Here is a 57,002-nt window from a genome sequence, read left to right as displayed (position 1 = left end):
GCAGTAGGCAGTAGGCAGTAGGCAGTAGGCAGTAGGCAGTAGGCAGTAGGGCAAGAAATTCAGAGCATATTGCCCCTACTGCCTACTGCCTACTGCCCAATCCCTAACTATCGGCTCCGCCGCCGCTCCGATGCCGGCTGGAATGCCACGCGGGCGTGGTACTTGCAGTACGGACCGGTTTCGGCGGCATCGTTGCCGCAGAAATGGAAGTCCTCTGAAAGCGGATCGCCGTTCGGCCATTTGCAGGTCCGCTCGGTCAGCTCGACCAGCTGCAGATGCCGCGAGATCGGCAGCACGACATTCTCAACCGGACGGATATAATGGCGCGCCACCGGTTCGGCGTCGAACTGTGTCTGCAAGGCCGTCGCGCCGATCGATGTCGTGACATGGCGTGCCGTGGTTGCAGCGCGTGATACCGATTTCTGGACGGTCGATCCTTGTGCCGCCTTTTTCTGGCGTGCCGGCGTGGCGGTCGAGCGACCGCGGCCCGAGAGTTTCAGCCGATGCACCTTCCCGATGACCGCATTGCGGCTGACCCCTCCAAGCTGCGCAGCAATCTGGCTTGCGCTCAGACCCTCCGACCACAGTTTTCTCAAGAGTTCTACCCGCTCGTCAGTCCAGTTCATGAGACCGCGCTCCTCTAAGCGTGCGGCAATCGGAATCCTTCTCCCGACCCGGCAACATTTGCCGGGGCAGACACCACATATATCTGGTGATTAGGTCCGCCGCACGAAATCTAGTTATTTCTCGACTACAACTACTCTATGCGCTGACTCGGTGACAAGAGTCCCAAGTGCAACACGAATCGGTTTTTTCGGTTTTCCCCAACTTGCCCGGTCGCTTATGAGCCGGCGTCCCGTCAGGGGGCTTGCCGCGCGCCACTACGCGACGTTTTCGTTGACTTCATGGCCGAAAAACGGGATAAGCCGCACAGGCCGCCGCTTTGGCGGCTTTTTTGATTTTCCGGTACCGGAGACGCATATAATGAGCGGTTCGGCGCTTTACGAGACCTTTGCTCGCGCACCCCTGGCCTTCGACCACGGGGAAGGCACATGGCTGATTACCGACAAGGGCGAGCGATATCTCGACTTTGCCGGCGGCATCGCCGTCAATTCGCTGGGCCACAGCCATCCGCATCTGGTCGCCGCACTCACCGAGCAGGCAGCCAAGCTGTGGCATGTCTCCAACCTCTACGAGATCCCCGGGCAGAGCCGGCTTGGCGAGCGGCTGGCCGACGCCACCTTCGCCGACAAGGTGTTCTTCACCAATTCCGGCGCCGAGGCGCTGGAATGCGCGATCAAGACGGCGCGCCGCTGCCAGTTCGTCAACGGACACCCCGAGCGCTTCCGCGTCATCACCTTCGAAGGTGCCTTCCATGGCCGCACGCTGGCGACCATCGCGGCCGGCGGCCAGTACAAATATCTCGAGGGCTTCGGCCCCAAGGTCGAAGGTTTCGATCAGGTCAGTTTCGACGACATCGACGCCGCCGAAAAGGCGATCACGCCGGAGACGGCCGCCATCCTGATCGAGCCGGTGCAGGGCGAGGGCGGTATCCGTCCGGTGCCGACGCAATCGCTGAAGCGGCTCAGGCAATTGTGCGAACAGCACGGCCTGCTGTTGATCTTCGACGAGGTCCAGTGCGGCATCGGCCGCACCGGCAAGCTGTTTGCGCATGAATGGTCAGGTGTAACGCCAGACATCATGGCGATCGCCAAGGGCATTGGCGGCGGCTTCCCGATGGGTGCCTGCCTTGCCACGGATGAAGCGGCCGTCGGCATGACCGCTGGCGTGCATGGCACCACGTTCGGCGGCAACCCGCTGGCCATGGCAGTCGGCAACGCCGTGCTCGACGTCGTGCTGGAAGACGGCTTCCTCGAAGATGTCCAACGCAAGGCGCTGCTCATGAAGCAGGGGCTGGCGTCGGTCGCCGACGAGTTTCCCGAAATCATCGAGGACATCAGGGGTGCCGGGCTGATGCTCGGCCTCAAATGCGCCATGCCCAACACCAAGGTGAACATGGCCTTGCGCGACCAGCACCTGCTGGCGGTTCCGGCCGGCGACAACGTCATTCGCCTGTTGCCGCCGCTCACCGTCACCGACGCCGAGATCCATGACGCGCTCAACCGCATTCGCGCCGGCGCCAAGGGCCTGGCGGAGGCGATCGCTTCCGCCGCGGCGAAGTAATCCCGGAACCATTGCTGATGTCAGTTCGCCATTTCACCGATCTTTCCGCCGTTTCCGAAGGCGATTTGCGCTTCATGCTGGACGATGCGGTGGTGCGAAAGGCGCGCCTCAAGGCCGGCGAGCGCACCAAACCGCTCGAAGGCAAGGTGCTGGCGATGATCTTCGACAAGCCGTCGACGCGCACACGCGTCTCCTTCGACGTCGGCATGCGGCAGCTCGGCGGCGAGACCATCATGCTGACCGGCACCGAGATGCAGCTCGGCCGTTCCGAGACCATCGCCGACACCGCCAAGGTGCTGTCGCGCTATGTCGATGCGATCATGATCCGCACCACCTCGCATGAGCGACTGCTGGAGCTGACCGAGAACGCCACCGTGCCAGTGATCAACGGACTGACCGACGACACCCATCCCTGCCAGCTGATGGCCGATATCATGACCTTCGAGGAGCATCGCGGTCCGGTCGCCGGCAAGACCATCGCCTGGACCGGCGACGGCAACAATGTGCTGCATTCGCTGATCGAGGCCTCGGCGCGATTCCGCTTCAACCTCAACGTCGCCGTGCCCGAAGGCAGCGAGCCGGCGCAGAAGCACATCGACTGGTCGCAGGCGCACGGCGGCAAGCTGCACTTCACCCGCTCGCCCGAGGAGGCCGTCGACCAGGCCGACTGCATCGTCACCGATTGCTGGGTGTCGATGGGCCAGGAGCATCGCGCCCGCGGCCACAATGTGTTCTCGCCCTATCAGGTCAATGCCAAGCTGATGGCGAAGGCCAAGCCGGACGCGCTGTTCATGCACTGCCTGCCGGCGCATCGCGGCGAGGAAGTGACAGACGAGATCATCGACGGACCGCATTCGGTGGTCTTCGACGAGGCCGAGAACCGGCTCCATGCCCAGAAGGCCGTGCTCGCCTGGTGCCTCGGCGCTTGATCTCCGGAGGTGTGATGCCTATCTGCGGGCCATCACGCAAAAACAGCGCGTTTCGACGCATGCGCCCCGGAGGGCGGCATGGCCGCGCCCCGGAGCTTTGTCATGTTGGAAACCTATCAAGTGACTGAACATCACCCCAAACTCGGCGAATTCGGCTATGCCGGCGACGATCATGTCGTGCCGTTCGAGGTCGGCCCGCTCGATGTGCGGGGCCGCACCGTCCAACTCGGGCCGATGCTGGACGCCATCCTCAGCCGCCACGATTATCCCGAGCCGGTCGCCCGCCTGCTGGCGGAGGCCTGTGTGCTGACCGTGCTGCTCGGCACTTCGCTGAAGTTCCAGGGCAAATTCATCCTGCAGACCCGCACCGACGGGCCTGTCGACATGCTGGTCGCCGATTTTTCCACGCCCTCGGCATTGCGCGCCTATGCGCGTTTCGATGCCGACCGGCTGAAAGCGCTGGTCGCGGCCGGCGAAACCTCGCAGCAGACGCTGCTCGGCAGCGGCGCGCTGGCGCTGACCATCGACCAGGGCGCTCACACGCAGCGCTATCAGGGCATCGTCCAGCTCGACGGCGAGACGCTGGAGGATGCTGCGCGCACCTATTTTCGCCAGTCGGAGCAGATCCCGACGGATCTCAGGCTGTCGGTGGCCAAGCTTTTGACGCCCGGTCCTGGCGGTGCCCGCGAGCAGTGGCGCGCCGGTGGTATCCTGGCGCAGTTCCTGCCGCAGTCGCCCGAGCGCATGCGCGTCCCGGACCTGCCGGGTGGCGATGGCGATCCGCGCGAGGAGGTCCACGACCCGGTCGACAATTCCTGGCAGGAGTTGCTGGCGCTGCTCGGTACGATCGAGCCGACCGAACTGATCGACCCGACGATCGGCGCCGAGCGGCTGCTCTACAGGCTGTTCCACGAGCATGGCGTGCGCGTCTTCGGCGGCGTTCCGGTCGCCGACCAGTGCTCGTGCTCCAGGGACAAGATCCGCGGCATCCTCGAGGGTTTTTCCGCGCAGGAGATCAAGGACAGTACAGAGGACGGCGGCATCCACGTCGCCTGCGAATTCTGCTCGAAGCAATATGATTTCGATCCGGCGGAATTTGCGGCCCAGTAGAGAAAAAAACCACGCCTCACCGGCCGCTCCGCGGCCGGTGAGGCGAAATCAATTCACCGTCCGCCGCGTCCCCGGCAGATCCAGCGAAAACGCCGGAATGGCGATGTCGAACGTCTCGCCCCGCTTGTTGCGCATCGTGTAGTGCCCGACCATGATGCCGGATGGTGTCGAGAGCGGGCAACCGGACGTGTACTGGTAGCTGTCGCCGGGATTGAGTTCGGGCTGGTCGCCGACCACGCCGGGGCCACGCACTTCCTCGACCCGGCCGGTGCCGTCGGTGATGTGCCAATAGCGCGACAGAAGCTGCACGAAATCGTCCGACTGATTGTCGATCGTTATCTGATAGCCCCAGACATAGCGGTTCTCCGAGGGATCCGAACGGTCCTCCAGATAGAACGGCCTGACCTGCACTTCGATGTTGCGCGTGACGGCGCTATACATAAGCGGCTCCAAAACAATCTAGAGCATGATCCTGAAAAGTGGGAACCGGTTTTCAGAAAAGATCATGCTCAAAGAAACAGAGATAGAGCCCCATCCCGGTTCAATCGGGATGGAACAGGCTCTAGGTCGAACTTTCGGCGCTCCACGCGGGCTGGTCAACGGTGCGCGTCCTGTCATTGCGGACGGAACCGCAGGTGGCGGCAAAGAATGTCATTTAAGTGACACATGACAATGATGGTGTGCGCCGACCAGTGCCGCGCGACTCGGGCGCTCTGTCGAATTGTTGAATCGGTCGTCATGCCAGCCAGATTGTTCTGGCGGACCGGTTTTCCTGGAGTGACCGGATCTCGATGGAACTCACTCTCATAGCCGCCACGCTTTCAACTGCCCTCATTCTCTCAAATCTCGCCAGCATCGTGCTCGCCGCTTCGCGTCTGAAACGGCGCCGCGCCATTGCCGCGCCGGCCGGCAAGCCACGGCCGGTGTCGATCGTCGTGCCGTCGCGCGGCGTCGAGCCGTTCACGCAGGAGACGCTGGAGCGCGCCTTCTCGCTCGACTGGCCGTGCTACGAGTTGATTTTCTGCGTCGCCCATGCCGACGATCCGGTGGTCAAATTGATAAACAGGACGATCGTCCGGTTTTCGAAAGTGCCGGCCCGGCTGCTTGTCGGCGACGACCGCATCAGCGCCAATCCGAAACTCAACAATTGCGTCAAGGGCTGGGAGGCGGCGCGGCACGACTGGGTCGTCCTGGCCGATTCCAACGTGCTGATGCCGAGGGACTACGTCCAGCATCTGATGGCTGCCTGGCGGCCCGGCACCGGCCTTGTCTGCTCGACGCCGATTGGCTCGCGGCCGGCCGGCTTCTGGGCCGAGGTCGAATGCGCTTTCCTCAACACGCTGCAGGCGCGCTGGCAATACGCCGGCGATGCGCTCGGCCTTGGCTTTGCCCAGGGCAAGAGCATGCTCTGGAACAAGCCGATGCTCGACGCCAATGGCGGCATCCGCGCGCTGGCCGCCGAGATCGCGGAGGATGCCGCCGCGACCAAGCTGGTGAACGGTCTCGGCCTGCGCGTCAATCTCGTCGCCGCCCCCTTCGAGCAGCCGCTTGGCCGGCGCTCTTTTGACGAGATCTGGTCGCGTCAGGCCCGTTGGGCGCGCCTGCGCCGCGTCACTTTCCCGCTGTTCTTCGCACCCGAAATCCTGACCGGCGCCGTGGTGCCGCTGGTGCTTGCGCTGATTGCCGCGGCCAGTGCGGGCTTCAGCCTCTGGGCAACCGCCCTTGCAGTGCTGGTAGCCTTCTACCTTCCCGAGTGCGCGCTGGCCTGGTCCAAGGGCTGGTACCTGTCGCCACGCATGGTGGCCGCGATCATGATGCGCGACCTGATCCTGCCAGCGCTGTGGGCGCGCGGCTGGCTTGGCGGCGCCGTCGACTGGCGCGGCAACGCGATGACCATCGGCACCAAGACGGCCGAACTGGAGGAGACGCCGTCCGGCGCCTGAAGGTCCTACCTGGCCTTCAGCGCCTGCGCGATGTCCTCAAGCAGATCGTCGGTGTCTTCCAGCCCGACCGACAGCCGGAGCGTGCCCGGCCCGATGCCGAGCTCGGCGCGCGCCTCGTCGCTCAGATTCTTGTGCGTCGTCGTCGCCGGGTGGGTGATCAGGCTCTTGGCATCGCCGAGATTGTTGGAGATCAAGACGATGTCGAGCGCGTTCTGCAAGGCGAAGGCCGCCTGCTTGCCGCCCTTGACGTCCAGGCAGATCAGCGTCGAGCCGCCCGACATCTGCTTCTTGACGATATCGGCCTGCGGGTGGTCGGCGCGGCCGGGATAGATGACGCGGGCGATTTCCGGCCGTTCGGCCAGGAAATCCGCGATCCTGCCCGCGCTTTCCGTCTGCTGGCGCACGCGCAGCGGCAGTGTTTCCAGGCCTTTCAGCAGCGTCCAGGCGTTGAAGGGCGACAGGCTTGGGCCGGTATGGCGGAAATAATCGTGCAGGTTCTCGTCGATCCACTTCTTGTCCGACAGGATCACGCCGCCGAGACAGCGCCCCTGGCCGTCTATGTGCTTGGTCGCCGAATAGACGACGATATGGGCGCCGAGCTGCAAGGGCTTCTGCTGCAGGGGCGTGGCGAAGACATTGTCGACGATCAGCCTTGCGCCGATCGAATTGGCAAGCGAAGCGACAGCGGCGATATCGACCACTTCCAGCGTCGGATTGGTCGGGCTTTCCAGGAAGAACAGCTTGGTGTTCGGCTTGACCGCCTTTTCCCAATTGGCGATATCCGTGCCGTCGACCAGCGTCGCCTCGATGCCGTATCTCGGCGCCAGCGTCTCGACCACCCAGCGGCAGGATCCGAACAGCGCACGCGCCGCCACGATGTGGTCGCCGGCCTTGGCGCTGCACAGAAGGGCGGCCGTCACCGCGGCCATGCCGGAGGCGGTGGCGCGGGCATCTTCGGCGCCTTCGAGGGCGCACATGCGCTTCTCGAACATGTCGACGGTCGGATTGGCGTAGCGCGAATAGATGAAGCCTGGCTCCTCGCCCTTGAAACGGGCTTCGGCGGCCTGTGCCGTTTCGTAGACATAGCCCTGGGTCAGGTAAATCGCTTCCGACGTTTCGCCGAAACCGGAACGCAGCGTTCCGCTGTGCACGAGTGCCGTCTGAGGCTTCCAGTTGTGCTTCTTGGTGCTCATCGCTTTTCTTCCAGACACAAAAAAACCGGCCGCGAAAGTCGCAACCGGTCCATACGGCCTTGCGGCCCGACGGTCCTTTAGCGACTTGTTTAACGTGGCTGCAAGCCGACCGGCCAAATCACCACGGGATAACGACCCTTTAGACCCGCGCCGCGCTTGCGTCAATTGCCGGCTTCATTAAGAGGTTTGTACCAAGCAGGTTCCGCAAAAGTGTTCCACGGTTTTGCGACAAGAACCTGCGACAAGAAAAACGTCTGACCTAGGAGTGGAGCCTTGCGGCAGACAGGCATTCTTCCCGATCAGGACATTTCGGCGCTGTTCCAGTCCGGCGCGCTGAAGTCGGCGCGTGCGCTCGACGCCGACCAGATCCAGCCGGCCAGCCTTGATCTCAGGCTCGGCGACAAGGCTTGGCGGGTGCGGGCCTCCTTCCTGCCCGGCCCCAACCACAAGGTCTCGGAAAAACTCGACCGGCTGCAGCTGCACGAGATCAATCTTGCCGAGGGCGCGGTGCTGGAGACCGGCTGCGTCTATATCGTGCCCTTGCTTGAAAGCCTGGCGCTGCCGGCGGACATTTCGGCCTCGGCCAATCCGAAGAGCTCGACCGGGCGGCTCGACATCTTTACCCGGGTCATGACCGATCGCGGCCACGAGTTCGACAAGATCGCTGCCGGCTATCATGGCCCGCTCTTTCTGGAAGTCAGCCCCCGCACCTTCCCGATCGTCGTGCGCACCGGCTCGCGCCTGTCGCAGATACGCTTCCGCACCGGCAATGCGCTGCTCTCGGAAGCCGAGCTGCACGACCTGCATCGCGCGCAGACGCTGGTCGCCACCGAGCCGCCGAATATTTCCGGCGGCGGCATCGCGCTGTCGATTGACCTCAACGGCGACCAAAACGGTCTGGTCGGCTATCGCGGCAAGCATCACACCGGCCTCGTCGATGTCGACAAGCGCGCGGCCCAGGAAGTCGTCGACTTCTGGGAGCCGATCCACAAGAGCGGCGCCGGCGAACTGGTGCTCGACCCCGACGAGTTCTACATCCTCGTCAGCCAGGAGGCGGTGCATGTGCCGCCGCTCTACGCCGCCGAGATGACGCCCTTCGATCCGCTGGTCGGCGAGTTCCGCGTCCACTATGCCGGCTTCTTCGATCCGGGCTTTGGCCATTCCGCGTCTGGCGGCACGGGCAGCCGGGCGGTGCTGGAAGTGCGCAGTCATGAAGTGCCGTTCATTCTCGACCATGGCCAGATCGTCGGCCGGCTGGTCTACGAACACATGCTGAAGCGGCCGCAGGCCCTCTACGGCACCGATCTCGGCTCCAACTACCAGGCGCAGGGCCTGAAGCTGTCCAAGCATTTCCGCGCCGCGCGCTGACCTCATTGCCCCAAGGCAAAATACTTGCCTGTACCGGCGCGCCATGCTTGGCTGCCTTGCCGCCCGTCAAGATGCCGGCGTTCAAGGGGAACCAAGAAAATGCAGATTTCAAAATGGATCATATCGGCAGCAGGCGCTGCCATGCTGGTGATGGCGGCCGGCTCGCTTTCGCAGGCGCAGGAGAAAATCAAGATCGGCACCGAGGGCGCCTATCCGCCGTTCAACACCATTACCGCTGACGGCAAGGTCGAAGGCTTCGACATCGACATCGCCAATGCGCTGTGCGCGCAGATGAAGGTCGAATGCGAGATCGTCACGCAGGACTGGGACGGCATCATTCCCGCTTTGCAGGCGAAGAAATTCGACGCCATCATCGCCTCGATGAGCATCACCGAGGAGCGCAAGAGGCAGGTCGCCTTCACCAACAAATATTATACGACACCGCTCGCCCTGGTGGCGCCGAAGGACAGCGACCTGACCTCGACCGAACCGGCGGCCCTTGCCGGCAAGACGGTCGGCGCCCAGGCTTCGACCACGCAGGCCGACTATGCCCAGAATGAATATGGCAAGGCGGGCGCGGAGGCCAAACTCTATCCGACCCAGGAAGAGGCGATCACCGACTTGACCAACGGCCGCCTTGACGCCGTGATCTCGGACAAGTTCGTGCTGATGGACTGGCTGAAGAAGGCAAGCGACGGCTGCTGCAAGCTGGTCGGCGACGTCAAGGGCACCGAAACGCAAGCCGGCATTGCCGTGCGCCTGGAAGACACGGCCCTGCGCGACAAGCTCAACGCGGCCATCGACGCGATCGTCGCCGACGGCACCTACAAGAAGATTCAGGCCAAGTATTTCGACTTCGATATTTATTGAAACGTCGAAGAGCGTCTCTTCCTTCTCCCACAAGGGGAGAAGGGAGGGTGCTACCTCAAAGCGCCTTCACAGCCACCTTCACGGGCAGCTCGATCTCCAGCGGGTTGCGCAGCGGCAGGCCGAAGTCCCCAGCCTCGATCTCGAACACATCGCCGGCCTCGGTCTTGATGCCGTCGGCGAAGGACAGCGTCGCCGTACCGAACATATGCACATGCACGTCGCCCGGCTGGCGGAAGGCCGCGTATTTGAAATGGTGATGTTCGAGATTGGCGATGGTGTGCGACATGTTCGCTTCACCGGACAGGAACGGCTTTTCCCACAGCACCTCGCTGTCGCGCACGATGCGCGAGGTGCCGCGGATATCGGGCGGCAGGTCGCCGATCAGGATTTCCGGACCGAACGAGGCGTTGCGCAGCTTGGAATGGGCGAGGAACAGATAGTTCACGCGCTCGGTGACGTGGTCGGAAAACTCGTTCGACAGCGTGAAGCCGACGCGGAAAGGTGCGCCGTCGTCGCCGATGACATAGATGCCGGCCACCTCGGGCTCTTCGCCGGCGTCCTTGGCAAAGGCCGGTGACAGGAGTGCGGCACCTGGCGCCACCGCCATCGTGCCGTTGCCTTTGTAAAACCATTCCGGCTGCACGCCGATCTGGCCGTTCGCGGGCTTGCCGCCCTCCAGCCCCATGCGGAACATCTTCATGGAATCGGTGAGCTGCTCCTCGCCGTCGGCGCTCAGCTTCTTGTGCATGGAATCGCGCGTCGCCGCCGAGCCGAGATGCGTCAGCCCGGTGCCCGTCAGGTGCAGATGCGCCGGATCGGGGTGGTTGATCGGCGACAGCAGCCGCCCCTTCTTGTAAGCGGCCTCGAGATCGACCGTCTCGCCAAGTCCTTTGCGTTCGATCAGCGCGACGAGGCCGACGCCGGTGCGGGCGGCCTCCATCGCCAGCGAATAGACGCTGCGGGCGCCATTGATGATCCGGGTCTTGCCGCTATTGCGGGCAACGACGCGGATGGTCTCGGCGTCGTCAAGGATCTGGGAGATCAGCATGATGAATCCTCTCTCATTTGCCTTGGCAGGGCTGCCAAAACGGCAGACCTTGCTCGGCGCGGCCGGACCTCGTCCATGCCACGGTTTAAATTCTCAGTTCGGATTGCGCTCGCGGGCCTGGTCCCTCAGGGACTTCTGTTACCGGGTTGCCGGCAGCGCCGCGATCGTATGCCTCCTGCTTGCCTCGACTAGAGCAGTTCACCGTCTCACGGAAACGGCGAACCGCTCTAACTCATTGTGGTGCAATTCCGGGCGGAAAACCGTTTCACACTTTTCCTTGGAATTGCTCTTAAGCCGGTTCAGGCCTTGTTCTTGTTGTAGACGTCGAAGATCACGGCACCGAGCAGCACCAGGCCTTTGACCACCTGCTGCCAGTCGACATTGACGCCCATGATCGACATGCCGTTGTTCATCACGCCCATGATGAAGCCGCCAACGACCGCACCGATGACCTGACCGACGCCGCCCATGGCCGAGGCGCCGCCGATGAAGACGGCGGCGATGACGTCGAGCTCGCTGCCGAGGCCCGCGGCCGGCACCGCCTGTCCCAGTCGCGCCGCGATGATCAGGCCGCCGAGCGCCGACAGCACGCCCATATTGATGAACACCATCAGCGTCAGCCGCTCGGTGTTGATGCCCGACAGCTGCGCGGCCTTGGAATTGCCGCCCATGGCGTAGATACGGCGGCCGATGGTCATGCGCTTGGTGACGAAGACGAACAGCGAGATCAGCACGCCCATGACGAGCAGCACCACCGGCAGGCCCCTGTAGCTGGCGAACTGGTAGACCAGGAACAGGGCCAGCGCGCTGCCGACCAGCGTCTTGACGACGAACAGGGCAAAGGGCTCGGCCTCATAGCCATGGCGTTCGCGCTTGCGGCGCGTCCTCACCCCGAAATAGGCATAGGCCAGCACGGCGATCAGGCCCAGCACGATCGTCGTCATGTGCAGCGTCAGGCCGCTGCCCATGATGGTCTTGCCGGCCGCGTTCACCGTCGGCGGGATAAGCGTCAGTGGCCCGATGACATCCGGAATGAAGCCGGAGCTGAGCGCCTTGAAGCCATCGGGTAGCGGCCCCACCGAGGATCCGCCGCCCAGCAGGGCCTGGCAGATGCCGCGGAAGATCAGCATGCCGGCCAGCGTTACGATGAAGCTCGGTATTCGGTGATAGGCGATCCAGTAGCCTTGCGCGGCGCCGATCGCGCCGCCCACGATCAGGCAGATGATCGACACCACCAGCGGATTGCTGAACGGGCCGAGCGGCCAGATGACCATCATCATCGCCGCCAGCGCGCCGATGAAACCGGCGACCGATCCGACGCTGAGGTCGATATGGCCGGAGACGATCACCAGCAGCATGCCCAGCGCCATCACGATGATGAACGAGTTCTGCTGCACCAGATTGCTCAGGTTCACCGGCTTGAACAGCGTTCCGTTCGTGGTGAACTGGAAGAACACCATGATGGCGATCAGCGCCAGGATCAGGCCGTACTCGCGCAGGTTCGTCGCCAGCGCCGAGACGGCGATGCGTGGACCCTGCTGCACGTCTTCGGCGACTTTGCTCTGCGGGGCGGGGGCGCTTTCGGTGCTCATGCTGCTTTTCCTTCTCCCCGAACGATGGCGCGCATTATTTTTTCCTGGCTTGCTTCCGCGGCGGGCATTTCGCCCACGATGCGCCCTTCGTTCATGACGTAGATGCGGTCGGTGATGCCGAGCAATTCTGGCATTTCCGACGAGATGACGACGATCGCCTTACCCTCAGCCGCGAGGCGGGCGATGATCGTGTAGATTTCGTACTTGGCGCCGACATCGATGCCGCGCGTCGGCTCGTCGAGGATCAGCACGTCCGGGTCGGCGAACAGCCATTTCGACAGCACCACCTTCTGCTGGTTGCCGCCGGAGAGATTGCCGGTCATCTGATAGACGCTGGACGCGCGGATATTGGTCTTCTTGCGATAGTCGTTGGCAACGGCGAGCTCGCGCATGTCGTCGATCACGCTGTGGCGCGAGACGCCGCCAAGATTGGCCAGCGTGATGTTGTGCTTGATATGGTCGATGAGGTTGAGACCGTAGGTCTTGCGGTCCTCTGTGACGTAGGCGATGCCGTGTTGGACCGCCTTGCTCACCGAGGATACGTCGACCGGCTTGCCCTTGAGCAGCACCTCGCCGGAGATGCGGCGGCCGTAGGAGCGGCCGAACAGGCTCATGGCGAATTCGGTGCGGCCAGCGCCCATCAGCCCGGCAATACCCACCACTTCGCCCTTGCGCACGTTGATGTCGATACCCTTGATCACCTGCCGCTCGGCATGGATCGGGTGATAGACCGACCAGTTCTTCACTTCGAACACGACCTCGCCGATATCAGGCTCGCGCGGCGGATAGCGGTCGTCGAGTGAGCGGCCGACCATCGAAGTGATGATGCGGTCTTCCGAGATGTCTTTCTTGGCCAGCGTCTCGATGGTGCGCCCGTCACGGATCACCGTCACCTTGTCGGCGACCCGGTTCACCTCGTTGAGCTTGTGCGAGATCAGGATCGAGGTCATGCCTTGCCGCTTGAACTCGAGCAGAAGGTCGAGCAGCGCCTGGCTGTCCTTCTCGCTCAGCGAAGCCGTCGGCTCGTCCAGGATCAGCAGCTTGACTTCCTTGCTCAGCGCCTTGGCGATTTCGACCAGCTGCTGCTTGCCGACGCCGATATTGGTGATCAGCGTCTTGGGGTCCTCCTTGAGGCCCACCTTCTTCAACAGCGCGCTGGTGCGCGCCTCGTTGGCATCCCAGTCGATGACGCCGAATTTGGCGTGTTCGTTGCCGAGGAAGATGTTTTCCGCGATCGACAGCATCGGCACCAGCGCAAGCTCCTGGTGGATGATGACGATGCCCTTGTGTTCGCTGTCATGGATGCCTTTGAACTGGCATTCCTGGCCTTGGAAGATGATCTGGCCGTCATAGGTGCCGGAGGGATAGACGCCCGACAGCACCTTCATCAGCGTCGACTTGCCGGCGCCGTTTTCGCCGACCACGGCATGGATCTCGCCTTCCTCGACGCTGAGATTGACGTTCGACAGCGCCTTCACGCCGGGAAACGTCTTGGTGATGTCGCGCATCTCCAAAATCGTCGAGGCCATGGGGACTACCGCTCCTTGAGAGCTCGGCAAACATTGCCGGCGAGGTCGGTGACAATACCGGGCTCGCTGGTGAACGAAAAGGGGCCCTGCGTTGCGCAGGACCCCCTGACTTTGTAACCGGGATTACTTCAGTTCGTCGGCCTTGATGTAGCCGGAGTCGACGACCAGCGCCTGGTAGTTCGACTTGTCGACCTCATGCGGCGTCAGCAGGATCGAAGGAACGACCTTGACGTCGTTGTTGTAGGTCTTTTCATCGAGGCCGTCCGGCTTGCCGCCCGAGAGCACCTTGTCGACGAGTTCGACGGTGGCCTTGGCCAGTTCGCGGGTGTCCTTGAACACGGTCGAGTACTGCTCGCCCGAGATGATCAGCTTGACCGAAGCGGTTTCGGCGTCCTGGCCGGTCACAACAGGCCACGGCTGAGCCTCGGTGCCGTAACCGACGGCGCGCAGCGAGGCGGTGATGCCGCGCGACAGGCCGTCATAGGGCGACAGAACGCCATCGACGCGGCTGCCGTCCGAATAGTTGGCCGACAGCAGATTGTCCATGCGCGCCTGGGCGGTGGCGGCGAGCCAACGCAGCGTGCCGACCTTGTCCATGCCGGTCTGGCCAGACTTGATCTTGATCGAGCCGTCGTCGATCAGCGGCTGCAGGACGGAGATGGCGCCATTGTAGAAGAAGAAGGCGTTGTTGTCGTCGGGCGAGCCGCCGAACAGTTCGACGTTCCACGGCTTGGTGTTCGGGAAGCGCTCCTTGAGGCCCTTGACCAGTGAATTCGCCTGGATCACGCCGACGCCGAAATTGTCGAAGGTGGTGTAGTAGTCGACATTGGCGGTCTTCTTGATCAGGCGGTCATAGGCGACGACGACGACGCCCGCGTCAGCGGCCTTCTGCAGAGCATCCGACAGGGTGGTGCCGTCGATCGAAGCGATGATCAGCGCCTTCGGGCCTTTGGTGATTTCGTTTTCCAGCTGGCTGAGCTGGTTGGGGATGTCGTCCTGCGCGTATTGCAGGTCGACGGTGTAGCCGAGAGCCTCGAGCTGGGACTTGACGGCATCGCCGTCATTGATCCAGCGCTGCGAGGTCTTGGTCGGCATCAGCACGCCGACAAGACCCTTGTCGGCTGCGTGCGCCGAGTAAGTCATGGCAGCGATGCCAAGGGCCGCGACGGCGGCCAGTGTCTTGATGATTTTCACTTTAACTCTCCCTGTTTGATGGACGCGGCACCCCGGGGGTCGCGGGCCGCGCAATCGTGCAGAAGCGCCAAGGCACTGCTGCCGTCATATCGATCTCCGGTATCCTCCCATGGCCCCGAGACGCTGGTTCAATCGATACGATTTTTCTCGTCAGCGACCGTCACGTCTTGGAACGCGCGGAGGGTGTGGGTCTTTGCCATAACTGTCAAATGCGATCTTTGATGGTTGCTATATCATGGTTGGTATATGTATTGGGACGTGACGGGCTGACTCCAAGGTCGGCCTTACACGAGCAGAAGGCAGGGAAAAGCGATGGCGCCGCCCAGGAATCTGACAACAGCTTCAAATGGTTACAGAGAAGCACCGGGCGATGGCGAAACCCTGCTGCGCAGCGGTCTCAGTCTGCGTCACATGCGCATGATCGTCGCGCTCGACGACCACAGCCGAGTCAGCGCGGCAGCCCAGGTTCTGAACATTTCGCAGCCGGCGGCCTCGCGCATGATCGCGGAGATGGAGGCGGTGCTGGAGGTCAAGCTGTGCGAGAGGCTGCCGCGCGGTATCACCTTGACGCCATACGGCAAGGCTTTGGCCAGGCGGGCGCGCTCGATCCTGCTGGAGATGCGCGAGGTCGACCGCGAGATTTCCGAGCTCAAGGCGGGCAAGGGTGGTTCGGTTTTCCTGGGTGCTGTGACCGCGCCGGCTATCGAGCTGGCGGTGCCGGCAATTCGTGAGATCCGCCGCATCTATCCGCGCATCGAGATCACCATGCAGGTCGAGACCTCCAATGTGCTGGCACGCGAGCTGATCGCCACGCGTCATGATTTCATCATCGCGCGCATACCGGACGATCTCAATCCGCGGCTGTTCGAGTCGCGCGTCATCGGCGTCGAGAAGGCCTGCCTGATCGTGCGCCGGGGCCATCCGCTCACCAAGGGCGAGGCGGTGCGGCTGGAAGAGACCGCCGCCTATGACTGGGTCTTCCAGTCTGGCGGCTCGCCCTTGCGCCAGGCCATGGAGAGCAACTTCCTCAACCGCAACATCGCTTTGCCGGATCGTATCCTGAACACCAGTTCGCTGCTCCTGACCCTGGTCATGGTCGCGCAATCCGATGCCATCGCACCGGTCTCTGTCCAGGTGGCGAAATTCATCCAGAACCCTGACGGGCTGGCCGGCGCCATCGACGTCGTCCAGACCGAATTCGACATCGAGGTCAGGCCCTACAGCCTGATCACGGTGAAGAATCGCGCGCTGTCGCCGGCCGCCAAGATGCTGCACGACTTCATTCTGAGAGAAGTGGGATGATGGCTCGCTCGGGTAAGGTTGTCCGGCGAAAGCACCGCCAGGCCGAGGCTAGAGCAGTTCACCGTTTCACGGAAACGGCGACCCGCTCTAACTCCTCGTTTTGACGCAATTCCGGACGGAAAACCGTTCCTGGAATTGCTCTAGCGAAAGCGAACTGGGAACATTGTTTCCCGCCAATGCGTTCATGATCTTGCAAGGGACGATTTCTTCTGGAGGCTGAACATGCGCAGCTTCGAAATCATCGATCTGCTTTACGTGATCGAGGCCTGCAAGCACGATCGATCGGTCGGGAATTTCGTTTCCATGGCTGAAGGCGTGGAAGAATTGCGGGTGTTGACCGGCGATTTCGTTTCATCGGATGACGTGGCAGCAAACGCCCTCGCAACGGTGGCGCTTGCGCGAGGCTGCTCGGTTGTGTTCGACGAACAGGCAGGCGCTGAAATGGTTCTGACGCCTTAGACTGGAGCGGGTAGAGGGAATCGAACCCTCGCGTTCAGCTTGGGAAGCTGACAAGCTACCATTACATCATACCCGCGTGCGCCCTCGTTACCATGACGGCCCGGCTTCGGGCAATCGCAAAGCGGTCTGTTCTCACGACGGTCGTGCTGCGGATCACGGCGCGCCCGCGGCCGTGAATTGCCGTTTTGCCTCCGCGACCTTATTGCTGGTGGCGAAGCTTGGCCAGTATTTCGAGATGGCCAGCGTCGCGCCGGCGGAAGAGAAGTGGCCATAGTCGAAGTAGAGAAATTCATTGGTCTCGGCGTCGGCGTATGAACAACCGGCCGAGTCGCACAGATATGTCAGCGGATCTATGAAATCGGCCCCTTTGGTGAACGGCAGAACCCGTGCGTTGATGTCCGGATCCATAGCCATCGGCCAGGATGTGGTTCCGGCATGCTCCCGTTTCACCAAGAAAGCGATCTTCTGGACGTCGGCGATGAATTCCGGAGACTGGCCGACGGTATAGACCTTGACCCCCATCTCGCGAAGCCGATCGATCGTCTTCTGCAGGCCGTCGAAGCCCCTGGCCTGGTAGTCGGTCCATCGGCCGCTCAAGATCACCGCCTGGATGTTGGCGTCGCGAATGATCGACAAGGCCCGTTCGTTGAAGCGGGTGCAGGCGGGCCGAGCATAGGAAAAATAGGTCAGGTCGGGCGGACAGCCGGCATAGGTGTATTGGATGACATTGGCCTGGATTTTCTGGGCGTTGGGCTCAAGTCCCGGAACATAATGGGCAGCGAAAGAATCGCCCCACAGCAGCACATTGGTGGCAAAGCCCGTTGTACGGGTGCAGTCGGCGAGGTTCCAGTCTTCGATGCGGGTCCCGTTTTCGTTGAAACAGATGCCGTTGCGCCAGTCGCCGACCCGGATACGTTCGGTCGAGAAATCCGGAAACCGTTGCGGGAAACCGTTGCCCAGTGCACCGGCCAAACCACCGGCGCACAGCAGCACGATTGCCGTCGCCGAAAAGGCGAAGATAGGCAGCGGGGCGGTATAGGCACGTTTGTGGCGGAAGGGTTGCTCGACATATTTCCAGGAGAATGCCGCCAAGGCGAAACTGGCCACCGTCATCGCGATAATCGTTGGCACACCGACAGTCTTCAGGGAGAGATAATGGACGAACGAGTTGATCGGCCAGTGGACGAGGTAAAGCGAATAGGAAATGAGGCCGACCCAGACCAGCGGCGCCAACCGAAGCACGCGAGTGGCGACAGATGCCGGCCTGTCGGCGCTATCCTGGCCAGCATAGATCAGCAGAGCTGTTCCGATGCAGGGGAATAGGGCATTGTAGCCGGGAAACGGATCGCTGTCCGAAATCATCACAAAGCCAAATGCAATCAGGGCAAAGCCGGCGAGGCCGATCAGGTCCGCCGCCAGCCGACTGGCTAGGACCGGAGGCTTCCGCAACATCAGCATGGCGCCCAGCGCCAGCTCCCATATGCGCGTCGGCAAGAGATAGAAGCCTGCCGTCGGTGCCAGCGAGGTTGCTATGACTGCCAGGGCAAAGCTGCCGACGGCCATCGGCAGAAGTACCGTCAGCCAGCGCTTCGAGACGTATCGGTAGATCAGATAAAGGAGGATCGGCGCGAAGATATAATACTGCTCTTCCACCGAAAGCGACCATGTGTGCAGGAGCGGCCGCAGTTCGGCGTTGATGGAGAAATAGTTCGTCGTTTTCCAGAAATAGACGTTCGACCAGAAGGTCGAGGCGGCGATCACACTAAGGCTGAATTCGTGGAGGTCCGATGGCAGAAGGATGAACCAGGCGGCAATGCTCGCGAGCAGGATGACGAAGGTCAGCGCCGGCAGGATGCGCCGTGCGCGGCGCCAGTAGAAGCGGCCGATCGAGAACTGGCCCCGCTCAACATCATCGAGCAGGCTGCCGCTGATCAGATAGCCCGATATGACGAAGAAGATGTCGACACCGGTGAAGCCGCCAGGAATGGCGGACACGCCGAAATGGAAGAGCACGACGGGCAGCACCGCAACGGCCCGCAGGCCGTCGATGTCGCGCCGGTAGTTCATCCGGCCGGCTCGCGCGCGACCACCAGGATCCGTGCGGCCGCACCCGACACGCTCATGCGGCGATGCCTTCGGTCGTGCTGAAATTCCCGGCTCGTCGATCTCACAGGCTTACCCTCAGGCAGTAATTTTGCTGCGCTGCAATATGCGTGTCAAGGCATATATTGGCCGTCGCGAAATTCGCCAGCAACGCACCAGGATCAGGCGCCAGGCAGATAGATCACTGCATGGTCGTCCGAATAGGCCCGCTTCCAGCCCAACTGGTCGAAGAAGGGAATGCGGCTGTCGTCGGCCGACAGCAGCGCCCAGCCTATTGCGTATTTCTTCAGGCGGGCTTCGAGGAGCGGCCTGCCGCCGCTTTGTCCTGTCTCGTTGTCGTTCTTTGTAAAACCGCCCAGGAACAGTTGGTCCGTCCGTCCGTCGATATAGGTCTTGAACCCGTGGAAAATCAGCGTGCCGCCGAAATTGTAGGAATTCAGCACGTTGCCGGACAGATGATGGCTTTCGGCGAATGCCAGCGCCCCGCTGGCCGACGTCTTCGGGCTTGGCGCGACCTGATAGGCACCGCCAACCACGGCGACCGCGCCGATCAGCAAGACGGCTGCCGCGCCGCAGATCGCATAGAACCGCCTGGCGAGGAAATTTTCCAGTCCGTCGCGCTTTTCCGCCAGCCATGTGGTGGCCGAAAGCGAGGGATATTGCTGTGCGACCTCGACCGCGATCATCAGGGGAACCAGCAGGAAGAACAGATACATGAAACGCACATGGGCGAGATAGACATGCAAGGTGAAGACGACGAACAACGCCTTGGCCCAGCCAATTCGCAGCCGTGACACCAGAAGCCCGAAAAGCGCCAGCAGAATCGCAGCTTCCTGGACGGGGCCATCCGGCTGACTGAACGGTTTCCATTCCATGATCAGCGGCACGGCCTCATTGCCATAGGCCACGGTCAGGGTCGCCAGTATGGCCTGGACGCCATAGGGGTGGATCAGGCTGACCAGCGGGCAAAGCAGCCCGAATGCGATCCATTTCGCCACGAGGGCAGGTTTCGACAGGCCTGTGCGCTCCAGCAGATCGAGACCGGCGAAAGCCGCGATGACGAAGCTCAAGGTGAAGGTGGCGTGCAGGTTCGCCCACAACACAACCAGCACAAGCAGCCACCATGGCGGCGCCCGCTCTTCCCGTGCCGCACGAAAGAGCATCTCCGTCCAGATGACGATGATCGGGAACGTGAAGACATGCGGACGCGAGGTGAAAATCGGATTGATCAGGAACACTGCGGCGAAGGCCAGCGTAATCGCCAGCATCGGCTTCAGCCATGTGCTGAGAAACCACCCCATCAGGAGCACCGTCAGGGAGATCGAGGCGATGATCAGCGTGACCACCCCGTTCCAGCCTCCTGCCTGGTAGCCAAGAGCCAGCAGGACCTGCCCCAGCCATTCCTTGGCAATCCACGGCTGGCCGGCAAAAGTGTAGGAATAAGGGTCGACTGCCGGAAATGTCCGGTTTGCCAGGAAATCCAGCCCGACCTTGACTTGCCACCAGCTGTCGGGATCCTGCAGGGTGGAACCGGCCTGGGCAGCCAGTGCTCCCGCCATCGCCAAGGCCGCAAGCAGGCAGAAGATCAGCCGGATGCGCTGCGAATCCTCGAATGACGGCAAGGCGTGCACAGTCGATTGAATCTCGCTCACATCATGCCCCAAAGCCATTGCATTGCACCTCAATCAAGGAATGTGGTCCATTGACGTCGCCCGAATGGCCGCTGCGCTACCATCCGTATTTCCCACGAACACAAAGCGGGCCGAACCAAAGTAGAAAATGATCGAGTAAAGGCAGTTTCCGGCCAAGTGGACGAATGGGTTTTCGAGGATGCCTGCCGAAACGGCGGCAACCACGATGGCCAGATTGGCGCCATAGGCGACAACAAAAATTATCACATATCGTTGGGCGGTGCCGGGTCGAAAGCCCCCCTCTCTGTTGAAGGTCCATTGGCGATTGAGGAAGAAACCAAGGATGAGGCCGGCAGCATAGCCTGTTGCATTGGAAACGATGTCACCAAGGCCCAGCGCAAGCCCAGCCAGTATTGTTGCATATGCTAGCGCGGTATTGAGCACCCCCACGGCGCCAAACCGCAACATTCTCAATAAATCGGATGGCAGACTTGACAGCATGCTGTTCCTGGTGTGCCAGCGCCTATCGGTAGAACGCCGTCTCAAGCACGTGCGGCCTTCTTTGCCATCTCTTGCAGGCGATGGACGGGCAGCTCCTTGTCCTCGGCTGCCTGGCTGCGCGAAACGATCTCGTTGACGAAATAAAGCGGCCGCCGCTTCGTCTCCATGTACATGCGCCCGAGATACTCGCCGAAGATGCCAAGCACCATGAGCTGGACGCTGCCCAGGATCAGCATGATCGCGGCAAGGCTGGTCCAGCCGGGCAAGACGTTTCCGACCGACCATTCGAACAGGGTGTAGCCGAGCACGACCAGCCCCAGAAGCCCGAACATCATTCCGAGCAGCGAGGCGAACCGCAAGGGTACGATGGAGAAGCTGGTCATCGCGTCGACCGCCAGAAGAAGCATTTTCTTCAGCGGATAGTGGGTGGTGCCGGCAAAGCGGCGGTGCCGCTCATAGGGAAAAGCCACCTGTCTCAGCCCGATCCAGCTCACCATGCCGCGAATGAACCTGTAACGTTCTGGCATCGCGTTCAGATGGTCGAGCGCGCGACGGTTCATCAGCCGGAAATCACCGGTATTCGGGGCTATGTCGACGTCGACCATCCGGCGCAGCAAGCGATAGAACATGGACGCGGAGGCGAGCTTGAACCAGCTTTCGCCATCGCGCGTCAGCCTCTGGCCGTAGACCACATCGAAGCCTTCGTTCATCTTCGTCATCATCGCGCCGAGCAGTTCAGGCGGATCCTGCAAGTCGGCATCGAGAATGAGAATGCGCTGGCCGCGACAGAATTCGAGCCCGGCGCTCAACGCGATCTGGTGGCCGTAATTGCGGGCAAGGTCGATGGCGACGACATGGTCGTCCTTTTCAGCCAGCTGGAGAATGGCCTCGCGCGTACCGTCGGTCGCGCCATCGATGACAAGGACGATCTCGTAGGAAGGGCCTTGTTCAAGGCATGCGGCCGTTACCCGCCGGTGCAGTTCGGCCACGCCATCCAGCTCGTTGTAGCATGGTATGACCACCGACAGCATGACGCCGCGTCGCGCGGTGTTTCTCTCCGTCTCCACCAAAGCCTTGCTCCCGCTATTCGATTGGGAATAGCGGCAATTGGTTAGAAAACAGATAAGCCAATGGGATCGGCCGCAACCGTCGGCCGGCCATCATTTCTGCCGCACGCGGCCACCGACCGAACCGGCAACTCCATGCGAATGCGGGCGCCTTGCCAGGAGCCCGCCAATATCCGGATGGAGCCGTCGTGCAGCAGTGCGATCTGCCGGGCAAGGTTCAATCCCAGACCGGCGCCGCGCGATTGCGGCTGCAGGCGGTAGAAGGGCTCGAAAACATTCTCGTGCTCATCGGCCGGAATGCCTGGGCCTTCGTCGCGGATTTCGACGCCGCCGGTTTCATAGATCGCTATGGTGATCGTGCCGGAACCGCCGCCATGATCGATGGCATTGCGCACGAGATTTGCCAGCGCCCGCTCGATCTGCGGCACGTTGATCTCGACATGGACCTTGTTGGCTGTCGGCTCGAAGGCAAGATCGTAGCCTGCTTCGATGGCGAGCGGGGCAAAGTCGGCCGCGACCCGGCTGACAAGATCGCAGAGGTCGATGATTTGGCGCTGGTCCGCCGGGCGGTCGAGCAACTGGTGGTCGAGCAGCTGTTGCGCAAGATGCGACAGGCGCTCGATGTCATGCAGCAGGCGCGCGCTTTGCGGTTCCTGCTTCAGCAATTCGGCGCGCGTGCGCAGGATGGCGATCGGCGTGCGCAGTTCGTGCGCGGCGTCGGTGAGGAAGCGATTGTGCCGGTCATAGCCCTGGGCGAGGCGCGCCAGCGTCTGGTTGAAAGCATGCACGAGCGGCGCGATCTCCTGCGGCACATTCTTGACCGGCAGTTGCATCGCACGGGTGCCGATGTCGATGCGCGCGGCCTGCTGGACGGTGTCGACAAGTCCGGCAAACGACCGGCGCACGACGGCTGGCGTCGTCACCAGGGTCGTGGCTCCCATGACGAGGACAATCGGCAACAGCAGGATGACGATGATGGCCACGAGAGCGGGAAGCGCCTTCTCCCAGTTCCTGCTGCCATCCGGGTTCTTGGCGACGTCGATGCTGGCCGAAATGGTGACCTCGAGGCCCTCGGTCTCTTCCCGCGATGACCTTGTCGCGGCGATGATCTGAACCGTGCCGGCCTTGGTCGAAACCCTTTCGAGATAGGCCTCCGGCCTCAAATCATCTTCGGAAAATCCGATGGTGGCGTGATCGGCCTGGCCCAGCAGATCGCCAAAATTCCTGGTGTAGACGTCGGGTATGCTGCCGAAGCGGATGCTCTGGCCGCTGTTGTCGCGAATGATGTACCAGACATTGGGGAAACCCTCACGAAACGAACGCAGCCCGTCGGTCTCATGGACGATCAATATGCCGTTGCCGTCACGATCGACGGCATCCTTGAGGGCGGCGACGGCAGCTTCGTTGTCGACAAGAAGCCGCGGATTGGCGATCCATAGCGCGGCCGCGCACAGCACGATGAAGACAAGGAGTGTCGCCGCCTGCAGCAGGATCATCCGCCGCACCAGCACCCATTGCAGCGATCGCGTGCGCGGCTTCTTCACGAGGCGGCCCGCAAGAGATAACCGAGGTTGCGGATCGCCCTGATCTCGATACCGGCAGCGACGTCGTCAAGCTTGCGACGCAGCCGCGAAATGTGCGCATCCAATGCATTGGAGCCGATCTCGTCGTCGAGAGCATAGACGGCTTCTTCCAGCGTCCCGCGCATAATCGTCCGGCCCGGCCTGCGGATGAGCGTTTCGAGCACCAGCCGTTCGCGCCGCGGCAGCTCCAGCGTCTGGTCCTCGACAAGCGCCTCGCGATGGCGAAAATCATAGGTGAGGCGGCCGACCACCGTCTGGTGGGCGCGCGTGGTGAACGAACGCCGGTGCAAGGCATTGAGCCTGGCAACCAGTTCCACCGTGGCGAACGGCTTGACCATGTAGTCGTCGGCGCCGGCATCGAGCCCCGCCACGCGATCGTCGAGCCCGCTGAGCGCCGTCAACGCGATCACCGGCACGTCCAGATGCAAGGCCCGCAGGCGCGGGATCAGGCTGAGGCCATCGCCGTCCGGTAGCCGGCGGTCCAGCACCACCGCGTCATGGTGGCCGAGCCGCGCCACGGCTTCGGCATCCGCCAGTGTCGCGGCATGGTCGACGATGATGTCCTGGCGCTCGAGTGCGGTCTTCAGCACCGAGGCCATTTCCGGCTCGTCCTCGATCAGCAGGATACGCATGCGCACTCTCCGTCACAGGCAGCCGGCACGCCGTGGCAATTCATTCGCATTCCAGCTTCGGTTGACGAAAATTGGTGATGAACCATCGGCCGCCCGAGGCGCGGGCATAGAACGTATAGAAGCATTCCTGGCGCTCGATATAGCCAGGCGTTTCGGTTTCTTCGTAGACGGTTCCGTGTTTTGTGTGGCGAACCTCGCCGCTGGAGGTCCCGGAAACCGCGTTGGTGGATATTGTCCGCCACTGATAGGCCCGCTCGCCCCGGCCGAGATCAACGACGGCGGTCGGCGGCCCGTAGTCCAGAATGACCGATTCGACCGGTTGCCCGATGTAGTTCTTCATGATGTCGGAGGCGCATCCCGTCAGCACCAGCACGATTGCGACGAAGAACGCCTTGGAGATCCACACCAGATGGTTTGCGCTGCTTTTGGACATATCCGATTCCCGTCATCAAGGTTATCCGCGGCACCGAATGCATGTCGCCCAAAAGTGGCCCCGGTTTTGGGGACAACGACATGCACAAAAACAAAAACCTGAAGCGGGCCGCATGATCCGCTTCGATGCGACGCGCTTTAGGGTGTGAAGATTGCATCGACATTACGCAGGACCTGGCACACAAATGCGGTCTGCCGACACGCGTCGACGCCGGTGCGGATGGAGGCAAAGCAATTGCGCGGCCCCGTTGCATCCGGGCGCCGCGCAAGGTCGTTCGAGCAAAATACAGACGGGTTCAACGGAACCCATGGCCTGCCCTAGAACCGGTAGTTGATGCCGGCCTTCAGTTCATGGCTGCCGATCGTCGCCTTGGATTTGCCCAGGGCGGACGTCGTTTCGACGCCTGGGGTGCGCACATAGTCATATTCGACCTTGGCCGAGAGGCCGCCGGCAAAACCCTGCTCGATGCCGCCGCCGACCAGATAGCCGAGTTTCCATCCGTCGGTGCTGCTTACCTTGTCGCCCTTGTCGAATTTGGTCATGGCGACGCCGCCGGTTCCAAACAGCAGCGTCTGGTCGAAGCTCAAGCCGGCCTTGGCCTTGGCGGCTCCGCGCCACTTTTCCTTGATCTTGCCGCCCCGGACGTCGTGCTCGGCGCCACCCAGATAGGAGCCCTCGATCTCGGCACCGAGAACCGCTGGACCCATCTGCTGGTTGTAGCCGGCCTGAACGCCGCCGCTGAGACCATTCCTGCCGGCAAACGGGTTCGGCATCCCGGTGAACGCCGTGCCGCCATGCACGCCGACATAGGCGCCGCTCCACTGGAACGCGGGGGGATCATTGTAGGTGGGCGAAAGGTCGGCGGCCATCGCCGGCCCTAGGAGGCATACGGCAAGGGCACTTGCCGTCAGGATGATCTTTGCTTGAGAGAACACTGCATTACTCCACACACGCGCGCATCCGGCAATCGATGCGCAGGTTAATTCCCGAAGAACTCGACCGTTGGGGCGGTCGGGCTCCGATTTGGCGTCTTTCAGGGATGGTTGCGCGGTCCTGGGACTGGCTTTCGCCAGCTGTGGTAGGGGGGTCAGAGCGCCCGCGCGGCCAATCACCTGAAAGACGCCGACCGTCTCGCAGGCGAAAATTGCGCGCACATTGCGGGAAGTCGAAAAATGACGATTTTTCGCTTTATTTTCAAGATATTAAAGCGGTTCTGTTTACGCAAATTTAACAGTCTGGCGCGGGTTTGGCCAGTTCAGCAGCACAATCTTGCCATGCAATCGCTCGGTGGAGGCCTTTGGCATCCCGCAAAACTGCCGGCTTGAAGCGGGCAAGCCAAGTGCGTATGTCTGGGCCGAAGCCCTCGAGTCTGGGTACCTCAATCTGGAGACGGGCCTTGTCCGCATTGACGCGCTTCCTTGGCGACTCGCCGCTCAAGGTGATCCTGAAACTGCTGGTGGTGTCTTTCCTCGTCGGCCTGGTCATGAATGCCTTTGGCTGGTCGCCGATGGATGTGCTCTACGGCATCCGGAAGTTCTTCATGGACCTGTGGAATCTCGGCTTCCACGCCATCGACCGCTTCCTCGGCTATATCTTGCTGGGCGCGGCTATCGTCGTGCCGGCGTTCATCTTGTTGAGGATCGCCAACTACCGGAAGTAGAGCATGATCCCGAAAAGTGGGAACCGGTTTTCCGACAAGACCGTGCTTGAAAAGGACTATCAGGCGTAGCCCGCGGCGACCTCGAACAGGATGGCGTGGCGCGCCGCGAGTGCGGGCACATCCGTTGAATAGCCACCCCCGATGACGCCACACACCGGAACGCCCCGCGTGCGAAAGTGGCTGATGACCATGTCGTCGCGGGCGCGCAGGCCGTCATCCGACAGCGACAGCCTGCCAAGCCGGTCCTCAGCATGGACGTCGACGCCGGCATTGTAGAACACGATGTCCCAATGGGCTTGGGCGGAGAGCTCCGGCAGGATGGCGGCGAGCCTCTTCATGTAAGCGACGTCACCCGTGCCGTCGGGCAGCGCGACATCGAGGTCGGAGGCGATCTTGCGCACGGGATAGTTGCGGTCGCCATGCATGGAAAAGGTGAACACGCGCGGATCATCGGCGAGAATATCCGCCGTGCCGTCGCCCTGGTGCACGTCGACGACCAGGATGTTTTGTGCCGCGGCTTCGGCGAGCAGGACCAATGCGGCGACGGCGACATCGTTGAAGGTGCAGAAGCCCGCGCCCTGCGCGCGCCGCGCATGATGGCTGCCGCCTGCGGTGTTGCAGGCGATACCGTGGCGCAAGGCCAGCCGCGCCGCCAGCACGGTGCCGCCGGTGGCAAGCTGCGCGCGCAGCGAGACGCGGGGTCCGATCGGAAAACCGATCTCGCGCTCGATCTTCTCGGCCACGCAGCAGTTGACGACCTGGTCGACATAGTCCGCCGCATGGGCAAGCTCCAGCCATGACGCTGGTGCCGGTTCGGCGGTGCTGAGCGCGTCGGGGCCGGCGAGGCCGCGCGTACGCAGCGCCTCCATCAGCAACGGATATTTGCTCATCGGAAAGCGATGGTTGACGGCGAAGCCGGCGTCGTAGTCGGGATGATGGACGATCTGCAGAGGCATGAAATCGTATCCGGCTGGCTCACGCCAGACCGGGATTTCGGTTGGCCGTCAAGGGATAGGTGATTGCGCGGTGGCCGGAAAATGGGGCACATCGACGGTTCTATCAAGCCGCAATCAGCAAGGCAGCAATCCTTGGACAAAGGTGCAACACCAGCCGACGCCGGATCCCCTATCCACGCGGGATCCCCGATCCACCCCGGATCATTTGTCGTCACCAACCGCTCCGTGCTCGCCATCGCCGTGCCGATGACGCTTGCCTATCTGACGACGCCGATGCTCGGCCTGGTCGACACGGCTGTCGTCGGCCAGTTCGGCGATGCCGCCCTGCTCGGCGGCCTTGCGGCCGGCGCACTGATCTTCGACGTCGTCTTCACCTCTTTCAATTTCCTGCGCTCGGGCACCACCGGGCTCGTCGCCCAGGCTTTCGGACGCGGCGATGCCCTGGAGGAGCAGGCGGTGTTCTGGCGCGCCGTGCTGATCGCGGTTATCGCCGGCATCGTGCTCGCTGCCCTTGCGCCGCTGGTCGCCATCGTCGGGCAAAAGTTCATGGGCGCCGAACCGCGCGTCAGCGAGGCGATGGGCGTCTACATCAGGATCAGGCTGCTCGCGGCACCGTTCTCGCTGATCAACTACGCCATCCTCGGCTATGTGCTGGGGCGCGGCGAGGGCGGGCTCGGGCTGATGCTGCAATTGGTGCTGAACGGCATCAACATCGCGCTCTGCTTCCTGCTTGGGTTGGAACTTGGCTGGGGTGTCGCCGGCGTTGCCTGGGCGACCGTCACCGGTGAGTTCCTGGCCATGCTGCTCGGCTTGGCGATCGTCATCCGCCGGTTCCGGGCCGCCCCATCCTTGCCGCGCCACCGCCTGCTCGACATGGCCGCCTTCCTGCGCATGATGTCGCTCAACCGCGACATCATGATCCGCTCGTTCTCGCTGCTCGCCGCCTTCGCATTGTTCACCCGCCAGGGCGCGCAGTTCGGCACGGTGACGCTGGCCGCCAACGCCGTGCTGATGAACTTCTTCCTCGTCGCCGGCTATTTCCTCGATGGCTTTGCCACCGCCGCCGAACAGCTGGCGGGCCGTGCCGTCGGCGCACGTGCCGCCGCACCGTTCCGCCAGGCCGTGCGGCTGACGCTGTTCTGGGGTTTCGGACTGGCGGGAGCCGCGACGCTGGTAATGCTGTCTGGGGGCGCCAATCTGGTCGCTCTCGTGACGACATCGGAGGACGTCCGTTCGGTGGCCGACATCTACCTGCCGTGGGCGGCATTCACGGCGCTGAGCGGTGTGCTGGCGTTCCAGATGGATGGCGTCTTCATCGGCGCGACCTGGTCCCGCGACATGCGCAACATGATGCTGCTGTCGTTCCTGGTTTTCGCGGCCGCGCTGCTGACCCTTGCGCCCGCCTTCGGCAACAATGGACTGTGGGCGGCGCTGCACGTCTTCCTGCTGGTGCGAGGCTTCAGCCTGCTGACGATCCTGCGGCTCAGGGTGCGGACGGCGTTTTAGACGGTGTCACCTGAAGGCCATGCGCCGTCCATGGCACCGAACGGCTTTCCGCGATAGGAATTTTTTCTTGACTGGGTGCTCTCAGCTATGGTACATATTTGTTTATGGTGCTGATTTGCGCCGGTGACCCGCCGCACAGGCGGGTTTTTCGTTTGATGCTCCGTCAGCCAACGCCCCGGCGAGGCACCGAAGGAACCCGTTAACCCGAGTTCGTTGCCCTGCTGTGCGGTCGGATGCACCTGCACTTCCAGTCGATTTCCAACAGACTTGATGCACCAATTGTTCCAGGGCGAGCTTATGCGAAGCTACCTGCCATATGTCTTGGGCGCGGCGCTGGGATTGCTCGCTGCGTTCATTCTCTCCGCGGTTTCTGGCATCGGCGGCACCGCGCAATTGCTTCTCTTCGGGGTGTTGCCTGCCATCGGCGGCGCCATTTGCGAGCGGGCCGTCAGTCGCAATCTACGCTCCTGAGAGCAGTTCAGAGTTGCCTGGACCCCCACAAGTCGAGGCGGCTGTCGCGCAACTCGCAAATCGACTTCAACCGTTCCTTTTCGACGAAACGGATCATTCCGGAAAGAACGCGGGCTGGTAGCGAGGGCCCGGCATAGATCATGCCGGTGTAGAGCTGCACCAGATCAGCGCCCGCACGGATCTTGTCCAGCGCCGTATCGGCGGAATCGACGCCGCCGACGCCGATGATGGCAAGCTCCGGCCCGAGTAATTTGCGTATCTTCGCCAGCACGATGGTCGAACGCTCGAAGAGCGGCTTGCCGGAGAGTCCCCCGGTCTCGCGCGCGGTGTCGCCGCTACGCAGCGGCGGTCGGGAGATGGTGGTGTTGGAGACGATGACGCCGTCGATCCGCTTCTCGGTGACCTCGGCGGCGATGTCCTCCAGTTCGGCCTCGACCAGATCCGGCGCGATCTTCAGGAACACCGGCGGCTGCGCCGTTCCCGTGGCGCGCGCGGCCATGACCCGCGACAAGAGCTCGCCGAGCTGCTCGCGCGCCTGCATGTTGCGCAGGCCCGGCGTGTTGGGCGAGGAGATGTTGACGGTGAGATAGCTGGCGTATTGCGCAAACTGGGCGACACCGCGCTCATAGTCACTGACGCGGTCGCTGCTGTCCTTGTTGGCGCCGATGTTGACGCCGACGATGCCGGAGCGGCCCTTACGCGCGGCAAGGCGCTTTTCGGCCGCTGCATGGCCTTCATTGTTGAAGCCCAGCCGGTTGATCACCGCATCGTCGGCCGTCAGCCGGAAGATACGCGGCTTCGGGTTGCCGACCTGCGGCAGCGGCGTGATCGTGCCGACCTCGGCGAAACCGAAGCCGAGGCCAAGCAGCGCGTCGGGCACCTTGGCGTTCTTGTCATAGCCGGCCGCCATGCCGAGCGGATTGGGGAAATCGAGGCCGCAGACGCTGACCTTCAGCCTGTCGTCGCGGACCGCCGGCGCACCAACCGGAACGCCGCATCGCAAGGCGGCGATTGACAGGCCATGCGCCGTTTCCGGATCGAAGGCGAACAGCAGCTTCTGGCCGAGCCGGTCGAGCACGCTCATTGCCCCTCCAGTGCCGGGAACTGGTGCACACCATCGGCGCCAAGCGGCAGTGGTCGGACCCACAGCACTGCTTTCAGGTCCAGAACGTCGTAGAGATGCGGAAACAGTTCGCCGCCGCGCGAGACCTCGTATCTCAGCGCAGTGCCCAGGCCGGCGCCGTCGACGGCGACCAGCAAAAGGTCTGTCTGGCCGGCAAAGTGCTTTGTCGCCGTTTCCCTGACCTGCGCCGCCGTGGAGAAGTGGATGAAGCCGTCGGCGACATCGATCGGCGCGCCGGTGAAGCGGCCATGCGCTTCGGCCTCGCGCCATGGCGCTTGCGGGGTTATCTTGTAGATAATCTGAGACATGGTTGCGCTATAGAGCAGTTCCAGGAAAAGTGTGAAACGGTTTTCCCGGGGAAAGCGCATAGCGCTTTCCCTTGGGAATTGCGTCAAGAAGATTCCGAACCAGCCATTCGGGAAAGGCCACGCCAAGGGTCTTCCCCATTTCCGGCGCAAACATGCGATATTCCAGACCTTGGCCATGGAGGACAACATGCGTCTGCAGCACATCTTGATCCCCGCCGCGCTCGTTTCGCTGGTCGCGGCTTCAGCTTATTCGGAAGAAACCGACCGCTACCGGCTGGAAAAGTCTGACAACGGCTTTGTCCGTATCGACACGCAGACCGGCGCCATGTCGATTTGCGAGGAGCGTTCGGGCCAGCTCGTCTGCAAGATGGCGGCCGACGAACGCGCTGCTTTCCAGGACGAGGTCGACCGCCTGCAAACCTCGATGAAGGTGATGGACGAGCGCGTCACCAAGCTCGAGAATTCGCTCTCCGCCCGCCTCGAATCGAAACTGCCGAGCGAGGAGGATTTCAACAAGACGATGAGCTACATGGAGCGCTTCCTTCGCGGCTTCATGGGCATCGTCAGGGATATGGACAAGGACAACGGCGCCCAGCCCAATTCGCAGAAGACCTGAGCGTTTCAACCACGGGAGGCGGCGCGCTGGCTTTGCCGCTTGAAAACAGCGCGCAGCCCCTCATAATCGTCCAATTGAACCCGAAAAGCCAAAAATCATCGGGGATTTGGGGAGGGACATTTGCCGGCAGGCTATTCTTTCGTCATCGCCGACGATCACCCGCTGTTTCGCGGTGCGCTGCGCGAAGCGCTCGCCGGCATCGGCAATGTCGCCGCCATCCATGAAGCCGGCGATTTCGAGAGCGCCAAGGCGCTGGTCGTGGCCAACGAGGACGTCGATCTGGTGCTGCTCGACCTGTCGATGCCGGGCGCCAGCGGCCTGTCCGGCCTGGTCTCGCTGCGTGGCATCCATCCGGCCGTGCCGCTGGTCGTGGTGTCGGCGCATGACGATCCGGCGACCATCAGGCGGGCGCTCGATCTCGGCGCTTCCGGCTTTATCTCCAAATCGGCCAGCATGGAAGAGATCCGCAGCGCCGTGCAATCGGTGCTTGCCGGCGACATCGCAGCACCAGCCGGCGTCGATCTCGGCATCGAGCGCGATCCCGAAATATCGGACCTTATCAAGCGGCTGCAGGCTTTGACGCCGCAGCAGACACGGGTGCTGGGCATGCTGGCCGAGGGCCTGCTCAACAAGCAGATCGCCTATGAACTCGGCGTATCGGAGGCCACCATCAAGGCGCATGTCTCCGCCATCCTGCAGAAGCTCGGCGTCGACAGCCGCACGCAGGCGGTGATCCTTCTGTCCAAGATCGGCAGCGACCCGCTGCAGCCGGCGGGTTGATCGCCAGGGCGCCTGTTCAATCAGAACATTGTTCAATCAGAGCACTGAACCTCCGTCCGCCGCATCGGCCGGGCGTTGAAGCTTGCGAAACTGATGGCGGCCATGATCCAGACGCCGATCCCGCCATAGAGCATGACCCAGCCAAAGCCGTTGCGCAGCGCATCCTGGGCGACGGTCCCGGCGAGCCCGGAGATGGGATTTCCAGCAGCGATAGCTTCGGCGAGAAGACGCAATTGGGCAGCGTCGAGGTCGGGCAGCGCATGCCTCAGATGCGCCAGCACACCGCTGGCCAGGATGAAGCCCATCACCGCGATGTTTACCGCCAGCGAAACCATGCGGGCGCTCATGTCGATGCCGGAGGCCATGCCGGCGCGGTCGCTCGAAACGGAACCCGTCGTCGTGTTGGTGACAGGTGTGTTGGTTATTCCCAGACCCATCCCCGCGATCAGGCAGCCGGGCAGCATCGTCAGCCAATCCGGCTGCGCGGCGGCGCTGCCGAACTTCAACAGGATGAACCCGACGCCGATGATGACGAGGCCCGCCGGAATGATGATGCCGGGCCGATAACGCAGCGAAAAGCGCTCTGCCAAGGGCGGCAGCACAAGCGTCGGCAGCGTGTAGGCAAGCAGGGCAAGGCCGGTGGAGACGGTGTCATAGCCGAGCCCGGCGTGGAACCAGATCGGCAGGTAGATCATGAAAGGCCAATAGCTGAGGTTCATCGCCGCCGAGCCGACGATGGCGCCGGAAAAGGGTCGGATCCGGAAGACCGAGAAGTCGAACATCGGCCGCTGGCTGACCTTCTCGGCAATGAGGAAGGCGATGAAGCTCACTATCGAGATGCCGAGGATCGCCAGCGCGGTTGGGCTGGAGAAACCCAGATCCGGCCCCTGGATGATGTAGAAGACGAGACAGAAGACCGACGGTGACAGCGTCAGGATGCCCGCTATGTCGAGCTTGCCCGCCTGCGGGTCCTTCGATTCGTGGACGCCCATCAGAGCGAGGGCGAATGCCAGCGCAGCAACCGGCACGTGGACAAGAAATACCCATTGCCAGCTTGAGACCGCGACGATGCCGCCGCCGATGATGGGGCCGAAGCCGAGGCCGATGCCGAAGATGACGCCCCACCAGCCCCATGCGACGGCGCGTTCGCGCCCTTCCCGGAATTCATGAGACAGCACGGCAAGCTGGCAGATCAGCATCGCACCGCCGCTCAGGCCCTGCAGAAACCGGGCGACAATGAGCGTGGAGACGCTTTCGGCGACGCCGCAAATCAGTGATGTCAGGCCGAAGGCGGCGATGGCGACCAGAAAGACACGCTTGCGTCCGTAACGATCGGCGATCGTGCCGACCGCCATCAGCACCGTCGTGACCGCGATCGTATAGGCGTTCATCACCCATTGCAGTTGCTTGAAGTCGGCATGCAGCACCTGCTCCAGTGTCGGCAGGATCGTGGGAACGCTTGAAATCTCCAGACCGAACATCAGGCACGCCAGGCAGGCGGCAAACAGAACGATGATGCCGCGGCGGGTCAGGGCAGTGGGCATGGTTCAACCTTTCGAACGTATTTGTCGGCAATCGGCGAATCCATTGCAGCTCGCCCGGCGCGCGTATGGCCCAGGGTAGGCGAGGCTTGATCATTTTAGAATTGCATGGTTGGCTATTTCAGAGACAACAAGTGCGGATAGCTGACATGACGCTGGACGTAGACGCTGTGAAAACATTCGTCGCCATCGCCGATCTTCAGAGCTTTACGCGGGCGGCCGAGGCTCTTGGCAGCACGCAAGGAGCAATCAGCGTGAAGCTGAAGCGGCTGGAAGAGCGCGTCGGCCAGAAATTGATCGAGCGCACGCCTCGGCTGGTGCGCTTGTCGGCGCAGGGCGCGGTGTTTCTCCAGCCCGCACGCGACTTCCTCGCGGCACACGATCGCGCCATTGCCAGCCTGTCTTCGGTGCGCCGCCGCTTCACACTGGGCATCGCCACCCATGTCGGAGGCGCGGAAGTCCCGACATTGCTGGCGCGGCTCAACGCGCATGACCCGGCGCTCACCATCGAAGTGCGGCTCGATGATTCACACGACCTGCTGGACGCTTTCGATCGCGGTGAGATCGACGCGGCGATCATCCGCCGGGAGGACGACCGGCGCGATGGTGAAGTGCTGGCGCCCGAACATTTCGGCTGGTACGCCGCGCCCGACTTCATCCACCGGGCCGACGAGCCGCTGCGCCTGGCGGCATCCTCGCCATCCTGCGGTATCCGCAACATCACGACCCGCGCGCTCGACGCTGTCGGAATACCGTGGACGGAGGTGTTCCTCGGCTGCGGCTCCTTCGCCGTTGCCGAGGCCGTCTCGGCCGGCCTCGCAGCCTCGGTATTTTCCTGCCGGCTTGCCCCATCCGGCACCATCGAGGTCAGCCGGAAATTCGGGCTTCCGGCGCTGCCGCCTTCCGAGATCGTGCTGCTTTCGACGCTGACGGACGCCAAGTCCCGCGAGGCGCTGAGGACGCTTGCAATGGCCTTTCGCGAGCATCGTCCGCCTGTGGCGGGCAATGCCGGACGGCCCCGGTTCCGCAGTTCCCAGATGGTCGACGGCCTGGCCTAGAGCAATTCTAGGAAAAGTGTGAAGCGGTTTTCCGTCTAGAATTGCGTTAAAACAAAGAGTTAGAGCAGAACGCCGTTTCCGTGAAACGGTGAAATGCTCTAGGACGCCACCCTCGGACACCAGGGCTGAGACCGGGCGCCTTTGATGCTATTCGGCCGCCGGTGCCAGCGGCCTGACCCTGGCCATCATCGAGCGCAGTACCGCTGGTTTGAGCGGTTTGTTGATCACCGCAATCTCGAGCCCGCCGGCGGCCGTGCGCACCTCGTTGGAGCGGTCGGCTGTGACCAGCACGGCCGGCAGGTTGTCGCCATGGATCGCGCGCAGCCTGACGACGAGTTCGAGACCGGTTTCGCCGTCGAGATGGTAGTCGGCAAGAACGATGTCCGGGCGGTGTATCTTCGCGGTCTCCAGATCCTTTGAACCGGCCACGGTGTCGACGTTGCAACCCCAGCCTTCGAGCAGGAGCCGCATGCCTTCGAGGATGCGGGCGTCGTTGTCGATGCACAGCACGTGCAGCCCGGCCAGCGAAGCCGTCGCGCGGGCAGGAGCCCTGGTTTCGATCTCGCGCCGCGGCTCCTGCACGGCCGCCACGGGCAGGATGACGGAGAAGCGCGTGCCCTTGCCAGGGGTGGAAAAGATCCGGATCTCCAGGCGCAGCACCCGGGCGATGCGGTCGACGATGGAGAGGCCGAGACCGAGGCCTTCGGCCTCGCGCGCGCCCTCGTCGAGCCGGGTGAATTCGCGAAAGACGGTGTTCAGCTTGTCGCCGGCGATGCCGATGCCGGTGTCGATCACCTGGATCTCGGCCAGTTCGCCGCGCCGCCTGACGCCAACCAGCACGCGGCCGTGGCGCGTGTATTTGATGGCGTTGGAGACGAGATTCTGGATCAGGCGGCGCAGCAGATTGCGGTCCGTCGTCACTGTCAGCGATGACGGCATGATGGTCAGCTCCAGCTTCTTTTCGGCGGCGAGCGGCCGGAAGTCGTTGCCGATCTGGCGCAGCAATCCGTCGAGGTTGAAGGCGGTATCGTCCGGCTTCATTGCGCCGGCATCGAGGCGGGAGATGTCGAGCACGGCGCCGAGAATCGTCTCGACCGATTCCAGCGAGGATTCGATGTTGACGGCCGCCTTGCCGGCAGGCCCCTTGCCGGCCTTCTCGATCAGCGAGGAGCAATAGAGCCGGGCGGCGTTCAGCGGCTGCAGGATGTCGTGGCCGGCGGCGGCGAGGAAGCGCGTCTTGCCGAGATTGGCCTCCTCGGCCAGCATCTGCGCCTGCGCCAGCTCCTCATTGACCCGGGTCAGTTCGATGGTGCGGGTCTTGACGCGCTGTTCCAGCGATTCATTGGCACGCTTCAGCGCCAGATCCTGTTCCACGCGCCCGGAAATGTCGGCATAGGTGGCGACGATGCCGCCGTCCGGCATCGGGTTGGAGCGCAGTTCCAGGATGCGGCCCGAGGTTTTCAGCTCCATCTGCCATGGGCTGACGAAACTGGTCAGCCGGTTGAGCATGGCCACACGCTGATCGGCGGGGATGTCGCCGCGTTCGGCGAGATGGCGCAGGATGCGGTCGAGCGAGACGCCGACCTGGCCCATCTCGTCGGGCAGGTCGAACAGCGCCCGGTATTGGCGGTTCCAGCAGATCAGGCGGAAATCGCGATCGAAGACGGTGATGCCCTGTTCCATCTGGTCGAGCGCGATCTGCAACAGGTCGCGGTTGTGCTGCAGCGCCTCGGTGGCGTCGTCGAGCAAGCGGAAAGCATCCCTGGATTCGCGGTCGTGGCGCCGAAACAGCAGCGACAGGATCAGCCGCGCCGAGGAGGAACCGACGGCGCTGGCGAGCAATTGCTCGGAGAAGCGGATGACGTCCATGCTCGCCTGCTCGTTGCCGTGCAGCGAGGCTCCGTTGGTCTTTTCGAACGACTGGAAAGAGCGCTCGGTGCGCTCGACGCCGAGATAGCGCCCGATCGTGTCCTTCAGGTCGTTGACGGTGATGGCGGTGCGGAAGCGGCGCAGGCTTGGCATCGGGCCGGCATCGCGCGGCACGAAGATCGACGCCTGGATGCGTTCCAGCGGCACCGATGCGCGCGACAGCGAGCCGAGCACGAAGAACACCGCGTTGAGCGACAGGCTCCACAGCACGCCGTGGTTCAGCGGTTCGGCGACGGTGCCGAACAATGCCTGCGGCCGCAGCGCCTCGAAGCCGAACAGCCCGTGCACGATGATGCCGGTATCAGGGGCGGCAAGCGATGGAAACAGCAGCGTGTAGCCCCAGACGAGGATGCCGGCGACCATGCCAAGTGCCGCACCCCGGCCATTGGCGCCGCGCCAGATCAGCCCGCCGATCAGGGCGGGCGCGAACTGCGCGATGGCCGCGAACGACATCAGGCCGATCGACGACAGCCGCGCGCTATCGGTGCTCTCGCGATAATAGAGGAAGGCGATGAACAAGAGGATGAAAATCGCCCCGCGCCGCACATTGAGGATCAGCGTCGACCAGTCCTCGGTCTCGGAAGTCGAGGTCTTGAGCAGGCGGCGCACGAACAATGGAATGACGAGGTCGTTGGAGATCATGATCGACAGCGCCACGCTTTCGACGATCACCATCGCCGTCGCCGCCGACAGGCCGCCGATGAAAGCCGCCATCGCCAGCACATCATGACCGCTGAACAGGGGCAGCGACAGCACGTAGAGATCGCTGCTGGTTCCGGTGCCGACCAGCGAAAGACCGGCGAAGGCGATCGGCAGCACGAACAGGTTGATCGCCACGAGGTAGAGCGGAAACACCCATGTCGCGGTGCGCAATTCGGCCTCGCCACGGTTCTCGACAATGGTGACGTAGAACTGCCGCGGCAGCATGATGATGGCAAAGCCGCTCAGGCAAGTCAGCACCAGCCAGGTGGCGAGCGAGGTGTTGTAGCTCATCGCCTGTCGGACCTGGGCGTTCTCAGCGAGCTTGTCGAACATGTCGCCCGGGCCGCCGAAGATCAGGAAGGTGACCATCAGGCCGATCGCCAGGAAGGCGGCGAGCTTGACGACGGTTTCGACCGCCACCGCCAGCACCAGCCCATCCTGGTGTTCGGTGGCGTCGGCGTGACGGGTTCCAAACAGCACCGCGAACAGCGCCAGGAGCATGGCGACGACCAGAGAGATGTCGCTGACGAAGGGATCGAACGAAGGCGGCGATCCCGTATAGTGCTCGACCATCAGGCTGACCGAACCGGAGATCGCCTTCAACTGCAGTGCGATATAGGGCACCGCGCCGATGGTGGCGATCAGCGTGGCGATCGCCGCGACGGTGAAACTCTTGCCGTAGCGCGCGCCGAGGAAATCCGCGATCGAGGTGATCTTCTCGGTCTTGGCCAGCCGCACGATGCGGTTGAGCAGCGGGAAGCCGAACACGAAGACGAGCACCGGGCCCGTATAGATGCCGAGGAATTCGAGGCCGCGTTCGGAAGAAAGACCGACCGAGCCGAAGAAAGTCCAGGACGTACAGTAGATCGCGAGGCTAAGCGCGTAGATGAAAGGCCGCCCCCGGCTCGGCTCGGAGATGGCCGAGCGGCGGTCGCCGATGCTGGCGATGGCAAACAGCAGCGTCACATAGGCGATCGCGATGATGACGATGAACAAGCCCTGCACGCTTGGACTTTCCTCCTCTGCCGTCTTTCTATCCGGCTTGCCCGGACGCAATCACAGCTTGGCGTCCGAGTCCATTGCGGCTTTGGAAGCATGATCGCGACCGCGATATTCAGACAGTACAAGCAAGGTGCCGTCAGGTAAGAAGAAAGCGGTTGTTTTCTCCCTTTTATCGATGTTGCAACCGGAGGTTTTTGTTATGTTGCCTCAGGTCGATGCCGCAAGGACGGAAACGGCAGCTTGGCCAGTCACGACAAGGAGGGTCGAATGCTGAAAGAATTCCAGGAATTCATTTCCAAGGGCAATGTGATGGACCTTGCGGTCGGCGTCATCATCGGCGCGGCCTTCGGCAAGATCGTCGATTCCCTTGTCAACGACATCATCATGCCGATCGTCGGTGCGATTTTCGGCGGATTGGACTTCAACAACTATTTCTTCGGATTGTCCTCAGCCGTCAACGCGACCTCGCTGGCCGATGCCAAGAAGCAGGGCGCGGTCTTTGCCTATGGCAGCTTCATCACCGTGGCGCTGAACTTCCTCATTCTCGCGTTCATCATCTTCCTGATGGTCAAGGCGGTGAACAACATGCGCAGGCGGCTTGAGCGCGAGAAGCCCGCTGCTCCGGCCGCTCCGCCGCCCGCCGATGTCGCTCTGCTCACCGAAATTCGCGATCTGCTCGCCAGGCGCTGACCGCGGCTGGCATTTGCTGGACCAAAACCCCGGTCGTTCGCGGCCGGGGTTTTCTGTTTTCGCATCTGGTATGGACCGCTGACGAAAACCGCAGACCAAAACGGACCCGCCAATGACCCTGATCGACAGCTTGCGCCCTGAGGCCCGTGCGGCACCCGAAAGCGGCATTGTCGCCGTCGTCAATTACGGCCGCCTGCGCGAAGGCATGATTCCGCTCTGGGCCGGCGAGGGCGACCTGCCGACGCCAGCCTTCATCACCGATGCCGCGTCGAAGGCGATGGCCGGCGGCGAGACATTCTACACCTGGCAAAGGGGCATCCCCGATCTCAGGCAGGCGCTCTCCCGCTACTATGCCAGGCATTTCGGCAAGACCTTCCCGGAGGAAGAATTCATCGTCACCGGCTCCGGCATGCATGCCATCCAGCTGGCGCTCGACGCGCTCGCCGGCGTGGGCGACGAGGTGGTTTATCTGTCGCCGGCCTGGCCGAATTTCGATGCCGCGGCAGCGATAGCGGGAGCCATTCCAGTCGCGGTCACGCTCGATCATTCCGGCAATGGCTGGTCCTGCGACGTCGAGAAGATCGCGGCTTCGATCACGCCGCGCACAAAGGCGCTGTTCATCAACACGCCGTCGAATCCGACCGGCTGGACCGCCGATCATGAGACCTTGCAGGCCATCCTCGATCTAGCGCGCGCGAAAAACCTCTGGATCATCGCCGACGAGATCTATTCGCTTTTCCACTATGGCCACGGCCGCGCGCCGTCCTTCCTCGACATCGCGTCGGCGGAAGACCGCATCCTGTACGTCAATTCCTTCTCCAAGAACTGGGCGATGACCGGCTGGCGCGTCGGCTGGATCAAGACGCATCCGAGCTTGCAGCAGGTGTTCGAGAACCTGATCCAGTATTCGAACTCCGGCGTCGCCCAGTTCATGCAGCGCGGCGCGGCCGCCGCCCTTGACGGGGGCGATGCCTTCGTTGCCGAACAGGTGGAGCGGGCGCGCAAGGCGCGTGACCTTGTCTGCGGCATCCTCGGTGCCACGGATCGTGCTCGGTTCACCGTGCCGCAGGGCGCGTTCTATCTGTTTTTCACTGTCGACGGCATCACCGATTCACGCACCGCTGCCTTCGACATTGTCGACAAGGCCAATGTCGGCCTGGCGCCAGGCACCGCTTTCGGCCCCGGCGGCGAGGCGTTTTTGCGGTTGTGTTTCCACCGCCGCCTCGACCAGATCGAGGAAGCGGCGCACCGGCTGGCAAATTGGATGAAGGCTATTTGAGCCGCCGACGAAGCGCGGATTGAAAATCGCTCCGGCGAGCCAGATAGCCGCCGGAGCAGAGTTTCAAACGGCTTCAGCCGCCCGACTTGGGCACCAGCAGGGGAATGATGCGGTCGCTCTTGGCCACCGAAGGCCGCCCGGCTGAACCATAGGGGATGCCGAGCGCATCCCAGGTCTCGACCAGCGCATCCTGCAATTCGGCGATCAGCGCATCGGAATGGAACGGCGTCGGCGTGATGCGCAGCCGCTCGGTGCCGCGCGGCACGGTCGGGTAGTTGATCGGCTGGATGTAGATGCCGTGCACGCCGAGCAGGCGGTCGCTGGCCATCTTGCAGGCCTCGGGATCGCCGACCAGCAGCGGCACGATGTGGGTCGGCGAGTCCATCACCGGCAGGCCGGCGGCCGACAGGATCTGCTTGGTTCGGCTCGCCTGCTGCTGCTGGGCGTCGCGCTCGGCCTGCGAGCGCTTGAGATGGCGGATCGACGCGGTCGCGGCAGCCGCGATCGCCGGCGGCAGTGCCGTGGTGAAGATGAAGCCTGGCGCATAGGAACGCACAGCGTCGATCACGGCGCTGGTGCCGGTGATGTAGCCGCCCAGCGTGCCGAATGCCTTGGCCAGCGTGCCTTCGATGATGTCGATGCGGTCGGCCAGGCCTTCGCGCTCGGTGATGCCGCCGCCGCGCGGCCCGTACATGCCGACGGCATGGACCTCGTCGATATAGGTCATGGCGTTGTAGCGCTCGGCGAGTTCGACGATCTCTCTGATCGGCGCGATGTCGCCATCCATCGAATAGACGCTTTCGAAGACGATCAGCTTGGCGCGTTCGCGCCCCGCCGCCTGCAAAAGGCTTTCCAGATGCGCCACGTCGTTGTGGCGGAAGATCTTCTTCTCGGCGCCGGAACGCCGCACGCCTTCGATCATCGAGGCGTGGTTCAATTCGTCCGAGATGATCAGGCAGTTGGGCAAAAGCTTCGCGATGGTCGAGATCGAGGCTTCGTTGGAGACGAAACCGGAGGTGAAGACCAGTGCCGCTTCCTTGTCGTGCAGGTCGGCAAGCTCCACCTCGAGCTCGACCAGCGGGTTCGAGGTGCCGGAAATGTTCCGGGTGCCGCCGGCGCCCGAACCCATCTTGCCTGCCGTGTTCTGGAAAGCGGCGATGACGTCGGGATGCTGGCCCATGCCGAGATAGTCGTTGGAGCACCAGACGGTGATTTCCTCGGCGCGGCCATTGGAACGCCAGATGGCGCGCGGGAACTTGCCCGCGATCCGCTCCAGGTCGGCGAAAACGCGGTAGCGACGCTCGGCATGGAGCTGGTCGATCGCTTCCTCGAAGAACCGCTGATAGTTCATGTCGACTTCCCAATTTTTGCGCGGGATCATAATCATTGGCCTGTTGGTCGTCCACCTGGCCTTTTTGGTCAAAATGCCACGCCCCGGACCTGTTCCTAACGACCACGGATCGTGGCCTATTCCCTTGATGTGGATCAACTTTGTTTCAGGACAATGCCACTGGCCGGCGAGGCCGGTTACCACGGGTTCCAATGGTCATACGGCGGGCTTTCCAGTAGAGCGGGGGTTGAGACAGTTTCCGATAAATCTTGGATAAGCGAGGACGCGGATGACGGTTTTGGTTACAGGCGGCGCCGGTTACATCGGCAGCCATATGGTCTGGGAGCTGCTGGATGCCGGCGAAAGCGTGGTCGTTCTCGACCGTCTTTCCACCGGTTTCGAATGGGCGGTGGCGCCCGAGGCAAGGCTGGTTGTCGGTGATGTTGCCGACAGGGAATTGGTCGGCGGGGTCATCAGGGAGAACAAGGTCGACGCGATCATTCATTTCGCCGGCTCGATCGTGGTTCCGGAATCGGTCGCCGACCCGCTCAGCTACTATGAGAACAACACCTCGAAGACGCGCACGCTGATCGAAACCGCGGTGCGCGAAGGCGTGCCCAATTTCATCTTTTCCTCGACCGCCGCCGTCTATGGCGGAGCCGGCCTGGAGCCGGTGCGCGAGGACGCCCGCCTGGCACCGGAATCGCCCTATGGCCTGTCCAAGCTGATGAGTGAGTGGATGCTGCGCGACGCGTCGATCGCGCATGGCCTGCGCTATACCGCGCTGCGCTACTTCAACGTCGCCGGCGCCGACCCGAAGGGCCGCACCGGCCAGTCGACGCCGGGCGCCACCCATCTGATCAAGGTTGCCTGCGAGACGGCACTCGGCAAGCGGCCGTTCATGCAGGTGTTCGGCACCGATTATCCGACGCCGGACGGCACCTGCATGCGCGACTACATCCATGTCAGCGACCTGGCGGCGGCGCATCGCCTGGCCCTGCAACGGTTGCGCGCCGGGGGCACCAGCCTCGTCGCCAATTGCGGCTACAGCCATGGCTATTCGGTGCTCGAGGTCATCGACAGCGTGCGCCGCGCCTTCGGCCATAATTTCGAGGTGAAGATGGGCGATCGCCGTCCCGGCGATGCCGCGGCGGTGGTTGCCAATTCGGATCTCGCCCGCGCCGAGCTCGGCTGGACCCCGCAACGCGACGATCTCGACCAGATCGTCGCCGACGCGCTCGCCTGGGAGCGCATTCTGACCGGCAAGAACTCCGCGCGCGGCTGAACCGGGTCCTCCCAAGGGCTCGCAAGGCGGGCAGTGAAGCGCTATTGAAGGCATTCGCGGCAAGGCGCGGAGGCGCCGCACCGCGAGGAGCTCTTGGGGGATGGCATGAAAATAACGGTGCTCGGGGCCGGTGTCGTCGGTACGGCGGCCGCCTATTATCTGGCCAGCGACGGCCATGAGGTGACGGTGATCGAGCGCCATCCGGCGGCGGCACAAGGCACCAGCCAGTCCAACGCCGGCCTGGTGTCACCGGGTGACGCTACCGCCTGGGCCTCGCCGGCGGCTTTGAAGACCTTCCTGCGCGGGCTCTACAACCATGATCTCGGCATCAAGGTCAGGCTGCGCCTCGATCCCTATTTCCTCGCTTGGAGCCTGCGTTTCCTGCGCCAGTGCACGGTGGCGCGCCTGCGCGCCAACACCGACATCAAGCTCAGGCTCGCGCTCTATTCGCGCGACTGCATCAATGCGCTTTCGGAAGCCACCGGCATCCACTACGACGAGCGCAAGAAGGGCATTCTCTATTTCTTCCGCTCGCAAAAGAGCCTCGACACCGGTACCGACAATTACCGTTATCTTGCCAAGCACGGCCTGCCGATCGAAATCGTCGGCCGCGACCGGCTGGTCGAGCTGGAACCAGGCCTTGCCGGCGTCAAGGACAAGATTGCCGGTGGCGTCTATTCGCCAACCGACCAGACCGGAGATTCCAAGCAGTTTGTCGACAGGCTGGCCGCCTATGCTGCCGAGAAGCTCGGCGTCAAATTCCTGTTCGGAACGACAGTCGAAGGCCTCGACATCGAGGGCGATCATGTGCGCGCGGTGATGACGTCGGCCGGCCCGGTCGCCGGCGATGCCGTGGTCATCTCGATGGGACCGGAGAGCGGCCTGCTCGGGCGCCGCTATGGCATCGACCTGCCTGTCTATCCGGTAAAAGGCTATACCGCGACGATTCCCTTGGAGGACGAAAGCAAGGGACCGACCATGGGCGGCGCCGACGAGGACCGGCTGATCGGCTATTCCAGGCTGGGCAACCGCTTGCGGATGTCCTCGACGGCTGAATTCACCGGCTTCGATCGAACTTTCAAGCCCGCCGATTTCAAGACGATCATCAGCACCGGCAAGGATCTTTTCCCAGGTGCCTTCGACGAGAAGAAGGCTGTGTTCTGGGCGGGCCTGCGGCCGATGATGCCCAACTCGGTGCCGGTCATCGGCCAGGCGCGCTACAAGAACCTCTATCTCGACACCGGCCACGGCCATGTCGGCTGGACCATGGCCTGCGGCTCCGGCAAATTCCTTGCCGACCTCGTTTCCGGCCGCAAGCCGGAGATCGACCCGCAGGGGCTGGTCTACGGGGGCTAGTGATGTCGGGACCGCAAGTCGCTATCGACCTGGGCCGCATCGAGCGCAACGCGCGCACCATCGTCGAGCGCTGCGCGCTCTCGGGCATCAAGGTGTTCGGCGTCACCAAGGGCACGTGCGGCATGCCGCAAGTGGCGCGCGCCATGCTGCGCGGCGGTGTCGCCGGCATCGCCGAATCGCGCTTCGAGAACATCCGCCGGCTGCGCGACAGCGGCATCAACGCGCCGATCATGCTGTTGCGCAGTCCGCCGATGGCGCGTGTCGAGGAGGTGGTGCGCACCGTCGACATCAGCCTGCAGTCGGAATTGAGCACCATTCGCGAGATTTCGCGCATCGCCGAGCGCATGGGCCGCGTCCACGACATCATGCTGATGATCGATCTCGGCGATCTCCGCGAAGGCATCTGGCCGAACGACCTTATTCCGACGGTCGAACAGATCCAGGAGTTCAAGGGCGTGCGCATTGCCGGCATCGGCACCAATCTCGGCTGCTTCGGCGCCATCATGCCGACGCCGGAAAACCTTGGGCAGCTCGTCGCCCATGCCTACAAGACCGAGCGCTTGTCCGGCAAAAGCCTCGACTGGATTTCCGGCGGCGCCTCGTCGTCGCTACCACTGCTGCTCGAAGGCAGGCTGCCGGCCGGCATCAACAATCTGCGGGTCGGCGAGGCGATCCTGCAGGGCGGCGTCGAGACCTTCCGCGACACGCCGTGGGCGGAGCTCGAACCCGATGCCTGCCGGCTGACAAGCGACATCATCGAGGTCAAGCTCAAGCCGTCACGGCCGATCGGCCAATCGGGCTACGACGCCTTCGGCAACCAGCCGGTCTTCCCCGACGAGGGCGACAGGCTGCGCGCCATCGCCAATATCGGCCGCGAGGACGTGCTGGTCGAGGGGCTGACGCCGATCGCCAGGGGGATACGGGTGCTCGGCGCCTCCAGCGATCATCTGCTGCTCGACGTCGCCGATGCCGATCCAAGGCCCTCCGTCGGCGACCGCGTCGCCTTCCGCATGAGCTATGGCGCCATGCTTTTGGCAATGACTTCGGAATATGTCGAGAAGGCCCCGATGCACGACGTCGAGGATTTTTCCGGTCGCAAGATGGTGCAGATCACGGCCGGGCAGGGAGCTGCCGGCATCCTGGCTCGGGAAGGCACCGGCGCGCGGCTGGAAGCGATGAACTTCGACGTGGTGGAACTCGCCGATGTCGAGAGGCCGCCATCGGGGCTGGTCCGCCTCATCGCAGGCGCCGACCGGCGCATCGCCCACAAGGCGCTGACCGCGACGGCGCGCGCGACACATTCCTTCGGCCTGATCTGGATCGATTCGATCGCCGCCCTGATGCCCGAGGACGAGGACGGCATCGACCTCCCGGAAGGCTCGGTGCTGGCGCGCACTCTCGGCCTCGACCACAAGGCGGGTGCGCTGCAGCCGCAGCTGTCGCCGGAAAATGTCGTCATCGTCGGCTTGCGTCACGCCGATCCGGCCGAAGCGCGGGTGCTGAAGGATTCGCGGGTGTCGGCTTTCACCATGACCGACATCGACGCCATGGGCATGCGCGACCTGATGCATGAAGCGATCCGCATCGCCACCTCAGGCACGCAAGGCTTTCATGTCAGTTACTCGCCCACCGCAACCGAATTCGCCGGCTGGGCAGCAGGCTCCGGCGGGCTGACCGTGCGCGAGACGCATCAGGCGATGGAGGCGATCGCACTCTCCGGCGGGCTGCTGTCGATGGATGTGTCGGGCCTGACGGCGGATCTGGAGCCGCGGATCGGCACCGACGCGGTCAACTTCGTCATGTCTGCTTTCGGCAAGCGGATTCTTTGATCAGCCCTGCACGTCCACTGCCGCGCGCCATGCGCTGGCATAATCAACCCAGGCCGGGTCTACAGGCGGTTCTATTCTTTCGCCCTTGCCGTGCGTCGCCGGCTGATCGGATGCCAGCAGCGCCGCGCCGATGCTGGTGCCGGTAGCGGCCTCCGAGGCCACGACGTTGCGAGCAGTAGCCGCGGCCAGCATACCGACAAACAGCCGGTTGCGGGCAAAGGGGCCCTCGACCGTGGTCGGGCCGTCGGCGCCGATCAGGTCGAGGCAGGTCGCCGTCATCAAAGCCAGATAGAACGAGATGGCGGCAAAGCGCTGGCCCTTGTTGATGCCGTCGGCATTGAGCCATGTTGCGGCATGATGCGGGAACGGCCCCGACCCTTGCTGGGTCGACGGCAGCAGCAGCGTCTTTCGCACCAGCACGGCGCGGACATCATTCTCGGTCCACTGCTCCGGCTGGTCCTTGGTCAGCACGGAAAACTCGCGGCCGCCCATGAAGCGCGCAGAGGGAACGGGATTGCCGAGTGCGTTGACATTGACCAGCGTGTCGCGCGTGGCATCCAGCGCAATCTGTTTGCCGCCGACCGCCATCGACACCACCCAGGTGCCGGTCGAGACGACGGAGAAAGGCGGTTTGTCGGACAGCAGATGCGGCAGCAGCGAGGCGTTGGAATCATGCAGGGCGCAGAACACCGGCGTTTGCGCACTGAGTCCGGTTCGCATCGCAACGATGGGCAGGATCGGGCCGAGGCGGTCGCTGGCCGGCCGCACCGGCGCCATCAGGCTCCGCCACTCCAGCCTGTCGACCAACGATGAAAAATCCGCTGTCCACGGGTTCCACAGGTCGGTGTGGCAGCCGAGCGAGGTAACTTCGTTGGCGGCGATGCCGGTCAGGCGCAACGCCCAGTATTGCGGGTACATCAGCATCGCGGCGGCCCTGGCGAATTCGGCCGGGAAGCTTTTCTGCTGCCAGAAGAATTGCGCACCGAGATTGAGGCCGAGCGGCAGGCGCGGCGTGCCGGTCTCGGAAAAGAGCGGGCGGATCGCTTCATAATCCGCTGCCAGCCTGTCAGGGCCATCGAACTCATAGTCGAGCACAGGCAGCACCAGTTCACCCGCCGCGTCGACCAGCACGCCGGTCGCGCCGTGGGTGGTGATCGAAATGGCGTCGATGCGCTGTTCGTGGTTGAGGCCGGCAAGGCTTTCGAGGATGAATGTCCACAAGGCCTCGACATCGTGGTGCGGGTAGGGCGCCTGTCGCACCGGCGCATTGGCCATTCGGCGCAGCGCCACCTCGCTCAACGTCGCGAGGTCGACCAGCGCCACCTTGGCGTTGGTCTTGCCGATGTCGATGACGGCGATGTGGCGCATAGCACTCATGCCATGTGGAACATTGTTTCCAGCGGCACGGCCACCGGCTCGTTGTCCGGTCTGGTTTCCATGATGTCGGCCATTTCAGCCCACCAGCGCTGCATCACCGAATGCCTGGGCAATTCGTCCATGCCGTGGTCGTCTCGCCGCCACAGCACACCGAACAGGATATTGGTCTCCTCATCGAGATGAATGGAATAGTCGGAGACGCCGGCCTGCTTCAGCAGCGCGAGCAGCGACGGCCAGATTTCGTCATGGCGCTTCTTGTACTCGGCCTTCATGCCGGGCTTGAGCTTCATCTTGAATGCGTATTTTTCGGCCATCAACGCCCTCCGCGGAGTCGCCGCCAGACGATCGGCAAGGCAATGACGATGATCAGCAGCAGGCCGATGAAGATCGACATGACGATGCCGGGCACGTTGAGCAGGCCAAGCCCGAAGGTCACCAGTCCCATGATGAAGGCTGCAAGCACGACGCCAAGAATGCTGCCGGCGCCACCGAGGATGCTGACGCCGCCGAGCACCACCATGGTGATGACTTCCAGCTCGTAGCCTTGCGCGATCGACGGCCGTGTCGAGCCGAGGCGGGAGGTGATCAGCACCGAGGCGATGCCCGACATCAGCCCGGTCAGGCAGAACAGGATGAACTTGGTGCGGCCGACGCGCACGCCGGAAAATTGCGCAGCGACCGGATTGTTGCCGATGGCGAAGACGCGGCGGCCGAAACTCGTGCGGTGCAGAAGGAACCAGTAGACGACGGCCGCGATCAGGAAGAGCACCAGTTCGAACGACACCACCCACCAGACATAGCCCTGGCCGAAGAAGGCGAAGTTTGAGGGATAGCCCTTGTAGGCCTGGTCGCCGAGGATGATGAAGGCGATGCCGCGAAACAGGCTCATCGTGCCGATGGTGACGACGATGGAGGGCAGGCCGAGCCTTGTCACCAGCAGACCGTTGAAGGCGCCGCAGCCGAGCCCGACGACGATGCCGATCGCCACCAGCACCGGCGTGCCGGCGCCGGCCTGCACCGCCATGCCCATCATGGTCGACGCCAGCGCGATGATGGCGGCCACCGACAGGTCGATCTCGCCCGAAATGATCAGCAACGCCATGGCGAAGGCGATCAGGCCCTTCTCGGTGAAATTGAAGGTCAGATCGGACAGCGAGTAGGGATCGAGGAAATAGGGCGAGGCGAAGCTGTTGATGGCGAAGATGGCGACGGCCACGACGACCAGCAGCGCTTCCCAGGAAAAGATCGCCGAACGAAGCGGCTTGTCGAGCCGGTCGGGAATGTGGCGCGGGGCAGGGATGTCGGTCATGTCCCCGCCTCCACCTTTCTCAGGATGATGCGGCCTTGCTGGCGTTCGCCGCGCGCGTTGAGCACGACGGCCAGAATGATGGCGCTGCCCGAAATCGCCATCTGCCAGAAGGGCGAGATGTTGATGACCGGCAGCGCGTTGGAGATGATGCCGAGGAACAGCGCACCGAGCACCGCGCCGCCGACCGAACCGATGCCGCCGGCGATGGAAATGCCGCCGATGACGCAGGCGGCGATGATGTTGAGCTCATAGCCGTTGGCGACCTCGACCGACGCAATCACATAGCGCGAGATCCAGAGATAGCCTGACAGGCCGCCGATCATGCCGGAGATGCAGAAGACGATGAATTTCGTGCGGCCGACATCGATGCCGGCATAGACGGAAGCCGTCGGGTTGACCCCGATGGCGTAGATCGAGCGGCCGAGCGCGGTGCGCGTCATCAAAACGAAGAACAGCGCGATGACCAGGATGGCGATCCACGACAGCACCGGAATGCCGATGAAGGCTGCGCGCTGAAAGCCGATGAATTCCGGGCTCATCTTGTCGGCATTGACCCAGGCACCGCCGGACAGCACGAAGGTGGCGCCGCGATAGATGGTCAGCGTGCCCAAAGTCACCACGATCGAGGGGATGTTCAGCCGCCAGACCAAAAGGCCGTTGATGGCGCCGAGCACCAGGCCGACGGCCAGCGCAATGACGATCAGCAGCGGGATGGGGATTGCCGGATGCGCGGCGTTCAGCATCGCCACCACCATGCCGGTGAAGCAGAGATTGGACGCCATCGACAGATCGATCGACCGGGTCAGGATGACCACCATCTGGCCCAGCGCCAGGATCATCAGGATCGAGGTGTCGTTGAACACCTGGCGCAGATTGCCGGGGTCGGCAAAGGCCGGGAAGCGCGTCGAGATCAGCCCGATCAGCACGACGATGGCCGCGAGCAGCCAGATTTCACGGTATTTCAAGAAAGCTCTCATGCCGCGATCCCCGCTGCCGTCCTGACCAGCGTCTCGGCGTCCAGCCCCTTGTTGTCGTAGACCGCCGCGACAAGGCCTTCACGCATGACGACGACGCGGTCGGACATGCCGAGGATTTCGGGCAGTTCGGATGACACCATGATCACCGACAGGCCTTGCGCCACCAACTCGGCCATGAAGCCGTGCACGGCGGCCTTCGAGCCGATGTCGATGCCCTTGGTCGGCTCGTCGAGGATGATCACCTTGGGCGACGTCGCCAGCCATTTGGCGATGACGATCTTCTGCTGGTTGCCGCCCGACAGCGTGCCGACGTCCTGGCTGAGCGAGGAGGCCCTGAGGTCGAGCCGCTCGGTGTAGGAGCGGGCGAGCGAAAACTCCTCCGACAGCCGCAGCAGGCCTGACTTGGATGTGCGCTTGAGCGAAGGCAGCGAGACGTTCTGGAAGATCGGCAGGCCGATCACCACGCCTTGCTTGCCGCGTTCCTCCGGCACGTAGACGATGCCGGCATCGATCGAATCCGCAGCCGATTTCGGCGCGAGCGTCTTGCCTTCCAGCGTGATCGTGCCGGCTGATGTGCGGGTGATGCCAGATATCGCCTGCATCACCTCGCTGCGGCCGGCGCCGACCAGGCCGTAGAAGCCGAGGATCTCGCCCTTGTGCAATTCGAAGCCGATATCGTTGAATTCGGTCGGATGCGACAGGCCGGAAACGGAGAGCACCGGCGCGCCGATCTCGGCCTTGCGCTGCGGGAAGATGTGATCGACCGCGCGGCCAACCATCAGGCGCACGATCTGGCTCTGGCCGGCATCCTTGATCAGGCCTTCGCCGACCATCTCGCCATCGCGGAACACCGTGTAGCGGTCGGCGATACGGTAGATCTCGTCGAACTTGTGGCTGATGAACAGGATCGCCTTGCCGTCGCTCTTGAGGAACTCGATCAGCAAAAAGAGCTCCTCGATCTCCTTCATCGAAAGCGCGGCGGTCGGCTCGTCCATGATGACGATCTGCGCGTCGATCGACATGGCGCGCGCGACGGCGACCAGATGCTTGTTGGCGATGCCGAGGTCCTTCAGGCGCGCATCGGCGTCGATATGGCCGGCATGCATGGTGTCGAGCACTTCGCGCGCATTTTTGCGCATCGTGCGCCAGTCGATGGTGCGCAAACGCGTGCGCGGCGCGTGGCCGAGAAAGATGTTTTCGGCGACCGTCAAATCGTCGAACAGCACGGTTTCCTGATGGATGGCAGTAACGCCATAGCCGAAGGCGGCATGCGCGCTGGGCAGGGTGACTGCCTGGCCGTCGATGCTGATGGTACCCTCGTCGGGCTGGTAGATGCCGGTCATGATCTTGACCAGCGTCGACTTGCCGGCGCCGTTTTCGCCGATCAGCGCCGTCACCTGGCCGGGGTAGAGCGACAGGCTGACATTGTGCAGCGCGCGCACGCCGGGAAAGCTCTTGGAGATGCCGGACAGCGTCAGGCGTGGAGCCGAGGCTAGAGGCTGCTCCTTCACCGTGCCGGGTTGGGCTGTCGTGTCCATAGTCGTATCAAGCCCTGAAACAAGGTCCGTTTAAAGTCGCGGCGGGACGTGAGCTCCGCCGCGACAGCTTGAGAGCGCTCCAGATCAATAAATCTTGGAGAACTTCTCGATGTTCGACTTGTCGAACTGGAACGGCGGAGCCATCGCAGCCGAGTTGGTGTCGTCGAGCGTGACCTTGCCGACGCGGCCGATCGACAGCGTGGCGCCGGGCTTCGCCTCTTCCTTCTTCACCGCCAGATCATGGGCGAGGTAGACGGCCGAGTAGCCGAGGTCGATCGGATTCCACAGCGCAACCGCCTGGCTGGAACCGTTGTCGATAAACTTCTTGAACTCGGACGGCAGCGCCAGGCCGGTGACATTGACCTTGCCGATCAAGTTCTCATCGGTGACGACCTGGGCGGCGGCAACGACGCCGACGGTGGTCGGCGCTATGATCGCCTTGAGGTTCGGATAGGACTTCAACAGGCCCTTGGCCTCATCAGTGCTCTTGGCCGAATCGTCATCGCCATAGACGGTGGCGACAAGTTTGATCTTGGGGAACTTCTCCGGCAGGATCTTCTTGGCCGCATCGATCCAGGCGTTCTGGTTGGTCGCGGTCGAGGAGGCCGACAGGATGGCGACTTCGCCGCCTTCCGGCAGGTAATCGGCGGCAAGCTTGATGATGGTCTCGCCGATCAGGCCGGTGTCGGACGGGTTGAGGTGAAGCTGGCGGCCTTCCTTGGCGACGCCCGAATCCCAGGAGATGACGGTGATGCCGCGTTCCATGGCCTTCTTCAGCACCGGTACCAGCGCGTCGGCGTCATTGGCCGAAATGGCGATGGCGTTGACCTTCTGCGCGATCAGCGAATTGACCACTTCGATCTGCGCTTCGGCGGTCGCCTTGGTCGGGCCGGTGTAGATGATGTCGACATCGCCGAGTTCCTTGGCCGCCTCTTCGGCGCCCTTGTTGGCGGCATCGAAGAAGCCGTTGCCGAGCGACTTCACCACCAACGCGATCTTGACGTTCTCGGCATAGGCGGCATTCACGAACATGGCGGCTGAGAATGCAGCCGTCACCATCAATTTCTTCAAGAAGCTCATCGAATTTCCTCCCTTGAGCGTTGCATTCCATCGCCGCTGCGAGCGCGAGTTGGCCTCAGGCCTGCAGTGAAGATTCTTCCTTGTTGGTTGCGGATGTGCGGGCGACGATCAGCGTCACGCCGGCGGTTTCCAGCATCTTGGCTTCGCGATCCTCGATGCCGTCATCGGTGATGACGGTGGCGATGCGCGACAGGCCGCACAGGATCAGGCTGGAGCGTTTGCGGAATTTTGAGGAATCGACCAGCACCACCAACTCGTCGGCCTGGTCGATCAGCTTCTGCTCCGCCTGGATCAAAAGCGGATCGCCTTCCATCAGGCCAAGCGGCCCCAGCCCCTGCGCGCCCATGAACATGCGGCGCGCATAGAAATTGCGCGTCACGTCATTGTCGAAGGGAGACAGGATGATGTTCTGCTCGCGATAGATGGTGCCGCCCGACAGCATCACCGTGTTCTTGGAGTGCTTGAGCAGATGCTCGGCGATCGGAAACGAGTTGGTGAAGATCGGCATCCGGCGGCCGGTCAGGAAATGCACCATCTGGAAGGTGGTGGTGCCGCCATTGATGATGATCGGTTCGCCGTCCTTGCACAGTTCGACCGCTTCACGCGCGATTGCCCGCTTCTGCGAGGCGTTGATCGTTTCGTTGACGGAAAAGGGCCGGCCGGCCAGCCCGATGAACTGCGGCGGCGAGATTGCCTCGGCGCCGCCGCGGACGCGGCGCAGGCGCTTCTGGACGTGGAGAGCCGCGATATCGCGCCGGATCGTCGCCTCGGAGGACTCCGTCAGGTCGACCATCTCTTGCACCGTCACAACAGGCTTTTCCTGGACGGCGGACAGAATGATCCTGTGGCGCTCTTTTTCGTGCATGGTTCCTCCCTGCCAGAGCATCTAGGCACCCAAAACGCGCAGTGTCAATCATTTCCGATCATATAATTTCATTGTGCAGTGCAATATGATCGATCTTGATCGTTTGTGATTGACAAGCCGGCTGCTTCCGTGGAAATTCGAACCAAATGGCCGCGCCTTTTGCGTGCCTTCGGGAGGATTTCTTATGCTCGACAAGCGCACCGGCGCGCGCCTCGCCAATCTGTGGGATGAGGCCAAGGCTCACGCGATGAGCGGGCCGGAACTTCTGGTCTACCGCTCGAACACACTTGGCTCGGACAAGCGCGTCACCAACTATGGCGGCGGCAACACGTCCTCGAAGATCTGGCAGAGAGACCCGCTCACCGGCGAGGATGTCGAAGTGCTGTGGGTCAAGGGGTCGGGCGGCGACAGCGCCTCGATCAAGCTGGATGGCTTCGCCACGCTCTACATGGACAAGCTGCGCGCGCTCAAAGGCCTCTATCGCGGCGTCGAGCACGAAGATGAAATGGTCGGCTTCCTGCCGCACTGCACCTTCAACCTCAATCCGCGCGCGGCCTCTATCGACACGCCGTTGCATGCCTACGTGCCGAAGCCTTTTGTCGACCACATGCATCCCGATGCCATCATCGCCATTGCCGCGGCAAAGGATTCGAAGGCGCTGACCAAAGAAATCTTCGGCGACGCCATTGGCTGGTTGCCGTGGAAGCGCCCGGGCTTCGAACTCGGCCTGTGGCTGGAAAAATTCTGCCTCGAACATCCTGCCGCCAAAGGCGTTATCCTGGAAAGCCACGGCCTGTTCACCTGGGGCGACACCCCCAGGGAATGCTACGAGACGACGATCTCGGTGATCAACCAGGCGATCGAATGGTTCGAGCGCCGCTCCGAGGGTGTCGCTATCCTCGGCGGTGAAGCGGTCAAGTCGCTCGACGCCACTGAGCGCCGTGCGATTGCCGCAAAGCTGATGCCGAGGATTCGCGGCCTGATTTCGGAAAAGAGCCACAAAACAGGCCATTTCGACGATTCCACTGCTGTGCTCGAATTCGTCAACTCCAGGGATCTGCGCCCGCTGGCGGCACTCGGCACGTCGTGCCCCGACCATTTCCTGCGCACCAAGATCCGCCCGCTGGTCATCGAGTTCGATCCGGCAAAACCCGATGTCGATGCGGTCATCGCGCGCCTTGCCGACGACATCGCCGAATATCGCGTCGGCTACCAGGCCTACTACGACAGCTGCAAGCATGCGGACTCGCCCGCCATCCGCGATCCCAATGCCGTCGTCTACCTGATGCCCGGCGTCGGCATGTTCACCTTCGCCGGCGACAAGGCGACGGCGCGCATTTCGGGCGAATTCTACGTCAACGCCATCAACGTCATGCGCGGCGCCTCCACCGTATCGTCCTATGTCGGCCTGCCCGCACAGGAAGCCTTCGACATCGAATACTGGCTGCTCGAGGATCTGAAGCTGCAGCGTATGCCGAAGCCGAAGTCGCTTGCCGGCCAGATCGCGCTGGTCACCGGTGGCGCCGGCGGCATCGGCCGCGCCACGGCCAACCGCCTGCTGCGCGAAGGCGCCTGCGTGGTGCTGGCCGACATCGACGAGACAGCGCTGGCCAGCGCCAATGACGAACTGGCGAAAGTCTACGGCAAGGATTTCGTCCGCCCGGTATTGATCAACGTCACCTCGGAGGACCAGGTCATTTCGGGCTTTGCCGAGACGGCGGTCGAGTTCGGCGGCATCGACATTCTGGTGTCGAATGCAGGGCTGGCCTCCTCGGCGCCGATCGAGGAGACGACGCTGGCGCTGTGGAACAAGAACATGGACATATTGTCGACCGGTTATTTCCTGGTCTCGCGGGAAGCGTTCCGGCTGTTCCGCGCGCAGAAGATCGGCGGTAATGTCGTCTTCGTCGCCTCCAAGAACGGCCTTGCCGCATCGCCCAACGCCGCCGCCTATTGCACCGCCAAGGCCGCCGAGATCCATCTCGCCCGCTGCCTGGCGCTGGAGGGCGCGGAGGCGCAGATCAGGGTCAATGTCGTCAACCCGGACGCGGTGCTTCGCGGCTCGAAGATCTGGACCGGCGAGTGGAAGGAACAGCGCGCCGCCGCCTACAAGATGTCGACCGACGATCTGGAGGAGCACTATCGCTCGCGTTCGATGCTGAAGCGCTCGGTCTTCCCGGAAGACATCGCCGAAGCGATCTATTTCCTGGCGTCCGACATGTCGGCCAAGTCGACCGGCAACATCATCAATGTCGACGCGGGCAACGCCCAGTCGTTCACGCGCTGAGCGGAGGAGGACGATGGAACAGATCATCGCCGCCGATACCGTCGACAAGGACAATGCCGCGCGCAAGGCCGACCTCGAACGCGACTACGCCTCGCTCGGCGAACGCCTCGACCGTCGCGGCATCGCCATCGACGCCATCCGCGACAAGGTCGAGAAATTCGCGGTGGCGATCCCGTCCTGGGGTGTCGGCACCGGCGGCACGCGCTTTGCCCGCTTTCCCGGCGCCGGCGAGCCGCGCGACATCTTCGACAAGATCGAGGATTGCGCCGTCATCCAGCAATTGACGCAGGCGACGCCGACCGTCTCCCTGCACATTCCGTGGGACAAGGCCGACCCGAACCGGCTGAAGCAGGCGGCTTCGCGCTTTGGCCTCAGCTTCGACGCCATGAATTCCAACACTTTTTCCGATGCAAAGGACCAAGCGCTTTCCTACAAATTCGGCTCGCTGTCGCATGCCGATGCCGGCACGCGGCGGCAAGCGGTCGAGCACAATCTCGAATGCATCGAGATCGGCGAGACGCTTGGCTCCAAGGCGCTGACGGTGTGGATCGGCGACGGCTCGAACTTCCCGGGCCAGGTCAATTTCGCCAAGGCGTTCGAGCGCTATCTCGACGCCATGAAAGAGGTTTACGCCGGGCTGCCCGCCGGCTGGAAGCTGTTTTCCGAGCACAAGATGTACGAGCCGGCCTTCTATTCCACCGTCGTGCAGGACTGGGGCACCAACTACATCATCGCCAGGGAATTGGGCGACAAGGCGTTCTGTCTCGTCGACCTTGGCCACCATGCCCCCAACGTCAACATCGAGATGATCGTCTCGCGGCTGATCCAGTTCAAGAAGCTTGGCGGCTTCCACTTCAACGACTCGAAATATGGCGACGATGATCTCGATGCCGGTTCGATCGATCCCTACCGGCTGTTCCTCGTCTTCAACGAACTGGTCGATGCAGAACTTTCCGGCGCCGAGGGTTTTGACCCGGCGCACATGCTCGACCAGAGCCACAACGTAACCGACCCGATCGAAAGCCTGATGCTGTCGGCGGTCGAGGTGCAGCGCGCCTATGCGCAGGCGCTGCTCGTCGACCGCAAGGCGCTGGAAGGTTTTCAGGACTTGAACGACGCGCTGATGGCGACGCAGACGCTAAAAGCCGCCTACCGCACCGATGTCGAGCCGATCCTCGCCATGGCGCGGCTGAAGACCGGCGGCGCCATTGATCCGGTCGCGGCGTATCGTGCGGCGGGCTACCGGGCGAAAGTCGCGGCCGAACGCCCGGCGGTCGCCGGCGGCTCTGGCGGCATTGTGTAGCCCATAATTCGACGTTTCCGTCGATCCGACAGAGGCGAGGACAGCACTTGAGCACCCCCCTCTGTCCTGCCGGACATCTCCCCCGCAAGGGGCCTGTTGCAAAATTGTGTGGATGTGATTCCCTGTTTTTGAAACGGGGATCTTGCGATGACGACGAAGCCGAGCGGTCAGTTC

The 57,002-nt window shown here is 62.9% G+C and carries 50 protein-coding genes, 1 tRNA gene and 1 riboswitch; of the genes, 22 read left to right on the top strand and 29 right to left on the bottom strand.

The genetic code is table 11. The annotated features are described in order from the left end of the window. Positions 1-107: 107 nt before the first annotated feature. Positions 108-626 (bottom strand): GcrA family cell cycle regulator, encoded by a 519-nt coding sequence (locus tag NKI99_RS29565; protein WP_023811342.1) that lies wholly within the window; start codon positions 624-626, stop codon positions 108-110. A 358-nt stretch (positions 627-984) separates the two neighbouring features. Here NKI99_RS29565 and NKI99_RS29560 point away from each other — a divergent pair, with 358 nt between their 5' ends. The 3 genes from NKI99_RS29560 (at position 985) to NKI99_RS29550 (ending at position 4,223) form a co-directional block, all read left to right on the top strand. Further along, the gene (locus tag NKI99_RS29560; protein WP_023811341.1) at positions 985-2,184 is read left to right on the top strand and encodes an aspartate aminotransferase family protein; all 1,200 of its coding nucleotides are present in this window, start codon (positions 985-987) and stop codon (positions 2,182-2,184) included. Positions 2,185-2,201: 17 nt separating this feature from the next. Continuing rightward, positions 2,202-3,113, top strand: a complete 912-nt coding sequence (gene argF, locus NKI99_RS29555; protein WP_352613090.1) for an ornithine carbamoyltransferase — start codon at positions 2,202-2,204, stop codon at positions 3,111-3,113. A 78-nt stretch (positions 3,114-3,191) separates the two neighbouring features. Then, positions 3,192-4,223, top strand: a complete 1,032-nt coding sequence (locus NKI99_RS29550) for an Hsp33 family molecular chaperone (protein WP_352613088.1) — start codon at positions 3,192-3,194, stop codon at positions 4,221-4,223. A 48-nt stretch (positions 4,224-4,271) separates the two neighbouring features. On the opposite strand, the gene apaG is transcribed toward NKI99_RS29550, so the two are convergent. Further along, positions 4,272-4,664, bottom strand: coding sequence for a Co2+/Mg2+ efflux facilitator ApaG/CorD (apaG, locus tag NKI99_RS29545; protein WP_013533640.1), 393 nt, complete (start codon positions 4,662-4,664; stop codon positions 4,272-4,274). A 25-nt stretch (positions 4,665-4,689) separates the two neighbouring features. Here apaG and NKI99_RS29540 point away from each other — a divergent pair, with 25 nt between their 5' ends. Both NKI99_RS29540 and NKI99_RS29535 read left to right on the top strand, forming a co-directional pair. After that, positions 4,690-4,893: a hypothetical protein gene (locus NKI99_RS29540; RefSeq protein WP_352554071.1), complete on the top strand. Its 204-nt coding sequence runs from the start codon at positions 4,690-4,692 to the stop codon at positions 4,891-4,893. Between the two features lie 121 nt (positions 4,894-5,014). Beyond that, positions 5,015-6,166, top strand: a complete 1,152-nt coding sequence (locus NKI99_RS29535) for a ceramide glucosyltransferase (RefSeq protein ID WP_352613086.1) — start codon at positions 5,015-5,017, stop codon at positions 6,164-6,166. 5 nt (positions 6,167-6,171) lie between these two features. Here the strand turns inward: NKI99_RS29535 and NKI99_RS29530 are convergent, their stop codons facing one another. Then, complete coding sequence (locus NKI99_RS29530; RefSeq protein ID WP_023811337.1) at positions 6,172-7,359, bottom strand: O-succinylhomoserine sulfhydrylase; 1,188 nt, start codon at positions 7,357-7,359, stop codon at positions 6,172-6,174. Between the two features lie 57 nt (positions 7,360-7,416). Beyond that, a riboswitch (SAM riboswitch) is annotated at positions 7,417-7,494 on the bottom strand. Between the two features lie 138 nt (positions 7,495-7,632). Between NKI99_RS29530 and NKI99_RS29525 the strand changes: the two genes are divergently transcribed. Then, a complete protein-coding gene (locus NKI99_RS29525; protein ID WP_352443181.1) occupies positions 7,633-8,727 on the top strand; it encodes a 2'-deoxycytidine 5'-triphosphate deaminase in 1,095 nt (364 codons plus the stop codon). Positions 8,728-8,826: 99 nt separating this feature from the next. Next, entirely contained in the window at positions 8,827-9,597 is a 771-nt protein-coding gene (locus NKI99_RS29520; protein ID WP_352613084.1) for an ABC transporter substrate-binding protein, read from the top strand. Positions 9,598-9,652: 55 nt separating this feature from the next. Here NKI99_RS29520 and araD1 read toward each other — a convergent pair whose 3' ends face one another. The 4 genes from araD1 to chvE all read right to left on the bottom strand — a co-directional run bounded on the left by araD1 (position 9,653) and on the right by chvE (position 14,960). After that, complete coding sequence (gene araD1 / locus NKI99_RS29515; protein ID WP_352613082.1) at positions 9,653-10,645, bottom strand: AraD1 family protein; 993 nt, start codon at positions 10,643-10,645, stop codon at positions 9,653-9,655. 299 nt (positions 10,646-10,944) lie between these two features. Next, positions 10,945-12,237, bottom strand: a complete 1,293-nt coding sequence (gene mmsB, locus NKI99_RS29510) for a multiple monosaccharide ABC transporter permease (protein ID WP_023813876.1) — start codon at positions 12,235-12,237, stop codon at positions 10,945-10,947. Beyond that, positions 12,234-13,766 (bottom strand): multiple monosaccharide ABC transporter ATP-binding protein, encoded by a 1,533-nt coding sequence (mmsA, locus tag NKI99_RS29505; RefSeq protein ID WP_023813877.1) that lies wholly within the window; start codon positions 13,764-13,766, stop codon positions 12,234-12,236. Before mmsA ends, mmsB begins: the two co-directional genes overlap by 4 nt. A gap of 123 nt (positions 13,767-13,889) precedes the next feature. Continuing rightward, entirely contained in the window at positions 13,890-14,960 is a 1,071-nt protein-coding gene (chvE, locus tag NKI99_RS29500; RefSeq protein WP_023813878.1) for a multiple monosaccharide ABC transporter substrate-binding protein, read from the bottom strand. A gap of 312 nt (positions 14,961-15,272) precedes the next feature. Here chvE and NKI99_RS29495 point away from each other — a divergent pair, with 312 nt between their 5' ends. Beyond that, complete coding sequence (locus NKI99_RS29495) at positions 15,273-16,262, top strand: LysR family transcriptional regulator (RefSeq protein WP_352613080.1); 990 nt, start codon at positions 15,273-15,275, stop codon at positions 16,260-16,262. Between the two features lie 222 nt (positions 16,263-16,484). Continuing rightward, a complete protein-coding gene (locus NKI99_RS29490; RefSeq protein ID WP_023813880.1) occupies positions 16,485-16,721 on the top strand; it encodes a hypothetical protein in 237 nt (78 codons plus the stop codon). Positions 16,722-16,723: 2 nt separating this feature from the next. Here NKI99_RS29490 and NKI99_RS29485 read toward each other — a convergent pair. From NKI99_RS29485 to NKI99_RS29445, 9 genes are all read right to left on the bottom strand, one after another. Then, positions 16,724-16,797, bottom strand: a tRNA-Gly gene (locus tag NKI99_RS29485). Between the two features lie 77 nt (positions 16,798-16,874). After that, on the bottom strand, positions 16,875-18,788 hold the full coding sequence (locus tag NKI99_RS29480; protein ID WP_352613078.1) for an acyltransferase family protein: 1,914 nt from the start codon (positions 18,786-18,788) through the stop codon (positions 16,875-16,877). A 197-nt stretch (positions 18,789-18,985) separates the two neighbouring features. Beyond that, the gene (locus NKI99_RS29475; protein WP_352613076.1) at positions 18,986-20,476 is read right to left on the bottom strand and encodes a hypothetical protein; all 1,491 of its coding nucleotides are present in this window, start codon (positions 20,474-20,476) and stop codon (positions 18,986-18,988) included. 33 nt (positions 20,477-20,509) lie between these two features. Beyond that, on the bottom strand, positions 20,510-20,956 hold the full coding sequence (locus tag NKI99_RS29470; RefSeq protein WP_352613074.1) for a GtrA family protein: 447 nt from the start codon (positions 20,954-20,956) through the stop codon (positions 20,510-20,512). Positions 20,957-20,997: 41 nt separating this feature from the next. After that, positions 20,998-21,987, bottom strand: coding sequence for a glycosyltransferase family 2 protein (locus tag NKI99_RS29465; RefSeq protein WP_206535300.1), 990 nt, complete (start codon positions 21,985-21,987; stop codon positions 20,998-21,000). A gap of 80 nt (positions 21,988-22,067) precedes the next feature. Beyond that, on the bottom strand, positions 22,068-23,567 hold the full coding sequence (locus NKI99_RS29460; RefSeq protein WP_352441474.1) for a sensor histidine kinase: 1,500 nt from the start codon (positions 23,565-23,567) through the stop codon (positions 22,068-22,070). Continuing rightward, complete coding sequence (locus NKI99_RS29455; RefSeq protein WP_128305258.1) at positions 23,564-24,238, bottom strand: response regulator transcription factor; 675 nt, start codon at positions 24,236-24,238, stop codon at positions 23,564-23,566. Before NKI99_RS29455 ends, NKI99_RS29460 begins: the two co-directional genes overlap by 4 nt. 40 nt (positions 24,239-24,278) lie before the next feature. Then, positions 24,279-24,671, bottom strand: a complete 393-nt coding sequence (locus NKI99_RS29450; protein ID WP_128305257.1) for a hypothetical protein — start codon at positions 24,669-24,671, stop codon at positions 24,279-24,281. A 317-nt stretch (positions 24,672-24,988) separates the two neighbouring features. Beyond that, positions 24,989-25,606 carry an outer membrane protein gene (locus NKI99_RS29445; RefSeq protein ID WP_128305256.1) on the bottom strand — a complete coding sequence of 206 codons (618 nt, stop codon included), beginning with the start codon at positions 25,604-25,606 and terminating at the stop codon, positions 24,989-24,991. 461 nt (positions 25,607-26,067) lie between these two features. Between NKI99_RS29445 and NKI99_RS29440 the strand changes: the two genes are divergently transcribed. Continuing rightward, a complete protein-coding gene (locus tag NKI99_RS29440) occupies positions 26,068-26,331 on the top strand; it encodes a DUF6460 domain-containing protein (RefSeq protein WP_023813886.1) in 264 nt (87 codons plus the stop codon). Between the two features lie 59 nt (positions 26,332-26,390). On the opposite strand, the gene NKI99_RS29435 is transcribed toward NKI99_RS29440, so the two are convergent. Then, a complete protein-coding gene (locus tag NKI99_RS29435; RefSeq protein ID WP_352613073.1) occupies positions 26,391-27,287 on the bottom strand; it encodes a histone deacetylase family protein in 897 nt (298 codons plus the stop codon). Between the two features lie 132 nt (positions 27,288-27,419). Between NKI99_RS29435 and NKI99_RS29430 the strand changes: the two genes are divergently transcribed. Together NKI99_RS29430 and NKI99_RS29425 are read left to right on the top strand one after the other, a co-directional pair. Next, positions 27,420-28,793: an MATE family efflux transporter gene (locus tag NKI99_RS29430; RefSeq protein ID WP_023813888.1), complete on the top strand. Its 1,374-nt coding sequence runs from the start codon at positions 27,420-27,422 to the stop codon at positions 28,791-28,793. A 297-nt stretch (positions 28,794-29,090) separates the two neighbouring features. Further along, a complete protein-coding gene (locus NKI99_RS29425) occupies positions 29,091-29,264 on the top strand; it encodes a hypothetical protein (RefSeq protein WP_164748943.1) in 174 nt (57 codons plus the stop codon). Between the two features lie 7 nt (positions 29,265-29,271). Here the strand turns inward: NKI99_RS29425 and NKI99_RS29420 are convergent, their stop codons facing one another. Next, a complete protein-coding gene (locus tag NKI99_RS29420) occupies positions 29,272-30,348 on the bottom strand; it encodes a quinone-dependent dihydroorotate dehydrogenase (protein ID WP_352613071.1) in 1,077 nt (358 codons plus the stop codon). Then, positions 30,345-30,695, bottom strand: a complete 351-nt coding sequence (locus tag NKI99_RS29415; protein WP_352613092.1) for a DUF952 domain-containing protein — start codon at positions 30,693-30,695, stop codon at positions 30,345-30,347. The genes NKI99_RS29420 and NKI99_RS29415 overlap by 4 nt, the downstream gene beginning before the upstream one ends. Before the next feature lie 187 nt (positions 30,696-30,882). On the opposite strand from NKI99_RS29415, the gene NKI99_RS29410 reads away from it, so the two are divergent. Beyond that, entirely contained in the window at positions 30,883-31,311 is a 429-nt protein-coding gene (locus NKI99_RS29410) for a hypothetical protein (RefSeq protein ID WP_352613069.1), read from the top strand. A gap of 120 nt (positions 31,312-31,431) precedes the next feature. Next, complete coding sequence (locus tag NKI99_RS29405; RefSeq protein WP_023813893.1) at positions 31,432-32,091, top strand: response regulator transcription factor; 660 nt, start codon at positions 31,432-31,434, stop codon at positions 32,089-32,091. A 32-nt stretch (positions 32,092-32,123) separates the two neighbouring features. Here NKI99_RS29405 and NKI99_RS29400 read toward each other — a convergent pair whose 3' ends face one another. After that, positions 32,124-33,635 (bottom strand): MFS transporter, encoded by a 1,512-nt coding sequence (locus NKI99_RS29400; RefSeq protein WP_352613067.1) that lies wholly within the window; start codon positions 33,633-33,635, stop codon positions 32,124-32,126. Between the two features lie 146 nt (positions 33,636-33,781). Here NKI99_RS29400 and NKI99_RS29395 point away from each other — a divergent pair, with 146 nt between their 5' ends. Further along, a complete protein-coding gene (locus tag NKI99_RS29395) occupies positions 33,782-34,690 on the top strand; it encodes a LysR family transcriptional regulator (RefSeq protein WP_023813895.1) in 909 nt (302 codons plus the stop codon). A 147-nt stretch (positions 34,691-34,837) separates the two neighbouring features. On the opposite strand, the gene NKI99_RS29390 is transcribed toward NKI99_RS29395, so the two are convergent. Next, the gene (locus NKI99_RS29390; RefSeq protein WP_352613065.1) at positions 34,838-38,326 is read right to left on the bottom strand and encodes a PAS domain-containing hybrid sensor histidine kinase/response regulator; all 3,489 of its coding nucleotides are present in this window, start codon (positions 38,324-38,326) and stop codon (positions 34,838-34,840) included. 264 nt (positions 38,327-38,590) lie between these two features. Between NKI99_RS29390 and mscL the strand changes: the two genes are divergently transcribed. Beyond that, the gene (gene mscL, locus NKI99_RS29385; protein WP_023813897.1) at positions 38,591-39,013 is read left to right on the top strand and encodes a large conductance mechanosensitive channel protein MscL; all 423 of its coding nucleotides are present in this window, start codon (positions 38,591-38,593) and stop codon (positions 39,011-39,013) included. 112 nt (positions 39,014-39,125) lie between these two features. Then, positions 39,126-40,292, top strand: coding sequence for a pyridoxal phosphate-dependent aminotransferase (locus NKI99_RS29380; RefSeq protein WP_352441466.1), 1,167 nt, complete (start codon positions 39,126-39,128; stop codon positions 40,290-40,292). Positions 40,293-40,365: 73 nt separating this feature from the next. Here NKI99_RS29380 and hemA read toward each other — a convergent pair whose 3' ends face one another. Further along, positions 40,366-41,643, bottom strand: a complete 1,278-nt coding sequence (hemA, locus tag NKI99_RS29375; RefSeq protein WP_127297829.1) for a 5-aminolevulinate synthase — start codon at positions 41,641-41,643, stop codon at positions 40,366-40,368. A 268-nt stretch (positions 41,644-41,911) separates the two neighbouring features. On the opposite strand from hemA, the gene galE reads away from it, so the two are divergent. From galE to NKI99_RS29360, 3 genes are all read left to right on the top strand, one after another. Continuing rightward, positions 41,912-42,907, top strand: coding sequence for a UDP-glucose 4-epimerase GalE (galE, locus tag NKI99_RS29370; protein ID WP_352613063.1), 996 nt, complete (start codon positions 41,912-41,914; stop codon positions 42,905-42,907). 105 nt (positions 42,908-43,012) lie between these two features. Next, the gene (locus NKI99_RS29365; protein ID WP_128362566.1) at positions 43,013-44,263 is read left to right on the top strand and encodes a D-amino acid dehydrogenase; all 1,251 of its coding nucleotides are present in this window, start codon (positions 43,013-43,015) and stop codon (positions 44,261-44,263) included. A 2-nt stretch (positions 44,264-44,265) separates the two neighbouring features. Further along, positions 44,266-46,092: an alanine racemase gene (locus NKI99_RS29360; protein WP_352613062.1), complete on the top strand. Its 1,827-nt coding sequence runs from the start codon at positions 44,266-44,268 to the stop codon at positions 46,090-46,092. Here NKI99_RS29360 and NKI99_RS29355 read toward each other — a convergent pair whose 3' ends face one another. From NKI99_RS29355 to NKI99_RS29325, 7 genes are all read right to left on the bottom strand, one after another. Beyond that, complete coding sequence (locus NKI99_RS29355) at positions 46,093-47,469, bottom strand: FGGY-family carbohydrate kinase (RefSeq protein WP_352613060.1); 1,377 nt, start codon at positions 47,467-47,469, stop codon at positions 46,093-46,095. Next, the gene (gene rhaM / locus NKI99_RS29350; protein ID WP_023813904.1) at positions 47,466-47,783 is read right to left on the bottom strand and encodes an L-rhamnose mutarotase; all 318 of its coding nucleotides are present in this window, start codon (positions 47,781-47,783) and stop codon (positions 47,466-47,468) included. Before rhaM ends, NKI99_RS29355 begins: the two co-directional genes overlap by 4 nt. Further along, a complete protein-coding gene (locus NKI99_RS29345) occupies positions 47,783-48,778 on the bottom strand; it encodes an ABC transporter permease (protein WP_023813905.1) in 996 nt (331 codons plus the stop codon). Before NKI99_RS29345 ends, rhaM begins: the two co-directional genes overlap by 1 nt. After that, positions 48,775-49,755 (bottom strand): ABC transporter permease, encoded by a 981-nt coding sequence (locus tag NKI99_RS29340; RefSeq protein WP_023813906.1) that lies wholly within the window; start codon positions 49,753-49,755, stop codon positions 48,775-48,777. Before NKI99_RS29340 ends, NKI99_RS29345 begins: the two co-directional genes overlap by 4 nt. Beyond that, positions 49,752-51,293: a sugar ABC transporter ATP-binding protein gene (locus tag NKI99_RS29335; RefSeq protein ID WP_128305242.1), complete on the bottom strand. Its 1,542-nt coding sequence runs from the start codon at positions 51,291-51,293 to the stop codon at positions 49,752-49,754. The genes NKI99_RS29340 and NKI99_RS29335 overlap by 4 nt, the downstream gene beginning before the upstream one ends. Before the next feature lie 84 nt (positions 51,294-51,377). After that, positions 51,378-52,373 carry a rhamnose ABC transporter substrate-binding protein gene (gene rhaS, locus NKI99_RS29330; RefSeq protein WP_023813908.1) on the bottom strand — a complete coding sequence of 332 codons (996 nt, stop codon included), beginning with the start codon at positions 52,371-52,373 and terminating at the stop codon, positions 51,378-51,380. Between the two features lie 55 nt (positions 52,374-52,428). Next, the gene (locus NKI99_RS29325; protein WP_023813909.1) at positions 52,429-53,238 is read right to left on the bottom strand and encodes a DeoR/GlpR family DNA-binding transcription regulator; all 810 of its coding nucleotides are present in this window, start codon (positions 53,236-53,238) and stop codon (positions 52,429-52,431) included. A 184-nt stretch (positions 53,239-53,422) separates the two neighbouring features. Here NKI99_RS29325 and NKI99_RS29320 point away from each other — a divergent pair, with 184 nt between their 5' ends. Beyond that, complete coding sequence (locus tag NKI99_RS29320; protein WP_128305240.1) at positions 53,423-55,525, top strand: bifunctional rhamnulose-1-phosphate aldolase/short-chain dehydrogenase; 2,103 nt, start codon at positions 53,423-53,425, stop codon at positions 55,523-55,525. Positions 55,526-55,538: 13 nt separating this feature from the next. After that, complete coding sequence (gene rhaI / locus NKI99_RS29315) at positions 55,539-56,828, top strand: L-rhamnose catabolism isomerase (RefSeq protein WP_128305239.1); 1,290 nt, start codon at positions 55,539-55,541, stop codon at positions 56,826-56,828. Positions 56,829-57,002 lie beyond the last annotated feature (174 nt).

The sequence above is a fragment of the Mesorhizobium sp. M0239 genome (assembly GCF_040321815.1).
GTDB lineage: Bacteria > Pseudomonadota > Alphaproteobacteria > Rhizobiales > Rhizobiaceae > Mesorhizobium.
Note: the sequence above shows the minus strand (reverse complement) of the source record. Positions and strands in the feature narration are given on the sequence as shown.

Coding starts and splice junctions, on each gene's coding strand:
- NKI99_RS29565 (WP_023811342.1), bottom strand. CDS start 626: ATGAACTGGACTGACGAGCGGGTAGAACTCTTGAGAAAACTGTGGTCG.
- NKI99_RS29560 (WP_023811341.1), top strand. CDS start 985: ATGAGCGGTTCGGCGCTTTACGAGACCTTTGCTCGCGCACCCCTGGCC.
- argF (WP_352613090.1), top strand. CDS start 2,202: ATGTCAGTTCGCCATTTCACCGATCTTTCCGCCGTTTCCGAAGGCGAT.
- NKI99_RS29550 (WP_352613088.1), top strand. CDS start 3,192: ATGGCCGCGCCCCGGAGCTTTGTCATGTTGGAAACCTATCAAGTGACT.
- apaG (WP_013533640.1), bottom strand. CDS start 4,664: ATGTATAGCGCCGTCACGCGCAACATCGAAGTGCAGGTCAGGCCGTTC.
- NKI99_RS29540 (WP_352554071.1), top strand. CDS start 4,690: ATGATCCTGAAAAGTGGGAACCGGTTTTCAGAAAAGATCATGCTCAAA.
- NKI99_RS29535 (WP_352613086.1), top strand. CDS start 5,015: ATGGAACTCACTCTCATAGCCGCCACGCTTTCAACTGCCCTCATTCTC.
- NKI99_RS29530 (WP_023811337.1), bottom strand. CDS start 7,359: ATGAGCACCAAGAAGCACAACTGGAAGCCTCAGACGGCACTCGTGCAC.
- NKI99_RS29520 (WP_352613084.1), top strand. CDS start 8,827: ATGCAGATTTCAAAATGGATCATATCGGCAGCAGGCGCTGCCATGCTG.
- araD1 (WP_352613082.1), bottom strand. CDS start 10,645: ATGCTGATCTCCCAGATCCTTGACGACGCCGAGACCATCCGCGTCGTT.
- mmsB (WP_023813876.1), bottom strand. CDS start 12,237: ATGAGCACCGAAAGCGCCCCCGCCCCGCAGAGCAAAGTCGCCGAAGAC.
- mmsA (WP_023813877.1), bottom strand. CDS start 13,766: ATGGCCTCGACGATTTTGGAGATGCGCGACATCACCAAGACGTTTCCC.
- NKI99_RS29495 (WP_352613080.1), top strand. CDS start 15,273: ATGGCGCCGCCCAGGAATCTGACAACAGCTTCAAATGGTTACAGAGAA.
- NKI99_RS29490 (WP_023813880.1), top strand. CDS start 16,485: ATGCGCAGCTTCGAAATCATCGATCTGCTTTACGTGATCGAGGCCTGC.
- NKI99_RS29480 (WP_352613078.1), bottom strand. CDS start 18,788: ATGAACTACCGGCGCGACATCGACGGCCTGCGGGCCGTTGCGGTGCTG.
- NKI99_RS29470 (WP_352613074.1), bottom strand. CDS start 20,956: ATGCTGTCAAGTCTGCCATCCGATTTATTGAGAATGTTGCGGTTTGGC.
- NKI99_RS29465 (WP_206535300.1), bottom strand. CDS start 21,987: ATGCTGTCGGTGGTCATACCATGCTACAACGAGCTGGATGGCGTGGCC.
- NKI99_RS29455 (WP_128305258.1), bottom strand. CDS start 24,238: ATGCGTATCCTGCTGATCGAGGACGAGCCGGAAATGGCCTCGGTGCTG.
- NKI99_RS29450 (WP_128305257.1), bottom strand. CDS start 24,671: ATGTCCAAAAGCAGCGCAAACCATCTGGTGTGGATCTCCAAGGCGTTC.
- NKI99_RS29435 (WP_352613073.1), bottom strand. CDS start 27,287: ATGCCTCTGCAGATCGTCCATCATCCCGACTACGACGCCGGCTTCGCC.
- NKI99_RS29425 (WP_164748943.1), top strand. CDS start 29,091: ATGCGAAGCTACCTGCCATATGTCTTGGGCGCGGCGCTGGGATTGCTC.
- NKI99_RS29420 (WP_352613071.1), bottom strand. CDS start 30,348: ATGAGCGTGCTCGACCGGCTCGGCCAGAAGCTGCTGTTCGCCTTCGAT.
- NKI99_RS29415 (WP_352613092.1), bottom strand. CDS start 30,695: ATGTCTCAGATTATCTACAAGATAACCCCGCAAGCGCCATGGCGCGAG.
- NKI99_RS29410 (WP_352613069.1), top strand. CDS start 30,883: ATGCGTCTGCAGCACATCTTGATCCCCGCCGCGCTCGTTTCGCTGGTC.
- NKI99_RS29400 (WP_352613067.1), bottom strand. CDS start 33,635: ATGCCCACTGCCCTGACCCGCCGCGGCATCATCGTTCTGTTTGCCGCC.
- NKI99_RS29395 (WP_023813895.1), top strand. CDS start 33,782: ATGACGCTGGACGTAGACGCTGTGAAAACATTCGTCGCCATCGCCGAT.
- mscL (WP_023813897.1), top strand. CDS start 38,591: ATGCTGAAAGAATTCCAGGAATTCATTTCCAAGGGCAATGTGATGGAC.
- NKI99_RS29380 (WP_352441466.1), top strand. CDS start 39,126: ATGACCCTGATCGACAGCTTGCGCCCTGAGGCCCGTGCGGCACCCGAA.
- hemA (WP_127297829.1), bottom strand. CDS start 41,643: ATGAACTATCAGCGGTTCTTCGAGGAAGCGATCGACCAGCTCCATGCC.
- galE (WP_352613063.1), top strand. CDS start 41,912: ATGACGGTTTTGGTTACAGGCGGCGCCGGTTACATCGGCAGCCATATG.
- NKI99_RS29365 (WP_128362566.1), top strand. CDS start 43,013: ATGAAAATAACGGTGCTCGGGGCCGGTGTCGTCGGTACGGCGGCCGCC.
- NKI99_RS29360 (WP_352613062.1), top strand. CDS start 44,266: ATGTCGGGACCGCAAGTCGCTATCGACCTGGGCCGCATCGAGCGCAAC.
- NKI99_RS29355 (WP_352613060.1), bottom strand. CDS start 47,469: ATGAGTGCTATGCGCCACATCGCCGTCATCGACATCGGCAAGACCAAC.
- rhaM (WP_023813904.1), bottom strand. CDS start 47,783: ATGGCCGAAAAATACGCATTCAAGATGAAGCTCAAGCCCGGCATGAAG.
- NKI99_RS29345 (WP_023813905.1), bottom strand. CDS start 48,778: ATGACCGACATCCCTGCCCCGCGCCACATTCCCGACCGGCTCGACAAG.
- NKI99_RS29340 (WP_023813906.1), bottom strand. CDS start 49,755: ATGAGAGCTTTCTTGAAATACCGTGAAATCTGGCTGCTCGCGGCCATC.
- NKI99_RS29335 (WP_128305242.1), bottom strand. CDS start 51,293: ATGGACACGACAGCCCAACCCGGCACGGTGAAGGAGCAGCCTCTAGCC.
- rhaS (WP_023813908.1), bottom strand. CDS start 52,373: ATGAGCTTCTTGAAGAAATTGATGGTGACGGCTGCATTCTCAGCCGCC.
- NKI99_RS29325 (WP_023813909.1), bottom strand. CDS start 53,238: ATGCACGAAAAAGAGCGCCACAGGATCATTCTGTCCGCCGTCCAGGAA.
- NKI99_RS29320 (WP_128305240.1), top strand. CDS start 53,423: ATGCTCGACAAGCGCACCGGCGCGCGCCTCGCCAATCTGTGGGATGAG.
- rhaI (WP_128305239.1), top strand. CDS start 55,539: ATGGAACAGATCATCGCCGCCGATACCGTCGACAAGGACAATGCCGCG.